49 protein-coding genes (1 of these 49 running past the window's edge) are annotated in these 46158 nt (G+C 72.9%); 19 read left to right on the top strand and 30 right to left on the bottom strand.

From position 1 onward, the window contains the following. Positions 1-144: 144 nt before the first annotated feature. From ACFQ6N_RS10840 to ACFQ6N_RS10815, 6 genes are all read right to left on the bottom strand, one after another. The gene (locus ACFQ6N_RS10840; RefSeq protein WP_380648410.1) at positions 145-1089 is read right to left on the bottom strand and encodes a beta-ketoacyl-ACP synthase III; all 945 of its coding nucleotides are present in this window, start codon (positions 1087-1089) and stop codon (positions 145-147) included. Between the two features lie 122 nt (positions 1090-1211). Next, the gene (locus ACFQ6N_RS10835) at positions 1212-2594 is read right to left on the bottom strand and encodes a L,D-transpeptidase family protein (protein WP_380648409.1); all 1383 of its coding nucleotides are present in this window, start codon (positions 2592-2594) and stop codon (positions 1212-1214) included. A gap of 115 nt (positions 2595-2709) precedes the next feature. Beyond that, positions 2710-3873, bottom strand: coding sequence for an aminofutalosine synthase MqnE (mqnE, locus tag ACFQ6N_RS10830; protein ID WP_380648408.1), 1164 nt, complete (start codon positions 3871-3873; stop codon positions 2710-2712). A gap of 52 nt (positions 3874-3925) precedes the next feature. Beyond that, complete coding sequence (locus ACFQ6N_RS10825) at positions 3926-4888, bottom strand: threonine/serine dehydratase (RefSeq protein ID WP_380648407.1); 963 nt, start codon at positions 4886-4888, stop codon at positions 3926-3928. 3 nt (positions 4889-4891) lie between these two features. After that, a complete protein-coding gene (locus tag ACFQ6N_RS10820; RefSeq protein ID WP_063348891.1) occupies positions 4892-5350 on the bottom strand; it encodes an Lrp/AsnC family transcriptional regulator in 459 nt (152 codons plus the stop codon). A gap of 119 nt (positions 5351-5469) precedes the next feature. Next, positions 5470-6153, bottom strand: coding sequence for a UbiX family flavin prenyltransferase (locus ACFQ6N_RS10815; RefSeq protein WP_380648406.1), 684 nt, complete (start codon positions 6151-6153; stop codon positions 5470-5472). 91 nt (positions 6154-6244) lie between these two features. Between ACFQ6N_RS10815 and ACFQ6N_RS10810 the strand changes: the two genes are divergently transcribed. Beyond that, a complete protein-coding gene (locus ACFQ6N_RS10810; RefSeq protein ID WP_380648405.1) occupies positions 6245-6997 on the top strand; it encodes a cyclase family protein in 753 nt (250 codons plus the stop codon). A gap of 98 nt (positions 6998-7095) precedes the next feature. After that, positions 7096-7812, top strand: coding sequence for an MOSC domain-containing protein (locus tag ACFQ6N_RS10805; RefSeq protein ID WP_380648404.1), 717 nt, complete (start codon positions 7096-7098; stop codon positions 7810-7812). 33 nt (positions 7813-7845) lie between these two features. On the opposite strand, the gene ACFQ6N_RS10800 is transcribed toward ACFQ6N_RS10805, so the two are convergent. Continuing rightward, positions 7846-8673 (bottom strand): TetR/AcrR family transcriptional regulator, encoded by an 828-nt coding sequence (locus ACFQ6N_RS10800; RefSeq protein ID WP_380648403.1) that lies wholly within the window; start codon positions 8671-8673, stop codon positions 7846-7848. Positions 8674-8774: 101 nt separating this feature from the next. Here ACFQ6N_RS10800 and ACFQ6N_RS10795 point away from each other — a divergent pair, with 101 nt between their 5' ends. The 5 genes from ACFQ6N_RS10795 to ACFQ6N_RS10775 all read left to right on the top strand — a co-directional run bounded on the left by ACFQ6N_RS10795 (position 8775) and on the right by ACFQ6N_RS10775 (position 12468). After that, complete coding sequence (locus ACFQ6N_RS10795) at positions 8775-10001, top strand: FAD-dependent oxidoreductase (RefSeq protein WP_380648402.1); 1227 nt, start codon at positions 8775-8777, stop codon at positions 9999-10001. A gap of 65 nt (positions 10002-10066) precedes the next feature. Then, entirely contained in the window at positions 10067-10822 is a 756-nt protein-coding gene (locus ACFQ6N_RS10790) for an alpha/beta fold hydrolase (RefSeq protein WP_380648401.1), read from the top strand. Positions 10823-11006: 184 nt separating this feature from the next. Continuing rightward, positions 11007-11867 carry a hypothetical protein gene (locus ACFQ6N_RS10785; RefSeq protein WP_380648399.1) on the top strand — a complete coding sequence of 287 codons (861 nt, stop codon included), beginning with the start codon at positions 11007-11009 and terminating at the stop codon, positions 11865-11867. Next, entirely contained in the window at positions 11864-12214 is a 351-nt protein-coding gene (locus tag ACFQ6N_RS10780; RefSeq protein ID WP_380648398.1) for a hypothetical protein, read from the top strand. The genes ACFQ6N_RS10785 and ACFQ6N_RS10780 overlap by 4 nt, the downstream gene beginning before the upstream one ends. Beyond that, the gene (locus ACFQ6N_RS10775; protein ID WP_380648397.1) at positions 12211-12468 is read left to right on the top strand and encodes a hypothetical protein; all 258 of its coding nucleotides are present in this window, start codon (positions 12211-12213) and stop codon (positions 12466-12468) included. The genes ACFQ6N_RS10780 and ACFQ6N_RS10775 overlap by 4 nt, the downstream gene beginning before the upstream one ends. A 29-nt stretch (positions 12469-12497) precedes the next feature. On the opposite strand, the gene mqnP is transcribed toward ACFQ6N_RS10775, so the two are convergent. Together mqnP and ACFQ6N_RS10765 are read right to left on the bottom strand one after the other, a co-directional pair. Beyond that, entirely contained in the window at positions 12498-13397 is a 900-nt protein-coding gene (gene mqnP, locus ACFQ6N_RS10770) for a menaquinone biosynthesis prenyltransferase MqnP (protein ID WP_380648396.1), read from the bottom strand. Beyond that, entirely contained in the window at positions 13394-14851 is a 1458-nt protein-coding gene (locus tag ACFQ6N_RS10765) for a menaquinone biosynthesis decarboxylase (protein ID WP_380648395.1), read from the bottom strand. Before ACFQ6N_RS10765 ends, mqnP begins: the two co-directional genes overlap by 4 nt. A 92-nt stretch (positions 14852-14943) precedes the next feature. Between ACFQ6N_RS10765 and ACFQ6N_RS10760 the strand changes: the two genes are divergently transcribed. The 4 genes from ACFQ6N_RS10760 (at position 14944) to ACFQ6N_RS10745 (ending at position 18561) form a co-directional block, all read left to right on the top strand. Continuing rightward, complete coding sequence (locus tag ACFQ6N_RS10760; protein WP_380648394.1) at positions 14944-15378, top strand: PLD nuclease N-terminal domain-containing protein; 435 nt, start codon at positions 14944-14946, stop codon at positions 15376-15378. Between the two features lie 451 nt (positions 15379-15829). Further along, positions 15830-17431, top strand: coding sequence for an acyl-CoA carboxylase subunit beta (locus ACFQ6N_RS10755; protein ID WP_380648393.1), 1602 nt, complete (start codon positions 15830-15832; stop codon positions 17429-17431). Positions 17432-17503: 72 nt separating this feature from the next. Beyond that, positions 17504-17713: an acyl-CoA carboxylase subunit epsilon gene (locus ACFQ6N_RS10750; RefSeq protein WP_380648392.1), complete on the top strand. Its 210-nt coding sequence runs from the start codon at positions 17504-17506 to the stop codon at positions 17711-17713. Between the two features lie 236 nt (positions 17714-17949). Beyond that, the gene (locus ACFQ6N_RS10745; RefSeq protein ID WP_380648391.1) at positions 17950-18561 is read left to right on the top strand and encodes a ScbR family autoregulator-binding transcription factor; all 612 of its coding nucleotides are present in this window, start codon (positions 17950-17952) and stop codon (positions 18559-18561) included. A gap of 57 nt (positions 18562-18618) precedes the next feature. Here ACFQ6N_RS10745 and ACFQ6N_RS10740 read toward each other — a convergent pair whose 3' ends face one another. Further along, positions 18619-19254, bottom strand: coding sequence for a ScbR family autoregulator-binding transcription factor (locus tag ACFQ6N_RS10740; RefSeq protein ID WP_380648390.1), 636 nt, complete (start codon positions 19252-19254; stop codon positions 18619-18621). A 349-nt stretch (positions 19255-19603) separates the two neighbouring features. Here ACFQ6N_RS10740 and ACFQ6N_RS10735 point away from each other — a divergent pair, with 349 nt between their 5' ends. Next, complete coding sequence (locus tag ACFQ6N_RS10735) at positions 19604-20686, top strand: ScbA/BarX family gamma-butyrolactone biosynthesis protein (RefSeq protein ID WP_380648389.1); 1083 nt, start codon at positions 19604-19606, stop codon at positions 20684-20686. Between the two features lie 15 nt (positions 20687-20701). Here ACFQ6N_RS10735 and ACFQ6N_RS10730 read toward each other — a convergent pair whose 3' ends face one another. The 7 genes from ACFQ6N_RS10730 to hemL all read right to left on the bottom strand — a co-directional run bounded on the left by ACFQ6N_RS10730 (position 20702) and on the right by hemL (position 27885). Further along, positions 20702-21091, bottom strand: a complete 390-nt coding sequence (locus ACFQ6N_RS10730; RefSeq protein WP_380648388.1) for a hypothetical protein — start codon at positions 21089-21091, stop codon at positions 20702-20704. A gap of 141 nt (positions 21092-21232) precedes the next feature. Continuing rightward, positions 21233-22363 carry a c-type cytochrome biogenesis protein CcsB gene (gene ccsB / locus ACFQ6N_RS10725; RefSeq protein WP_380648387.1) on the bottom strand — a complete coding sequence of 377 codons (1131 nt, stop codon included), beginning with the start codon at positions 22361-22363 and terminating at the stop codon, positions 21233-21235. A 3-nt stretch (positions 22364-22366) separates the two neighbouring features. Beyond that, complete coding sequence (locus ACFQ6N_RS10720) at positions 22367-24208, bottom strand: cytochrome c biogenesis protein ResB (protein ID WP_380648386.1); 1842 nt, start codon at positions 24206-24208, stop codon at positions 22367-22369. A 2-nt stretch (positions 24209-24210) separates the two neighbouring features. Further along, positions 24211-24996, bottom strand: a complete 786-nt coding sequence (locus ACFQ6N_RS10715; protein ID WP_380648426.1) for a cytochrome c biogenesis CcdA family protein — start codon at positions 24994-24996, stop codon at positions 24211-24213. Between the two features lie 2 nt (positions 24997-24998). Beyond that, the gene (locus tag ACFQ6N_RS10710) at positions 24999-25607 is read right to left on the bottom strand and encodes a TlpA family protein disulfide reductase (RefSeq protein WP_380648385.1); all 609 of its coding nucleotides are present in this window, start codon (positions 25605-25607) and stop codon (positions 24999-25001) included. 218 nt (positions 25608-25825) lie between these two features. Beyond that, positions 25826-26476: a histidine phosphatase family protein gene (locus tag ACFQ6N_RS10705; protein WP_380648425.1), complete on the bottom strand. Its 651-nt coding sequence runs from the start codon at positions 26474-26476 to the stop codon at positions 25826-25828. A gap of 80 nt (positions 26477-26556) precedes the next feature. After that, positions 26557-27885 carry a glutamate-1-semialdehyde 2,1-aminomutase gene (gene hemL, locus ACFQ6N_RS10700; protein ID WP_380648384.1) on the bottom strand — a complete coding sequence of 443 codons (1329 nt, stop codon included), beginning with the start codon at positions 27883-27885 and terminating at the stop codon, positions 26557-26559. A 303-nt stretch (positions 27886-28188) separates the two neighbouring features. Here hemL and ACFQ6N_RS10695 point away from each other — a divergent pair, with 303 nt between their 5' ends. Next, entirely contained in the window at positions 28189-28815 is a 627-nt protein-coding gene (locus ACFQ6N_RS10695; RefSeq protein ID WP_380648383.1) for a hypothetical protein, read from the top strand. A 119-nt stretch (positions 28816-28934) separates the two neighbouring features. On the opposite strand, the gene ACFQ6N_RS10690 is transcribed toward ACFQ6N_RS10695, so the two are convergent. From ACFQ6N_RS10690 to ACFQ6N_RS10670, 5 genes are all read right to left on the bottom strand, one after another. Continuing rightward, complete coding sequence (locus tag ACFQ6N_RS10690; protein WP_380648382.1) at positions 28935-30377, bottom strand: MFS transporter; 1443 nt, start codon at positions 30375-30377, stop codon at positions 28935-28937. Positions 30378-30451: 74 nt separating this feature from the next. After that, positions 30452-30946, bottom strand: coding sequence for a MarR family winged helix-turn-helix transcriptional regulator (locus tag ACFQ6N_RS10685; RefSeq protein ID WP_380648381.1), 495 nt, complete (start codon positions 30944-30946; stop codon positions 30452-30454). Between the two features lie 63 nt (positions 30947-31009). Further along, the gene (locus tag ACFQ6N_RS10680) at positions 31010-32305 is read right to left on the bottom strand and encodes a glycosyltransferase family 39 protein (RefSeq protein WP_380648380.1); all 1296 of its coding nucleotides are present in this window, start codon (positions 32303-32305) and stop codon (positions 31010-31012) included. A gap of 301 nt (positions 32306-32606) precedes the next feature. Further along, positions 32607-34250: an RICIN domain-containing protein gene (locus ACFQ6N_RS10675; RefSeq protein WP_380648379.1), complete on the bottom strand. Its 1644-nt coding sequence runs from the start codon at positions 34248-34250 to the stop codon at positions 32607-32609. 316 nt (positions 34251-34566) lie between these two features. Next, entirely contained in the window at positions 34567-34806 is a 240-nt protein-coding gene (locus ACFQ6N_RS10670) for a chaplin (RefSeq protein ID WP_350521601.1), read from the bottom strand. A gap of 573 nt (positions 34807-35379) precedes the next feature. Here ACFQ6N_RS10670 and ACFQ6N_RS10665 point away from each other — a divergent pair. The 3 genes from ACFQ6N_RS10665 (at position 35380) to ACFQ6N_RS10655 (ending at position 36492) form a co-directional block, all read left to right on the top strand. Continuing rightward, on the top strand, positions 35380-35622 hold the full coding sequence (locus ACFQ6N_RS10665; RefSeq protein ID WP_380648377.1) for a chaplin: 243 nt from the start codon (positions 35380-35382) through the stop codon (positions 35620-35622). 109 nt (positions 35623-35731) lie between these two features. Then, on the top strand, positions 35732-36001 hold the full coding sequence (locus tag ACFQ6N_RS10660) for a chaplin (RefSeq protein ID WP_380648375.1): 270 nt from the start codon (positions 35732-35734) through the stop codon (positions 35999-36001). A gap of 113 nt (positions 36002-36114) precedes the next feature. Next, positions 36115-36492: a hypothetical protein gene (locus tag ACFQ6N_RS10655; protein ID WP_380648374.1), complete on the top strand. Its 378-nt coding sequence runs from the start codon at positions 36115-36117 to the stop codon at positions 36490-36492. Between the two features lie 122 nt (positions 36493-36614). Here the strand turns inward: ACFQ6N_RS10655 and ACFQ6N_RS10650 are convergent, their stop codons facing one another. Further along, entirely contained in the window at positions 36615-37334 is a 720-nt protein-coding gene (locus tag ACFQ6N_RS10650; protein WP_380648373.1) for a hypothetical protein, read from the bottom strand. A 312-nt stretch (positions 37335-37646) separates the two neighbouring features. On the opposite strand from ACFQ6N_RS10650, the gene ACFQ6N_RS10645 reads away from it, so the two are divergent. From ACFQ6N_RS10645 to ACFQ6N_RS10635, 3 genes are all read left to right on the top strand, one after another. Further along, complete coding sequence (locus ACFQ6N_RS10645) at positions 37647-37991, top strand: hypothetical protein (protein WP_030232098.1); 345 nt, start codon at positions 37647-37649, stop codon at positions 37989-37991. An 80-nt stretch (positions 37992-38071) separates the two neighbouring features. After that, positions 38072-38416, top strand: a complete 345-nt coding sequence (locus ACFQ6N_RS10640; protein ID WP_363587783.1) for a rodlet layer protein — start codon at positions 38072-38074, stop codon at positions 38414-38416. Positions 38417-38628: 212 nt separating this feature from the next. Then, positions 38629-38895 carry a hypothetical protein gene (locus tag ACFQ6N_RS10635; protein ID WP_380648372.1) on the top strand — a complete coding sequence of 89 codons (267 nt, stop codon included), beginning with the start codon at positions 38629-38631 and terminating at the stop codon, positions 38893-38895. Between the two features lie 77 nt (positions 38896-38972). Here the strand turns inward: ACFQ6N_RS10635 and hemB are convergent, their stop codons facing one another. The 7 genes from hemB to ACFQ6N_RS10600 all read right to left on the bottom strand — a co-directional run. Beyond that, on the bottom strand, positions 38973-39953 hold the full coding sequence (gene hemB / locus ACFQ6N_RS10630; protein WP_380648370.1) for a porphobilinogen synthase: 981 nt from the start codon (positions 39951-39953) through the stop codon (positions 38973-38975). A gap of 92 nt (positions 39954-40045) precedes the next feature. Continuing rightward, entirely contained in the window at positions 40046-41692 is a 1647-nt protein-coding gene (locus ACFQ6N_RS10625) for a uroporphyrinogen-III synthase (protein WP_380648369.1), read from the bottom strand. Beyond that, positions 41689-42696, bottom strand: coding sequence for a hydroxymethylbilane synthase (gene hemC, locus ACFQ6N_RS10620; RefSeq protein ID WP_380648368.1), 1008 nt, complete (start codon positions 42694-42696; stop codon positions 41689-41691). Before hemC ends, ACFQ6N_RS10625 begins: the two co-directional genes overlap by 4 nt. A gap of 41 nt (positions 42697-42737) precedes the next feature. Further along, complete coding sequence (locus ACFQ6N_RS10615; protein ID WP_380648367.1) at positions 42738-44093, bottom strand: glutamyl-tRNA reductase; 1356 nt, start codon at positions 44091-44093, stop codon at positions 42738-42740. 25 nt (positions 44094-44118) lie between these two features. Then, entirely contained in the window at positions 44119-45015 is an 897-nt protein-coding gene (locus tag ACFQ6N_RS10610) for a redox-sensing transcriptional repressor Rex (protein WP_380648423.1), read from the bottom strand. A 107-nt stretch (positions 45016-45122) separates the two neighbouring features. Further along, the gene (locus ACFQ6N_RS10605; protein WP_380648366.1) at positions 45123-45869 is read right to left on the bottom strand and encodes an exonuclease domain-containing protein; all 747 of its coding nucleotides are present in this window, start codon (positions 45867-45869) and stop codon (positions 45123-45125) included. Between the two features lie 162 nt (positions 45870-46031). Beyond that, positions 46032-46158 carry the end of a glutaredoxin family protein gene (locus ACFQ6N_RS10600; RefSeq protein WP_380648365.1) on the bottom strand. The gene runs 158 nt beyond the window's last position, so the window shows 127 of its 285 coding nt (coding positions 159-285); its start codon lies beyond the right edge, outside the window — the gene reads right to left on this strand; it ends in the stop codon at positions 46032-46034.

The following is a 46158-nucleotide window of genomic DNA, read 5'->3' as shown; positions in this document are numbered from 1 at the left end:
TGCCGTGGGGGGTGTCCCCCCGCCGTGCCGCGGGCGCGCCCCACTTCCGGGGGGGGGGCCACCTCTTTCGGGGGCCCCCCCCACCGGCATGTGTCGCTTCGTGGGGCCTTCGCGGGGCCCTGGGGAGGGGTTCTGCGGGCCGTCCTACGGGCAGCGCACGACCTGGCCGGCGTAGGCCAGGCCGCCGCCGAAGCCGAACAGCAGGACCGGGTCGCCGGGCGAGAGCTCGCCGCGCTCGACCAGCTTGGAGAAGGCCAGCGGGATCGAGGCGGCCGAGGTGTTGCCGGATTCGACCACGTCCCGGGCCACCACCGCGTCGACCAGGCCCAGCTTGCCGGCGATCGCGTCGATGATCCGCAGGTTGGCCTGGTGCGGCACGAAGCCCTTCAGCTCGGCCGGGTCGATCCCGGCCCGCTCGCAGGCCTGCCGCGCCAGCGGCGCGAGCTGGGTGGTGGCCCACCGGAACACCGACTGGCCCTGCTGGCTGATCACCGGGTCCCAGCCGGTGATCACCACGGCGTCCCCCCGCTCCGGCTCCGAGCCCCAGACCACCGGCCCGATGCCGGGTTCGGCGCCGTCCTCCTGGGCCTCGACCACCGCGGCGCCCGCGCCGTCGCCGAAGATCACGCAGGTGGAGCGGTCGGTCCAGTCGAGCGTGTCGGACATCCGCTCGGCGCCGATCACCAGCGCGCGCCGCGCCGCGCCGGCCCGGATCGCGTGGTCGGCGGTGGCCAGGGCGTACGAGAAGCCGGAGCAGACCGTGTTGATGTCGTACGCGGCCGGTGCGCGCACGCCCAGCCGGGCGGCCACGGCGGCGGCGGTGTTGGGGCTGCGCTCGATCGCGGTGCAGGTGGCGACCACGACGAGGTCGATCTCGTCCGCCGTCCGGCCGCTGTTGGCGAGTGCCTTCTGCGCGGCCTCGGTGGCGAGGTCGACCAGGCTCTCCCCCTCGGCGATGTGCCGGGTACGGATGCCCACCCGGGTGCGGATCCACTCGTCGTCGGTGTCGACGAGCGCCGACAGGTCGTCGTTGGAGAGGACCTTCGGGGGCTGGTAGTGGCCGAGTGCCACAATGCGCGAACCGCTCATGCTGCCATGGAACCGGGTTACCCGCTGGTCAGCGGGGCACGACCGGCGACAGGATCCGTGCCCATGATCTGTAGGGGATCGACAAGGGCCCTTGGGGGGCCCGGGTCGCGTGCGGGCCGGGGTCAGGCGGCCAGCGTGGCCGTGTCGCCCATCACGATGACCGGGTGGGCGGCCGGGTCCAGGGTACGGATCAGCTGGGCCATCTTGTCCTCGGGGATCGACACGCAGCCGTGGGTCGGGCCGTCGTGGTCCACGTGGAGCCAGATGCCGCCGCCCTTCTTGGCACCCATCGGGCGGCGCGCGTCGAGCGGGGACTTGCCGGCGACGCGGTTGTAGTTGATCGCGACCACGTAGTCGAAGGAGCCGGCCAGCTGGTCGCCGAAGAAGCCCGTGCCGGAGACCACGAAGCTCGGGTCCTTGTCGTACGGGAGCTTGCTGCCGGGGTCGTCCTTGCGGCCGCCCGCGTCGGTGAGCTCGAAGACACCGATCGGGCTGCGCAGGTCGCCCTCGTTGTGGTCGGCGGTCCAGCCGTTCTTGCCGTTGTGGCCCTGCCAGGTCTCACCGGCCAGCCAGCGGCCCTCGGGGGTGCGGGTCCAGAGCACGACGGCGTTCTTGTCGGTGTTGCGGTCCGCGCCGGAGGCGACCACGACCTGGCTGGTCTCGGCGGGGATCTTCGCGGTGAAGGAGGCGCCGAGGCCGGGTATCGCGGCGACGGAGCCGTCCTGGCGGGCCTGGCCGCGGGCCGCGGCCGGGGCGGCGGCCTGCCGGTCGACGGCGGCCTGCACGACGGCGGGGGCCGGGGTGGGCTGGTCGGGCTTGCTGACGCCGTTCGGCCCGGGGCCGTCGGCGGCGGCGAGGCCGGGCTTGGCGTCGTCCTGGCCGACGGTGTACCAGCCGGCGGCGGCCGCGACCAGCAGCGCGGTACTGGCCATCACGGCCTTGCCGTGACGTTTCTGCTTCACCTTGCGCCGCCGGCCCCGGGCAGCCGCCCGGCCGCCCTCGACGGAGGCGAGGGGCACGACCGGGGCGAGGGGCTCCGGCTCGTAGGGCACGGGCTCGTAGGGCTCCGGCACGGGCGCGGCTGCGTAGGGCTCTGGCACGGGCGCGGCTGCGTAGGACACGGGCTCGGCCGCGTGGGGCGCGGCCGCGTGGCGGGCGTGCCGGGGCTCGTGGGCGGCCGGTTCCGGCGCCGGCCCGGATGCCTGGAACGGCTGGTCGTACGCCTCGAAGTACCCGCCGGGGGCCTGCCCGTGCGGCTGCTGCCCGAACGCCTGGTCCGGTGACTGCTCGTAGGGCTGCTCGAACGCCTGCCCGTAGGGCTCGTAGGGCTGCTCGTAGGCCTGGTACACGCTCTGGCCGTACTCCGGCGGGACCGGCTGCGGGTACGGCCGGTACGCGTCATACGTGCCGTACGGCGCCTCGTGCGACTGCTGCGGCACCCCGTACACCGGCTCCTGCATCGGCTCGTACGGCTGGTACTCGGTGGCGCGATGGGAACCGGACATGCCATCGATCCTGCCAAACGCCGTACCCGTTGGTAAACCCGGGTCGCGTGCGGAGGCCGTGAAGACACTGCCGCCCGGGCCGGAGTGCGGCCCGGGCGGAGGGGAAAGTCGCAGGTCAGAGGCGCATTGCCTGCGGGGACTCGCGGCGCGTCGGGTCCGGGCCCTCGTACTCGCGGATGATCTCGTAGCGGGTGTTGCGCTCGACCGGGCGGAAGCCGGCGTCCCGGATCAGGCCGAGCAGGTCCTCGCGGCCGAGCTTGTTCGGGGTGCCGAAGTTGTCCGCGTCGTGGGTGATCTTGTACTCGACCACCGAGCCGTCCATGTCGTCCGCGCCGTGGCTGAGCGCCAGCTGGGCGGTGGCGACGCCGTGCATCACCCAGAAGACCTTGACGTGCGGGACGTTGTCGAAGAGCAGCCGGGAGACCGCGAAGGTCTTCAGCGCCTCGGCCCCGGTGGCCATCTCGGTACGGGCCATCAGCTTGTTGCGCACGACGCCGTCCTTGGAGTCGTGGAAGTCGTGCTGGTAGCGCAGCGGGATGAAGACCTGGAAGCCGCCGGTCTCGTCCTGCAGCTCACGCAGCCGCAGCACGTGGTCCACCCGGTGGCGGGGCTCCTCGATGTGGCCGTACAGCATGGTGGCGGGCGTCTTGAGGCCCTTGCTGTGCGCGAGGCGGTGGATCCGCGACCAGTCCTCCCAGTGGGTGTCGTGGTCGACGATGTGCCGGCGGACCTCCCAGTCGAAGATCTCCGCGCCGCCGCCGGTCAGCGACTCCAGGCCGGCGTCGATCAGCTCGTCCATGATCTCGTCGGCCGACAGGCCGCTGATCTTCTCGAACCAGTGGATCTCGGTGGCGGTGAAGGCCTTCAGCGAGACGTTCGGCAGCGCCGCCTTCAGCTCCCGCAGCGAGCGCGGGTAGTAGCGCCACGGCAGTGTCGGGTGCAGGCCGTTGACGATGTGCAGCTCGGTGAGGGAGTCGACCTCCATCGCCTTGGCGAGCCGGACGGCCTCCTCGATGCGCATCGTGTACGCGTCCTTCTCGCCCGGCTTGCGCTGGAACGAGCAGTACGCGCAGGACGCGTTGCACACGTTCGTCATGTTGAGGTGGCGGTTCACGTTGAAGTGGACGACGTCGCCGTTCTTCGTCGTCCGCACGTGGTGGGCCAGCCCGCCCAGCCAGGCCAGGTCGTCGCTCTCGTAGAGCGCGATCCCGTCCTCGCGGGTCAGCCGCTCACCCGCGTAGACCTTCGCCTCCAGCTCGCGCTTCAGCCCTGCGTCCATGCGGTGACCCGCCTCCTCCGACATTCGAATCCTTGCCGGAACGAGGTTACGCCTATGCGGACAGCAGCTCCGCGAGCAGACCCGGTTCGATGTTCCCGCCGCTGACCACGGCGGCCACCGTCCGGCCCCCGGTCTCGGCGGCGCGGTGGAAGTAGGCGGCCGGGGCGACGGCGCCGGAGGGCTCGGCGACCAGCCGGCCGCGGCGGGCCAGCAGGGCGACGGTGGCGCGGATCTCGTCCTCGGTGACGGTGACGATGTCGTCCACGTAGGCGGTGATGTGCTCGTAGGGCAGCACGCCGACGGACGGGGTGCGCAGGCCGTCCGCGATGGTGCGGTAGGTGTCGGCGACGGGCCAGGCGACCCGGCGGCCGGAACGCAGGCTCGCCTGCGCGTCGGCGGCCAGTTCGGGCTCCACGCCGATCACCCGGATGCCCGGGCGGGTCAGCTTGAGCGCCGCCGCCGTGCCGCCGATCAGGCCGCCGCCGCTGACCGGCACCAGGACGGTGTCCAGCCCGGCGGGGGCGTCCTCGGCGATCTCCAGGCCGACCGTGCCCTGGCCCGCGATGATGAACGGGTCGTCGTACGGCGGCACCCAGACGTAGCCGTGCCGCTCGGCCAGCTCGCCGGGCAGGGTGTCCCGTTCCTCCGGCGACACCAGGAACACCTCGGCGCCGAACGCCCGGGTGGCCTCCACCTTCACCGCCGGGGAGGTGTCCGGCATCACGATCACGGCCTTGATGCCGAGCAGCCCCGCCGCGTACGCCACCGCCTGCGCGTGGTTGCCGCTGGACTGGGCGACCACGCCGCGGGCCCGCTCGTCCGCGGTCAGCGCGGCCAGCCGGTTGTAGGCGCCGCGGGTCTTGAAGGCCCCGGTCGGCTGGAGGTTCTCGGGCTTCAGCCAGAGCCGCCGCTCCCCCTCGGACGCCCAGGGGGCGGGAACCAGCGGGGTACGCACGGCGACCCCCGTGATCCGCTGCCGAGCCGCGCGCAGCTCCTCCAGACCGACCAGTGCCATACGTCACTCTCCTTCGGGAGGGAGCTCGCTCACCCGGTTCTCCCACTTCGTGGAGAGTACGACGGTGGTGCGGGTCCGGGCCACGCCCTTGGTGCCGGAGATCCGCTTCACCACCGATTCCAGGCCGGCCACGTCGGCCACCCGGACCTTGAGCATGTAGGAGTCGTCGCCGGCGATGAACCAGCAGTCCTCGACCTCGTTGAGGTCCTTGAGCCGGTGCGCGACGTCCTCGTGGTCCGCGGCGTCCGTGAGTTGAAGGCCGATCAGGGCCGTGACGCCGAAGCCGAGCGAGGCCGGGTTGACCGTCGCGCGGTACCCCGTGATGACCCCGGCCTGCTCCAGCCGGTTGATGCGGTCCGTGACGCTCGGGCCGGAGAGTCCGACCAACCGGCCCAGCTCGGCGTAGGACGCGCGGCCGTTCTCCCGGAGCGCCTGGATGAGCTGTCTGTCCACCGTGTCCATATACCGTCCGCGTCCTTCCGAACCTCTCCAGACCCACAGATCATTATCCGGATTCAAAGGCGCCATGCACCGAACGACCCGGATATCGCAGAGAAGATACTCTCCCGCCCCCGGTCTCCTTACTCCCCCTCAGCCGATTCGCCGTCCCCGCCGCCCGTCCGGCGGGCCGCCGCCCCCAACTCCCCTTCCCAGCGCAGGTACAGGGAATGCGGTACGCCGACGGCGTCCAGCACCCGTCCGGCCACGAAATCCACGAGTTCGCGCACGGTGGAGCCGCCGGCGTAGAAACCGGGCGAAGCGGGCAGCACGACCGCGCCCTGCGCGTCGAGTTCCACCAGGTGCTTCAACGTCACCCCGTTGAGTGGCGTCTCGCGCACGCACACGACCAGCGGACGGCGCTCCTTGAGGGTGACGCTGGCGACGCGCTGCAACAGGTCCTTGCTCAGGCCGAGCGCGATCCCGGCCACCGCGCCGGTGGTCGCGGGCACCACCAGCATGCCCTTCGCGGGGTACGAGCCGCTGGACGGGCCCGCGGCGAAGTCCCCGGCGGACCAGTAGCGGACGTCGTCCAGGCCGTCCTCCGGGCCCTCGACGCCCAGCCAGGCGGCCAGGTCGGCGCGCCAGTGGGCGTCCCGGAAGGAGATGCCGGTCTCGTCCAGGATGGTGAGCCGGGCGGCCCGGCTGACGACCAGGTCCACCGCCTCACCGGCGGCCAGCAGCCCTCGGATCACCGACGCCGCGTACGGCGTCCCCGACGCACCCGAGACCCCGACCACCCACGGCTGACGCTTCGCAGTTCCCATGGGGCATTTCTATCCCGGCCCCACCTGCGCGTTCGTCCCGGGCGGGCCGGGAGGCGCCCCACGGGCCCCCGACCCCTGGGAGGATGGGCGCATGGCAGCGACCCTCGTCGACCTCACCCATCAGGTGACCACCGCGATGCCGGTCTACCCCGGCGATCCGGCCGTCCTGCTGGAACCCGCTCTCACCACCGCCACCGCCGGGGTGAACGTCCTCGCCCTGCACCTCGGCTCGCAGTCCGGCACGCACGTCGACGCGCCGTACCACGTGGACGTCACCTGGCCGACCCTGGACGGGCTGCCGCTGGAGCGGTTCACCGGGCCGGCCGTGCTCGCCGACCTGCGCGGGCTGGAGCCCCGGGCGGCCGTCACCCCCGAACTGCTGGCACCCGCGCTGGAGCGGGCCGCGGAGTCCGGCGAGGGCACCGTCCTGCTGCTGGCCACCGGCTGGGCCCGGCACTGGGGCACCGACGCCTACCTGGCCCACCCCAGCCTGACCCCGGAGGCCGCCGAGGCGATCGTCGCCGCCGGGGTGCTGACCGTCGGGGTGGACGCGCTCAGCGTCGATCCGACCCCCGATCCGGGCCCGGGCGACCCCGCGGTGGCGGCGCTGCTCGCCGACCTCACCGACGAGCACGATCCGGACACCGCGGACGAGCCGTCGCTCGCCGCGCACCGGGTGCTGCTGGGGGCGCCCGGCGGCGGGGTGATCGCCGAGAACCTGACCGACCTGCGGGTACTGCTGGAGGCACAGGAGGCCGGCCTGCCGGTGGCGGTCTCGCTGTTCCCGCTGCGCCTGGTCGCGGCGGACGGCGCGCCGGTACGGGCGGTGGCCCGGCTGGGCTGAACCGCCCCGGTGCCTGCGGCCGGCAGCGCCCGACCGCCCCCGCCGGTACGGTACTTGGTCTAGACCATCCCCCGGTGGCGCCAGTACGCTGTCCGCCCATGGCTGAGATCATCGGAGTGATCGAGCGAATCTGGCGCTACCCCGTGAAGTCCACCGGCGGCGAGCGGCTCGACTCCGTCGAGGTGGACGGGCGCGGCCTGGCCGGCGACCGCCTCTACGCCGTCCGCGACGCGTCCGGGAAGCTCGGCTCCGGCAAGAACACCCGCCGCTTCCGCCGGATGGACGGCCTGCTCCGCCTCTCCGCCCGCCTCGGCCACCGGCTCGACGGGCCCGAGCTGTTCGACCCGCTCGGCCGGCCGGTCGACCGGCCGGCCGCCTTCCTGCGCGCCTACCTCCAACGCGAGGACGTCGAACTCGCCCGCGAGGACGCCGTCTCACACTTCGACCGGCTGCCGGTCAGCCTGCTCACCACCGCCACCCTGGACTGGGTCCGCGAAGCCGTCCCCTTCGCCGTGGTCGACGAGCGCCGCTTCCGGCCCAACATCGTGCTGCGCACCCCGCCCGGCACCCCGCCGTTCGTCGAGGACGCCTGGTTCGGCCGGCAGGCCCGCGGCGAGGCCCCGGGCAGCGCCCGGCTCGCCTTCGTCACCTCCAGCGAGCGCTGCGCGATGACCGGCGCCCCGCAGCCCGGCCTGCCGCACGCGCCCGAGATCCTCAAGGCCGTCGTGCACGCCCACGACGGGCGGCTGGACGCGCTCGCCGAGGTCGCCGCCCCGGGCCGGCTGCGCGTCGGCGACCGGCTCAGCCTGGACTGACCGGGCGCCGGAGCCCGCCGGTCACGGTTCTTCTCAGGTCGGAGGCGGGGTCGGGGGCGGGGTCGGGGTCGGGCTTCCGGTTTCCGCCCCGGGGAGGGTGACCGCCCGCAGGTAGGCCTCGACGAACAGTTCGACCGTCTCGTCCGGCGACGGCAGTTCGACGCCCAGGGCGGGGTCCAGCACCGGCCGCATCAGGGCGTGGTTGAGCAGCGGGCCGACCAGCAGCTGGACCAGCACCACGACGGGCAGCGGTCTCAGCCGGCCGGCCCGTACGTGCGGCAGCAGCAGCCGCTCGAAGTCGTCGATCGCCCGGGACAGGTTGGCGGACATCACCCGGGCGGCGGGGCCGTCCGGCCGGCCGAGCAGGTCGGCGAAGACGGCCGGGACGATCCGCGGCTCGTGCACGAAGGCCTCGGCGAAGGTGGCGTGCAGCGCCCGGACGGTGTCCTCCAGGCTCTCCGGCGGGTCGGCGGCCAGGGCCCCCAGGGCGGGCAGCGCGGAGTGCCGCTCGAAGACGGCGGCGAGCAGGCCGTCCCGCCCCTCGAAGACGGTGTGCAGGCTGGGCAGCGAGCACCCGGCGCGGTCCGCCACCGCGTCCAGGGTGACCCCGCCCAGGCCGCGTTCGGCCACCAGCCGCGCCGCCGCCTCGATCGCGCGCTCGCGCACCGGCGGCCGTCCGCCCGGGTCGACCCCCGCCTGGCGGACGGCCTCGTCCAGCGCGGCCCGCGAGCCGCCGAGACGGCGCAGCAGCGTGCTGCGGGAGATGCCGGCAGCCGCGGCGATCGCCGTCAGCGGGACGTCGGCGACGTCCCGGTCCCGCTCCTTGGCCGCCACCAGCGCGGCATCCACCAGCTCCTTCATGTGAAGCATCGTACTACTTGACACCTGAGACGGTTCCATAGAGCCTGTTAATGAAGGTTCCACACCGACAGTGATCGATCGAACACCGGAAGGGGAGAACCATGAGCGTCGTGATCTCCGGGGGCGGTCCGGCCGGAATGATGCTGGGCCTGCTGCTGGCCCGCGCGGGCGTCGAGGTGACGGTGCTGGAGAAGCACGGGGACTTCCTGCGCGACTTCCGCGGCGACACCGTCCACGCCTCCACCCTGCGGCTGATGGACGAACTCGGCCTCGGCCGCAGGTTCGCCGCCCTGCCGCAGAGCCGGCTCGGCAACCTGGTGGTGACCGTGCCCGGCGTCGGCCCGGTCGCCCTGAGCGCCTACGAGCGGCTGCGGGCGCCCTACGACCACATCGCGATGATCCCGCAGTGGGACCTGCTGAACTTCCTGGTCGAGGAAGCCCGGCGGGAACCCGCCTTCACCGTCCGGATGGACACCGAGGCCACCGGCCTGATCCGGGAGGGCGGCCGGGTGGCCGGCGTGCGCTACCGCACCCGGGACGGCGAGGAGGGCGAGCTGCGCGCCGCGCTCACCGTCGCCGCCGACGGCCGGCACTCCACCCTGCGCCGGGAGTCCGGGCTGGTGCCCAGGGAGCACCCCGTGCCCTTCGACACCTGGTGGTTCCGGCTCCCCCGGCACGCCCGCGAACAGGCGGCACCGCCCAGCCTCGTCCCCGGCTTCGGCGCCGGCGACATGGCGCTGAGCTTCGCCCGGGCGGACTACTTCCAGATCGCCTACTTCCGCACCAAGGGCACCGACCCGCAGCTGCGCGCCGAGGGCGTCGCCCGCTTCCGCGAGCGGATCGCCGCGCTGCTGCCCCAGTACGCGGACCGGGTCGACCGGCTGGCGAGCCTCGACGACGTCCACCTGCTCGACGTCCGGCTCGACCGGCTCGACCGCTGGTACGCGGACGGGCTGCTGCTGATCGGCGACGCCGCCCACGCGATGTCCCCGGCGGGCGGGGTGGGCATCAACCTCGCCATCCAGGACGCCGTCGCCGCCGCCACCCTGCTCGCCGAACCGCTGCGGCGCGGCCGTCCGACGGTCGCGGCCCTGGCCCGGGTCCAGCACCGCCGGCGGTGGCCGACCGTCGTCATGCAGCGGTTCCAGCGGCTCCTGCACCGCGCGATGTTCGAGCCCGTCCTCACCGGCCGCCGGGTCGGCCCGCCGCGGGGCCTGGTGCTGCTCGCCCGCCACGTCCCCGGCTTCCCGGTGCTGGTGTCCCGCATGGTCGCCTTCGGCCCGCGCCCCGAGCACGCCCCGGCCTTCGCCCGACGGCCCCCGGCCTGAACCGGACCGGACACGGCGGCGGACCGGCCGTTCGGACGGGCGGTCCGCGGGGAACGACCGAGGGCATGACGATCCCTCACCGCTCGATCGGCACCGGCGACCACCACGTCCTGGTCCTCCACGACTGGTTCGGCACCAGCGCGGGCTGGGGCCCCTTCCTCGACTACCTCGACGGCGACGCCTTCGGCTACGCCTTCCTCGACTACCGCGGCTACGGCGAGCGCAAGGACGTCCCCGGCAGCTACACGCTCGCCGAGATCGCCTCCGACGCGCTCGCCCTGGCCGACCAGCTCGGCTGGGACCGCTTCTCGGTGGTCGGCCACTCGATGGGCGGCAAGGCCGCCCAGCAGGTGCTCGCCGAGGCCCCGCAGCGGGTGCGCAAGCTGGTGGGCCTGGCCCCGGTGCCGGCCGGGGCCTACCCGCTCGACGAGGCCGGCGAGGCGCTGTTCTACGGCGCCGCCGAGGACCGGGAGAAGAGGTTCGCGATCCTCGACCTGGTCACCGGCCGACGGGCCGGCCGGGTCTGGCTGGACCGGATGGTCGACCAGTCCCTGCGGCTGTCCACGCCCGAGGCCTTCGGCCGCTACGTCCGCGACTGGGCCACCGCCGACCTGGAACGCCGGATCAGCGGCAACCCGGTGCCGGTGAAGGTGATCGTCGGCGAGCACGACCTCGCCCTGACCACCGAGGTCATGCACGGCACCTGGCTCACCCACTACCCCAACGCGGAGTTGGAGGAGCTCGGCGGCAGCGGGCACTACCCGATGTACGAGGCCCCGGTCGCCCTGGCCACCTCGCTGGAGGGCTTCCTGCACAACTGACCCCGTTTGGACTCCGGTGCGCGGGCGCTGCGGCCACCCCGGGCGCTGCGGGCGCTGCGGGCGCTGCGGGCGCTCGAAGCATCGGGGGGCGTGCGGGAGTCGGTTCGCGCCGGGTAGACGATGACGCATGGACCGGAGACCCGCGCGCATTGGGCGTCTCATGTTCCTCGTTTACGTTCGAGGCATGACAGAAAAGCGAGTTGACGACGCGTCGGCCGTACTGGCGGTCGGCGTCCCGGGGACGGTCGGACGGCACGTCGGGCTGCAGCTCGCGGCCGGCGGGACGCGGGTGCGCACGCTGACCGGGCGGGACCTCCTCGCCCCGGCGGCCCTGGAGGCGGCCGCGCAGGGCGCCGGCGCGGTACTGCTCGGCTGGCCGTTCCCGACCGCCGACGGGGCGGCGGACGCCCTGGGCGTGCTGGCCCGGGAGGCCGGGCGGGTGGTGCTGCTCTCCTCGGCGGCCGTACCGGACGTTCCCGGGCAGCCGGAGGCCGAGGTCGAGGCGCTGCTCGTCCGGAGCGGCGTGCGGCACACGGTGCTGCGGGCGCACGGGTTCGCCGACGCCCTGCGCTGGGCGGAGGAGATCCGGACCGTCGGCGTGGTCCGGGGCTACGGCGGCGGCGCCGGGCTGAACCCGGTGGACGAGCGGGACATCGCGGCGGTGGCGGTGCGGGCCCTGGTCGAGGACGGCCACGACGGCGCCCGGTACCTGCTCACCGGCCCGGAATCGCCCACCCAGGCCGAGCAGGTGGGCATCATCGGCGAGGCCGCCGACCGCCCCGTGACGTGGGAGGAGATCCCCCGCGAGGCCGCCCGCCGGCGGATGCTCGCCACCGGCCGCACGCCGGCGGACGTCGACCGCGCGCTGGACTTCGTCCACGCCCGCGTCGCCGGTCCGCAGCCGGCGACGACCACCGTCCAGGACCTCACCGGGCACCCGGCCCGCAGCTTCCGCACCTGGGCGACGGACCACTCGGCACTGTTCCGCCGAACCGGCCGCCCGGCGACGAGTACGCTCGGACCAGACGAGAGGAGCGCCCCGTGAGCCAGCCGGTGTCCGACGGAGCAGAACTCATCCCACGGCCCGAGAAGTCCCCTGCCGCGCTCAAGGCCGCTCTCGCCGTCGTGGCCTCCGGCCGGCTCCCGGACATGGTGGAGGGGCAGACCAGGGCCATGGCCGCGGCCATCGAGGCGGGCAGCATCAACCCCATCCGCGCGTTCGTCGCCCACTGGGCCGCCATGGTGGAGATCGAGCGGGTCCCGGCCACGGCGAGCGCCTACCACCGGGCGAACTACCTCGCCAATCACGCGGCGACCGTCGAGGAGTGCCGGCGGCACGCCACCGAGGTGGCCGCGATCTACCGGTCCGCCTTCTCGGTGGTGAACGGGTGAGCTGGAGCTGGGAGTACCTGCCCAGCGAGGAACACGTCGTCGGCGGGGCGCCCGCCGGTTTCCTCACGGCCGTCGAGGAGAAGGCCGCCGAACTGGTCCGGGCAGCCGAGGCGCTCTTCCTGGACGGCACCCGGTACGAGGGCAGCGGCGAACCCATGCGGTACCTCGACGTCGCCGGGGGCCTGGTCGCCTACTACCTCGTCCCCCGGCTCGAACTCGTCGTCGTCTGCCAGGCCACGCCGCCGCCCGCTTGATCCCGGGCGTCCTCGTCGGCCGGTCGGGATCAGGTGCCGAGGCCGCGGATCACCAGGTCCAGCAGGGCGAAGCAGAACAGCGAGATGCCCACGAAGCCGTTGGTCTGGAAGAAGGCCCGGTTGAGCTTCGACAGGTCGTTCGGCTTGACGATGGTGTGCTCGTAGACGAACGCGCCCGCGACGACCGCCAGGCCGACCCAGAAGGCCGGGCCCGCGTGGGTGAGGACCCCGAACCAGCCCAGCAGCAGCGTGGTCAGGAGGTGGCACACCCGTGCGCCCCGGATGGCCGCCGGGATGCCGAACCGGGCCGGGACCGAGCGCACCTTGCCGTGCCGGTCGGACTCGACGTCCTGGCAGGCGTAGATCAGGTCGAACCCACCGATCCAGATGCCGACCGCGACGCCCAGGACGACGGCCTCCCACGACCAGGTGCCCGTCACCGCGAGCCAGGCGCCGACCGGGCCCATCGCCTGGGCCAGGCCGAGGATCGCCTGCGGGAAGTCGGTGAACCGCTTGCCGTACGGGTAGACCACCATCGGCACCACGGCGACCGGGGCGAGCGCCAGGCAGAGCGGGTTGAGCATCGCCGCGGCGCCGAGGAAGACCACCAGCGCGACGGCCGAGCCGACGTACGCGGTCCTCAACGACACCGCGCCGGTGACGAGTTCGCGCGAGGCGGTGCGCGGGTTCCGGGCGTCGATCTCGCGGTCGATGATCCGGTTGGCGGCCATCGCGAAGGTCCGCAGGCCGACCATGCACACCGTGACGACGAACAGCTCGCCCCAGTGCACCCGCTTGTCGGCGAGGAACATGGCGGTCAGCGCGGCGATGTAGGCGAAGGGCAGGGCGAAGACCGAGTGCTCGATCATCACCAGGCGCAGGAAGGCCTTGGTGCGCCCGGGGGTCTCGACAGCGGCGGTGCTGCTCACAGCCCGTACTCCTTCCAGCGGCGCGACACCAGTGCGGCCGTCTCCGGGTCCGAGGACACCATCTCGGGCCAGCCGCCGTCCCGGGTGTAGCCCTCCTCGGGCAGCTTGCGGGTGGCGTCGATTCCGGCCTTGCCGCCCCAGAACTGCTGGTAGGAGGCGTGGTCGAGGTGGTCCACGGGGCCTTCGACGACCGTCAGGTCCCGGCTGTAGTCGACGTTGCCGAAGGCCCGCCAGGCGACTTCCCGGTAGTCGTGGACGTCGCAGTCGGCGTCCACCACGATGATCAGCTTGGTCAGCGACATCATGTGCGCGCCCCAGATCGCGTGCATCGTCTTCTGGGCGTGCTTGGGGTACTTCTTGTCGATCGAGACGATCACGCAGTTGTGGAAGCCGCCGGCCTCGGGCAGGTCGTAGTCGACGATGTCCGGGATGATGATCTTCAGCAGCGGCAGGAAGAACCGCTCGGTGAACTTGCCCAGCGGGCCGTCCTCGGTCGGCGGGCGGCCGACCACGATCGACTGGAGGAGCGGACGGCGGCGCATCGTCACGCAGTCGATGGTGAGCGCCGGGAAGGGCTCCTGCGGGGTGTAGAAGCCGGTGTGGTCACCGAACGGGCCCTCGGGCAGCATCTCGCCGGGCTCCAGCCAGCCCTCCAGGACCACCTCGGCGTCGGCCGGGACCTGGAGCGGCACGGTCTTGCAGTCGACCATCCGCACCCGCTCCCCGGCGACGAAGCCGGCGAAGAGGTACTCGTCGATGTCCCCGGGCAGCGGCGCGGTGGCGGCGTAGGTGACGGCCGGCGGGCAGCCGAAGGCGATCGCGACCGGCAGCCGCTCGCCCCGCTTGGCCGCGACCGCGTAGTGGTTGCGGCTGTCCTTGTGGATCTGCCAGTGCATGCCGATGGTCCGGCGGTCGTGCCGCTGGAGCCGGTAGAGGCCCAGGTTGCGGACGCCGCTGTCCGGGTCCTTGGTGTGGGTCAGGCCCAGGTTGAAGAAGGAGCCGCCGTCCAGCGGCCAGGTGAAGAGCGCGGGCAGCTCGTCCAGGTTGACGTCGTCGCCGGTGAGCACGACCTCGTGGACCGGGGCGTCGCCGGACTTCACGTTACGCGGCGGGACGTGCGCCATCGAGGCGAGCTTGCCGAAGGCGTCCCGGAAGCCGGTGAAGCCCTGCGGGAGCTCCGGCTTGAGCAGGCCGGCGATCTTGTCGGAGATGTCCTCCGGGCCCTTGAGGCCGAGCGCCTTGGCCAGGCGCCGCTCGGTGCCGAAGACGTTCATCGCGAGCGGCATCGACGCGCCCTTGACGTTCTCGAAGAGCAGGGCCGGCCCCTTGGCCTTCTGCACCCGGTCGACGATCTCGCCGATCTCCAGGTGGGGATCCACCTCGGCCTTGATGCGCTTGAGGTCGCCCTCTCGGTCGAGGGCCCGGAGAAACGAGCGGAGATCGTCGTATGCCATGCCAGTCAGTATCCGCCACCAGATAGCCTGGCTTGCGTCAAGGGCCCGGGTAGGCGCCCGGCGCCGACGCCCGCTGGGGGGAGATCGCAGCCATGTTGCGGATTCTGCTGACCATCGTCCTTCCGCTCGCACTCTGGGTCTGGGCGTTCATCGACTGCCTGACCACGCCCGAGGACGAGGTGAAGCACCTGCCGAAGGTGGTGTGGGTGCTCATCGTGCTGCTGTTCCCGCCGCTGGGCCCGATCGCCTGGCTGATCGCCGGCAAGCAGCGCGGCTTCCTGCGGACCGCCGCTGCCGACGGCTTCCCGGGGCACCCGGCCGCCGACGGCGCCGCGGGCCGTCCCGGCGGGCCGGCCGCGCGCGGCGGGCGGCCGACGGCGCCGGACGACGACCCGGAATTCCTCGCCTCGTTGAAGAAGAGCGACAACGATCACGAGGACATGCTCAAGCAGTGGGAGGCCGACCTCCGCCGCCGGGAGCGGGAGCTGCGCGACCGGGACGAGCCTGGCGAGGGCCACAGGAGCTGATCGGAGCGGTTCGCGCGCTCCCTCCAACAGCCCACCCGAACAGCCCCGGGTGGGCTGTGGTGTTTTTGGCGCTTCCCTACGACTACCGGGCCCCTCACACGAATGGCGGCTGTCCGGGCCCCTGGCTTGAGCGGACCTTGAGCGACGCCCCAGAGGACCGGCTTACCCTCCTAGGAGACGGCCCTGACCTGCGCTTTTATTCACGCTCAGATCATCGGACCATCATCTGCCCGACAACCCCCGGTATTCGAACGATCACCGAGCGCTTCCACCTCGACCCGACCGCTTCTGTACAGGCCTGACAGCTAAACGAACTCGACCTTGTACGGATTCGACGCCGAAACCAGCGCACGGCCCCTCGTACAGTCATAAGTGAAGAAAGTGGTTGGCGGCCGGGGGCACAGCAGACGTTGGCTGTCGGACAGTTCCCTCACCCTTGGAGTGGTTCGAGATGACGGTTGTGCATGAGGCGCCGGTCGACGGCGAGGTCCCCGAGGTCCCGGCCGACGCCCGCGGCCGGGTCGCCGAGCTGCACGAGCTGCGCGAGAAGGTCCGCCGCGGCCCCAGCGACAAGGCCACCGAGGCCCAGCACGCCAAGGGCAAGCTGACCGCCCGCGAGCGCATCGAGCTGCTGCTCGACGAGGGCTCCTTCCACGAGGTCGAGCCGCTGCGCCGGCACCGCGCCCAGGGCTTCGGCCTGGAGGCCAAGAAGCCGCACACCGACGGCGTGGTCGTCGGCTGGGGCACCGTGCACGGCCGCACCGTCTTCACCTACGCGCACGACTTCCGGATCTTCGGCGGCGCCCTGGGCGAGGCCCACGCGCAGAAGATCCACAAGATCATGGACATGGCCATCGCGGCCGGTGCGCCGCTGGTCTCGCTGAACGACGGCGCCGGCGCCCGCATCCAGGAGGGCGTCACCGCGCTGGCCGGTTACGGCGGCATCTTCCAGCGCAACACCAAGGCCTCCGGCGTCATCCCGCAGATCTCGGTGATGCTCGGCCCGTGCGCCGGCGGCGCCGCGTACTCCCCCGCGCTGACCGACTTCGTCTTCATGGTCCGCGAGACCTCGCAGATGTTCATCACCGGCCCGGACGTCGTCCAGGCCGTGACCGGCGAGAAGATCACCCAGAACGGCCTCGGCGGCGCGGACGTGCACGCCGGCGTCTCCGGTGTGGCCCACTTCATCTACGACGACGAGCAGTCCTGCATCGAGGAGGTCCGCTACCTCCTCTCGCTGCTGCCGCAGAACAACCGCGAGATGCCGCCGTCCGTGATGAGCGAGGACCCGGTCGAGCGGCGCAACGACAGCCTGCTGGACCTGGTGCCCGCCGACGGCAACCGCCCGTACGACATGCGCAAGGTGATCGAGGAGATCGTCGACCACGGCGAGTTCCTGGAGGTCCACGAGCGCTGGGCGACCAACGTGCTGTGCGTGCTGGCCCGGGTCGACGGCCACGTCACCGGCATCATCGCCAACCAGCCGCAGTCGCTGGCCGGCGTGCTGGACATCAACGCCAGCGAGAAGGCCGCCCGCTTCGTACAGATGTGCGACGCCTTCAACATCCCGCTGGTCACCCTGCTCGACGTCCCCGGCTTCCTGCCCGGCGTCGACCAGGAGCACGGCGGCATCATCCGCCACGGCGCCAAGCTGCTGTACGCGTACTGCAACGCCACCGTGCCGCGCATCTCGCTGATCCTGCGCAAGGCCTACGGCGGCGCCTACATCGTGATGGACTCCCGCTCCATCGGCGCGGACCTGTCCTACGCCTGGCCGACCAACGAGATCGCCGTGATGGGCGCCGAGGGCGCGGCCAACGTCATCTTCCGGCGCGAGATCAACGCCGCCGAGGACCCGGACGCCATGCGCGCCCAGAAGATCAAGGAATACAAGAGCGAGCTGATGCACCCGTACTACGCGGCCGAGCGCGGCCTCGTGGACGACGTCATCGACCCGGCCGAAACCCGCCAGGTGATCGCCTCCGCCCTGGCCATGCTCCGTACCAAGCACGCCGACCTGCCCAGCCGCAAGCACGGCAACCCGCCGATGTAGCACCGCTGTCCGCCACGGCACGCCGCACCGAGAGCCACCTCAGACCACAGCAACCGGGGGAGAAACCAGAACATGACCGCTTCCGCCGAACCGCTCGTCCGCATCGTCCGCGGCAGCCTCACCGACGAGGAACTCGCCGCCCTGACCGCCGTCCTGATGGCGCGCGCCGCAGTCGCGCAGCAGGCGGCCGCCGCCTCGCCGATCGAGCCGATCGCCAACTGGCAGCGCCTGGAGCGCCGCCCGGCCTACTACTCGCCGGTCAGCTGGCAGCAGGCCGCCTGACGGCCCGCGGCTTCCACCGACGGCCGGTCACCCCCTTCGGGTGACCGGCCGTCGGGCGTTCCCCCCGCGTCGGGCCGCCGCCGCGACCGCCCCGCCCGCCTTCCCGCCGGTCACGGGCCGGACCCGCCCGGCGGCGGCTCGGTAGGATGCGTACTGGACGGTATGTCTCCGCCACCCCGTCGGCCCCCATAGGATCGGCCGCTGCCGAGGTACCAGAACTTTCCAGGGAGGCTGCGATGGCCAGGCAGGCCCGCGCGCTGGCGACCCGCCAGGCGGTACTCCTCGCGGCGGCCGAGGTGTTCGACGAGAGGGGCTACGCCGCCGCGACGATGTCCGAGATCCTGGACCGCGCCGGCGTCACCAAGGGAGCGCTGTACTTCCACTTCCGCTCCAAGGAGGAGCTGGCGCTCGCCGTCATCGAGGGCCAGGGCGCCTGGATCTCCGGCTGGGCGCCGGCCTCGGACAGCCCGGTGCAGAACCTGATCGACCTCGCGTACGCCTTCGCCCGCGCCCTGCAGAACGACCCGCTGGTGCGCGGCAGCATCCGGCTGACGATCGAGCACGGCAGCTTCACCCAGCCGCAGATCGCGGCCTACCAGGGCTGGATGGACCTGGTCCGGGAGCTGCTGGAGCACGCCAGGGACGCCGGCGACCTCCACCCCGGGATCGACCTGGCCGCGGCCTCCGGGGTGATCACCGGGGCGGTCACCGGGATCCAGCTGAGCTCCCAGGTGCTGGCCGACCGGCAGGACCTCATCCAGCGGCTGGCCGACCTGTGGATGCTGCTGCTGCCCGGCCTGGTCCAGCCGCACGCGCTCGCCCGGCTGAGCGTGGCCGAGCGCGTCTGACCACGCACCTGACCGTGCACGTGCCCGACCCCGGGCAGGTCTGACCCCGGCCCCGGCTCAGACCCGGTAGCCGGCCCGGTCCTCGGCCGCCACCAGGGCGGGCAGCGCGGCCGTCCAGACCCTGCGCACGGCCTCGGGCCGGGGCCGGTCGGCCTCCTCGCCCGCCAGCAGCACCTGGCCGGCCGCGACTGCCGTGAGCAGTTCGGCGGCGGCCCGCCGGTCCACCCCGGAGCACAGCTCTCCGGCGTCGGCGGCGCGGTCCAGCAGCCGGTGGACGACCGCGGTGAGGCTGCGCCAGGTGGCGTCGGGGCCGGGCGGCCCGGGCGGGCCGTCCGGGGCGTCGTCACGGCGCGGAGCCTGGCGGCCGAGCCGGACGCCCGCCCGCACCACCACGTCCTCGCGCAGCATCCGGGCCAGCTCGTGCGAGAAGTCGATCAGCCCCTGGAGGGCCGGCCCGTCGGCGCGCAGGGCGCGCAGCGCGGCCGAGCCGACCTCCCGCCCGGAGGCGCAGCGCACCCCGTCGGCGAGGGCCTGCTTGGACACGAAGTGGAAGTAGAGGGCGCCCTTGCTCACGCCGGCCCGACGGCTGATGTCGACCAGGCTGGCGGCTTCGAAGCCCACCTGCGCGAAGGTCTCCGCCGCGGCGAGCAGCACGGCCTGCCGGGTCCGCCCAGCCCGTTCCTGCTTGACCACTGGCCCCCTCCGGACTCGACCGGGCGCGATTCCCGCCCCGCCCGGCTGTTGTCGGCGCGCCCCCTCCGGGGAGCGGCACTCGCATGCGGACGGCCGCGACCGAAACCGCATGGTTGGTATCTAATCTAGCGCCTAGGCCTCCCCCGCCGTCCAGCGGGGACGGCCCCCCGCCCAAGGTCTGCGGTCCCCCTGCGGGGCATCAGCCCAGTCCACGGGCGGGTAGCGTGAGCACGCCGGGCTGTGCGACCGGGGCACCCCCCAGTCGCCGAACACAAACCGGGTGGTATGTATGTTTTGCTCGGGCGTCCATGACGGCCGCTCGACCGACACCCTGGAGCGGGGGCCAGTCATGCCATCGATCGTAGAGCCGGACCCCCACGGCGCCTACGCCCACCCCGGCCCCGGAGCGGGCCCCGGCGGCGCCCCCGGCTACGACTTCCACGACCGGACGGTCTCCCGGCACCTGGTGCACCGCGCGTCGGTCTCCGAGGTCTTCCTCACCGGCTGGCAGGCCACCGGCCCGTACGACTTCCTGATCGGCGCCCAGTGGCCCCGGCTGCACGGCTTCTACCGGCTGCCCGGGGACCGCTACCACGACCCGGTGCTGCTGGCCGAGACCGTCCGGCAGGCCGGGCTGCTGATCGGCCACGCCGGGTTCGGGGTGCCGCGCGGCCACCACTTCGTCATGGAGGACCTCTCCTACGCGCTCGACGGGCCCGGCCTGCCCGGCCTGGCCGTCACCGCCGGGCCGGCCTCGCTGATGCTGGCCGTCGGCTGCGAGGACGTCCGGATGCGGCACGGCCGGCTGGCCTCGCTGCGGGTGCGCGCCGAGGTCACCCGGGACGGCGGCCCGGTCGGCCGGGGAGAGGGCCGGCTGCGGGTGCTCTGCCCCGACTCCTACGCCCGGCTGCGCGGCCCCGGACGGCAGGCCGGCGCCCTGCCGCGGCCGCCCGCCCCCACCGCGCCCGAACTCGTCGGCCGGGCGCAGTCCGCCGACGTGGTGCTCAGCCCGACCCTGCGGCCGGACACCTGGCTGCTGCGCGCCGACGCCGCACACCCGGTGCTGTTCGACCACGAGCTGGACCACGTGCCCGGGATGCTGGTGCTGGAGGCCGCCCGGCAGGCCGCCCAGCGGCTGCGCCACCCCGAGCCGGTGGTACCGGTCGAGCTGGTGACCTCCTTCGACCACTACATCGAGCTGGACCGGCCCTGCTTCGTCCGGGCCGTCCCCGAGCCGGCCGCGGACGGCCGCCGGCTGCCCGTACGGGTCCAGCTGATCCAGGACGGACGGACGGCCGCCGAGTGCCGGCTGCTCACCGAACCGTCCGACGGGCCCGCCGAGGGCCCGACGGTGCCGGCCCGGCGGGACGCCCTCGACGGCCGCCCCACCGCGCCGGGCCTGCGCGGCGCCCGGCTGCCGCTGGCCAGCTGACACCGGCCGGGGCCGTCAGGCGGCCACCAGGGCCGAGGCCGGCCGCCCGGCGTGCATCACGCTGAGGTTGGTCGCCAGCCGGACCGGGTCCTGCGCCAGCCACAGCCGCAGCGCCGCGCCCAGGGCGGCACTGGCCGACTCGACCCGGACCTCGGTGATCTGCGCGATCCGGGCCGCGCCGGGCACCAGCAGGTCGGCCAGCGCGGTCGGCAGCCAGACCGTCAGGGCGCACGGCGCCGGCGTCGCGAACGCGCCCAGCAGCCGGTAGGCGTCCCCCGGGGCGCTGAGCGTGGGGATGATGTCCAGTAGGGCGTCCGCCACCACCTCGGACACGTCGCTCCGGTGTCCCTGGGCGAGCCGGCGGAGCAGCATGCGCTCGGCGGCGGTGATTCGGACGGTCAGCATGACCTCGTCGCACTCCATTGCGCGATTTCCTCCTCGTTGCTCCCCGTGCCGGCACGGGACGGCCGGCACGAACTACCCCTGTCGCACCTCGGCCCGGCCACCTCGTGTGGAAAGCCGGGCCGGTGGGTGGTTGTGCCCCGGTCAGATCCCCGCGTACGAGTGCTTGCCGGTGACGAAGATGTTCACGCCGTAGTAGTTGAAGAGCCAGCAGGCGAAGGCCGCCAGCGCCAGGTACGCGGCCTTGCGGCCCTTCCAGCCGGCCGTCGCCCGGGCGTGCAGGTAGCAGGCGTAGGCGACCCAGGTGATGAACGACCAGGTCTCCTTCGGGTCCCACTCCCAGTACTTGCCCCAGGCGGCCTCGGCCCAGATCGCGCCCGCGATGATGGTGAAGGTCCAGAGCGGGAAGACCAGGGCGTTGATCCGGTAGGACAGCTTGTCGAAGGTCGACGCGGCGGGCAGGCGGCGCCAGATCGAGGCCGAGGTGCCCAGCGGCCCGGTGGTCAGGCCGGCCGCCGTGCGCTTCTCGAAGGAGTCCTTGCCGAGGTACAGCAGCGTGGCGATGAACGCCGCGTAGAACGCGCCGCCGCAGAAGATCGCGGTGGAGACGTGGATCGCCAGCCACGGCGAGTGCAGGGCCGGGACGAGCTGCTCGGAGTCGGTGTACAGCGTGGTGGTGGCGATGCCGAGGGTCAGCAGCACCGCGACGACGACCGGCAGGCCGAGCCAGCGGACCTTCTTCCGCGCGGCCAGCAGCACCAGGTAGGCGGCCGTCATCGCGAAGGCGAAGGCGCAGGAGAACTCGTACATGTTGCCCCACGGCCAGCGGGACACCGACAGGCCTCGGGCGACGATCCCGCCGCCGTGCAGCAGCACCGCCAGCACGGTGAACGACACCGCGATCCGGCCGGCCAGGTCGGCCTTCTCGTTGGTGCCGGCCGCGCCCGGACCGTCCTCCTCCTCGGCGGCGCGCCCGCTGGTGACCACCGTCGCGCCCTCGCCCGCGACCGCGGTGCGGGTGAGCGTGGTGGTGCCGCCGCCGGCGCCCGCCACGGTGACGGTGACCTTCTTCGCGGCCTTCTTCTCGACCGTGGCGACGGTCTCGGCGAGGGTGCCGGCCTGCTCCTTCGAGCGGACCGCGACGGCGCCCCTGCTGCCGAAGGTCCACTCGATCATGTGGGCGAACATGGCGAGCGTGTAGACCACCATCGCCGAATAGATCAGCTTGTTGGAGAGGTCGGCCAGCTGTGGGTCGACCGCCGAGGCGAGTTGCACCGTCTACTCCTTGGAGTTCTGGTCGGCAGGGACTGCGGGGGCTGAGGCCTCGGCCTCGGGGTCGGGACCGCCGGATGCGGCGGGGGCGGGGGCGGAGGCGTGGGCTTCCTTCCCCTCGGGGTCGGGCTCGGGGTCGGGCCCGGGGTCACCGGAGCCGGCGGGGGCGTCGTCCTCCGAGGCGGGAACGTCGTCGTCCTCCTCCGAGGCGGGGGCGTCGTCCTGGAGGTCCACCGCGAGTTCGGCCAGCTCCTCGGCGATCTTCGCCGACTCGCTGCGGGCCAGGCCCGCCAGCTCCACCTGGGTGCCGCCGCCCGGCAGGGCGACCGCCCGCACCCAGATCCGGCGGCGCTGGATGAACAGCGAGCCGATCAGGCCGAGGATCGCCAGCACGGCGCCGGCCAGGGCGATCTCGTTGCCGGGGCGGTGCGAGACGTTGAAGCTCGCCCACTGCTTGTAGCCCTCGAAGGTGACGGAGCCGTAGCCGTCGGGGAGGTCCCAGCCCTGGCCGGGCTTGAGCCGGGCCTTGGCCGGCTGGCCGTCCTGGGTCAGCTGGGTGAGCTTGCGGGTGTTGAGCTGGTAGATGTTCTGCGGCAGGCCGGAGTCGGTGCCGAGGTCGCCCGCGAAGGCGTTCAGCACCAGTTCGGGCGCGGCGTCGCCGGGGAACAGCGAGACCGGGCCGGTGCCCTCGAAGCTCAGCGGCGCCGTCGGCAGGAAGAAGCCGGAGAAGCCCATCTGGGTCCGGTTGCCGTCCGGGCCGGTGCCGTAGTCGGAGACCTTGACGACGCCGGTCGAGGTCAGGTTGCCGTCCTGCGGGAGGAAGGGGACGGCGCCCTGGTAGACGATCTCCTTCTTGTCGTTGCGGACGGTGACCACCGGGGCGTAGCCGTGGCCGATCAGGTAGACCTTGCTGCCGCCGATCTCCAGCGGGTGGTTGACCTCGATCGTGGACTTCTTCAGCTTCGACTGGTCGCTGCCCGCGTAGTACTCGACGTTCGCGGTGAACTGCCGGGCCGCGCCGATCTGGTCGCCCTTGGTCTGGAACTTGGACGTGAAGCCGTCCAGCTTCAGGTAGAACGGGTCGAGGTCCTGGTTGCCGTAGAACCGGGTGCCGTTGAAGTCGTCGAGCTGGGTGATGGTGTTCGAGTAGCCCTCGCCCTCGACCATCAGCTTGCCGCCGGTGCCCGAGGCCAGGCTGGCCCAGGCGAAGCCGCCGAGCAGCGCGAACAGCGACAGGTGGAAGAGCAGGTTGCCGACCTCGCGCAGGTAGCCCTTCTCGGCGGCGACCGAGCCGCCGGACAGGTTGGCGCGGAAGCCGCGCTTGCGCAGCAGCCGGTGGGCGGCGGCGTTCACCGTGTCGGCGTCGGCCCCGGTGCGCCAGACGGCGTGCACCGGCATCCGGGTCAGGTTGCGCGGCGCGGCGGGCGGCTGGGAGCGCAGCACGCCGACGAACTGCCAGGTGCGCGGGACGATGCAGCCGGCCAGCGAGACGAACAGCAGGATGTAGATCGCGGAGAACCAGATCGAGCTGTAGACGTCGAACAGCTGGAGCTTCTCGTAGATCGGCGCGACGGTGCCGTGCCGCGCCTTCCAGGCCTCGACCTTCAGCTGGCCCTGGCCGTTCTGGTACTGCGGGATCAGCGAGCCCGGGATGGCGGCCAGCGAGAGCAGGAAGAGCAGGATCAGGGCGACCCGCATCGAGGTCAGCTGGCGCCACATCCAGCGCGCCCAGCCGAACGCCCCTATGCCGGTCGGGCCGTCGGACTCGACCGGCGCGGTGCTGAGCCGCTCGGCGGCAGTCTCGTCCGGCGCCGGGGGCTGCTCGGTCTCGGTCGTGGTGTTGCTCACGGTCAGATTCCGATCCGGAAGTCGGCGGTCCAGGACTGCAGCTGGCTCATCATGGAGTCCCAGGCCCCGGTGACGAGCAGCAGACCGACGGCGACGAGCATGCCGCCGCCGATCCGCATCACGAGCGGGTAGTGCTGCTTGACCCACCCGAAGGCGCCCAGCGCCCGGCGGAAGGCCACCGCGGCCAGGATGAACGGTACGCCGAGGCCCAGGCAGTAGAAGGTCGTCAGCAGTGCGCCACGCTGGGCGTCGGCCTGGTTGAGCGCCAGGTTCTGCACGGCGGTCAGGGTCGGGCCCATGCAGGGCGTCCAGCCGACGCCGAAGACCACCCCGAGCATCGGGGCGCCCAGCAGGCCGACCGCCGGGCGGCGGTGCGAGCGGACCTCGCGCATGCTCAGCCCGGGCACCAGGCCCATGAAGGCGAGGCCCATCAGGACGGTGAGCGAGCCCAGCACGATGTTGATGGTCCGCTTGTAGTCCTGGAGCTCCTGGCCGAAGTAGCCGAACAGCGCGCCGGTGGAGACGAAGACCGCGGTGAAGCCGAGGATGAACAGCACCACGCCGAGCAGCATCCGGCCGCGCCGGGTGCCGCGGGCGTCCGCGAGGTCGGCGGCGGAGAAGCCGGTCACGTACGACAGGTAGCCGGGGACCAGCGGCAGCACGCAGGGCGAGAAGAACGACGCCAGGCCCGCCAGCAGCGCGACCGGGGCGGCGACCAGCAGCGCGCCGCTCTGGACGGTCGAGGTGGTGTCGGCCAGTTGGAGTCCGACCGGGTGCAGGGGCGGCAGGCTCACTGCTTCTGCTCCGCGACCACCGGCTGGAGGATCGACTCCAGCGCGTCCTGGGTCGTGCCGCCGACGGCGCGCGCGGCGAGCTTGCCGTCGCGGTCGACGATCAGGGTGGTCGGGATGGACTGCGGGTTGAGGCTGCCCTTGGGGAACTTGAGGAGCTGGGTGCCGGCCGGGTCGAAGATGCTCGGGTAGGTGACGCCCTGCTCCTGCTCGAAGCGGACGGCGTTGCCCTTCTCGGTGTCCCGGGTGTTGATGCCGAGGAACCGGACGCCCTGGTCCTTGTACTTGTCGGCGACGGCCTGGAGGCTCTTCGCCTCGGCCCGGCACGGACCGCACCAGGAACCCCAGACGTTCAGCACCACGACCTGGCCCCGGTAGTCCGAGAGCTTGGCCTGCCCGCCCTCCAGGGTCTCCCCCTCGATCTCCGGGGCGGCCCCGCGGTCGCCGGCGGTCGCCTTGGAGAGGTTGGTGCCCTTGACCGTGACGAAGCCGACCTGGCCCTCGCCGCTGCCCGAGGAGCCCGCGGAGGAGCATCCGGTGAGGGCGAGCGCAGCGGCGGCGGCGGTGGCGGCAGCGGCTGCGGCGACACGGGGACGGGGGCGCGCCATGGCAGACATGTGAAAAGTTTCGCATGGAGTTCCGGGCAGGTTCCGGGGGGTCCTGCCTTACGTGTCGCACCGCCCCTGACCTGCGACGAAATCGGGCCACCCGGCGTTCGCCAGGTGACCCGAAGTCATACTTACGTACCGCTTACGCGCCGTGCGCGCGGGCGCGTGACAGCGCTCGCACACCCGTACGGCAGGGCGCCGGGGCGCCTCGCGGACGGCTAGGCGCCGAAGCTCTTGCCCACCGGCTTGTCACCCTTGCGGCCCTTGCCCACCAGGTGCGCGGGCAGCAGGTCGCGGGCCGGCTCGCGGTAGCCGACCGAGACGATCCGGTCGTCCTCGAAGGTGAAGCTGGTCAGCGAGGCCAGCGAGCACTGCCGCTTGCGCGGGTCGTGCCAGAGCCGGCGGCGCTCGACGAAGGAGCGGAGGATCCAGATCGGCAGCTGGTGGCTGACGCAGACCGCCTCGTGCCCGCGCGCCGCGTCCCGGGCGGCGCCGAGCGCGCCCATCATCCGCACCACCTGGTCGAGGTACGGCTCGCCCCAGGACGGCTTGAACGGGTTGGTCAGGTACTTCCAGTAGCCCGGGTTGCGCAGCGAGCCGTCGCCGACCCCGAAGGTCTTGCCCTCGAAGACGTTCTCCGCCTCGATCAGCCGCGCGTCCGCCGCGACGTCCAGGCTGTGCGCCTTGGCGATCGGCTCGGCGGTCTCCTGGGCCCGCTCCAGCGGCGAGGCCACCACGTGCGTGATGTCCCGGCCGGCCAGGTCCTCGGCCACCCGGTCGGCCATCTGCCGGCCCAGCTCGGACAGGTGGTAGTCCGGCAGGCGGCCGTAGAGGACGCCCTCCGGGTTGTGCACCTCGCCGTGCCGCATCACGTGGACGACGGTGATCTCTTTGGCGCTCACTTCTCAACTGCTCCTGGGGCTCGGGGTGGGCTGGGCCTGTCCGGCGGTCAGGCCGTGGCGGCGGCAGCGGCGCGCGCGGCGGCCGGCAGGGCGGCCGCGATCCGCTCGATCGCCCGCTCGTCGTGGGCCGCCGAGACGAACCAGGACTCGAAGGCGGACGGCGGCAGGTAGACGCCCTCGGCCAGCATCGCGTGGAAGAAGGCGGTGAAACGGTACGCCTCCTGGGTCTTGGCCTCGTCGTAGTTGGTGACGGCGGCCTCGGTGAAGAACACCGAGAACATGTTCCCGGCGGTCTGCATCCGGTGCGCCACGCCCTCCTTGGCCAGCGCCGCAGAGACCAGGCCGGAGATCTCGGCGGAGACCTTGTCCACCGTCGCGTACACCTCGTCGGTGCAGCCGCGCAGCTGGGCCAGGCCGGCCGCGGTGGCGATCGGGTTCCCGGACAGGGTGCCCGCCTGGTAGACCGGGCCGGCCGGGGCCAGGTGCGCCATCACGTCGGCGCGGCCGCCGAAGGCCGCGGCCGGGAAGCCGCCGCCCATGACCTTGCCGAAGGTGAGCAGGTCCGGCGCCCAGCCCTCGTTCGCGGCCTCCAGCCCGTACCAGCCGGCCTTGGACACGCGGAAGCCGGTCATCACCTCGTCGGAGACGAACAGCGCGCCGTTCTCCTGGCAGAGCCGGGCCAGGCCCGCGTTGAAGCCGGGCAGCGGCGGGACGACGCCCATGTTGCCGGGCGAGGCCTCGGTGATCACGCAGGCGATCTCGCCCGGGTGGGCCGCGAAGGCCTGCTCGACGGCGGCCAGGTCGTTGTACGGCAGCACGATGGTGTCGCCGGCCTGGGCGCCGGTGACGCCCGGGGTGTCCGGCAGCCCGAAGGTGGCCACACCGGAACCGGCGGCGGCCAGCAGGGCGTCCACGTGACCGTGGTAGCACCCGGCGAACTTCACGACCTTCGCCCGGCCGGTGAAGCCGCGGGCCAGCCGGATCGCGGACATGGTGGCCTCGGTGCCCGAGGAGACCAGGCGGACCTGCTCGACCGGGGCGACCCGGGCGACGATCTCCTCGGCCAGCTCGACCTCGCCCTGCCCGGGCGTGCCGAAGGAGGTGCCGTGGACGACCGCCCGCTGGACGGCGTCGATCACCGAGGGGTGCGCGTGCCCGAGGATCATCGGACCCCACGAGCACACCAGGTCGACGTACTCGCGGCCGTCGGCGTCGGTGAGGTAGGGGCCGGTGCCGGACACCATGAAGCGCGGCGTGCCGCCGACCGCGCGGAAGGCTCGCACCGGGGAGTTGACGCCGCCGGGCGTCACCACGGAGGCGCGGTCGAACAGCGACTGGGACTGGGGGGCTTCGTAGGGGTAGCTCACAAAAGACATGGTCTCAAATCGTGTCCTTGCGCTCTGCATGTCGGACCCGATCATCTGGAACGATGATCCGGGCACCGTTGTCTGTACGGTTGTCCGTACAGTCCGTACCGGAGGGGCCGCTGACCGCTCCCCGGGACGGACCAGTCAGACTGTGGACACACAGGGTGCGCGAGCGCTCCGGATGTGTGCAGGGGTGTGGGTAGGACTGCCGCGTACCGCGAGTGGGTACGGCGGCGCATGACGGGTAAGGAGCACGTCCGGAGGGACGCCGGACGTGCGGGGGTCTGTCGATTCCGGCGAATTCCGGTGAGGATGGTCCGAGTGTCCGAGGCGCAGGACGGCTACGACGAGGCGGGGGGCTCCCGCCGACCGGCCGAAACCGCACGCGGGGGTACGGGAGCGGGTACGGGTCGTGGCCGCCGCGGCGGCGAGAGGCGGGGTGAGGGACGCGTGGGGGTGACGTACAAGTACTTCGGAGCCCCCGACCGCGCGACCGCCGCCAGAGTCCCCACCGCCCTCGGCCCGGGCGGGCTCGGCCTGGACGCCGGCGAGCTCGGCTCGCTGGGGCGGCTCGGCGACCTGATGGAGACCAGCGGCTCCCCCAACGGCCACCTCTCCACCAAGATCAAGCCGGAGACCATGAGCGCCATGGTCCTCACCGGCATCCAGGGCGTCCCGCTGCACCAGGTGCCGCCGCTGGAACTCGTCGTGCTGCACCCGGACTACGCCGTCGTCCAGCTCCCCCACAACGTCGTCGAGCCGCTGCGCAAGGCCGACGAGACCGAGCTCGGCGCCGCCGCCTTCATCTGGTCGACCGTCCCGGACCGGCGCGGTCCGCGGGACGCCTTCGTGATCTACAGCATGCTGCACGAGTGGCAGGACTTCGCCAACCGGCTGCACGAGGCCGGGCACCAGCTGTACTGCCTGGTCTGGCCGTAGCGCTTCACCGCTTCACGACTTCACCGCCTTACCGCTTCACGACTTCACGACGTCACCGCTCGCCACTCCACCCCGGACTCCGCCGAACGCGGGCCGGGGTGAGCTGGTTTGACTGCCCGTCAGGACTGCTGCCCGGTCGGCCGCAGGACGGTGGCGGCCAGGACCAGGGCCACGGCGAGCAGGCCGGCGGCCACCGCGAAGGCGAGCCGGAAGCCGCCGGTCAGGGCGTCCGCCGCGGAGTGCCCGGACGCGGCCAGGGCGGCGGTCCGGCCGCCCGCGAGGGTGCTGAGGACCGCGACCCCGAGCGCGCCGCCGACCTGCTGGGTGGTGTTGAACAGGCCCGAGGCGGTGCCCGCGTCCTCCGGCCCGGCGCCCGACATGCCGAGGACGGCGAGCGCGGAGAGCACCAGGCCGCCGCCGGAGATGAGCAGCATCGTCGGCAGCAGGTGGACGACGTAGTCGGCGTCGGCGGGCAGCCGGACCAGCAGGCCGAGCGCTGCGGTCAGCAGGGCGAGGCCCGCGAGCAGCACGGCACGCTCGCCGAACCGGGCGCTCAGCCGGGCGGAGAGCAGCAGCGACACCACGCCGATGGAGGCCGCCGCCGGCAGCATCGCCAGGCCGGTGGCGGCCGCGCCGTAGCCGAGGACCTGCTGCATGTAGAGCGCGACGATGATCTGGAAGCCGAACATCCCGGAGATGGTCAGGACCTGCACCAGGTTGGCGCCGGAGACGTTGCGCGAGCGGAACATCCGCAGCGGGAGCAGGGGTTGGGCGGCCCGGGCCTGGCGGAGCAGGAAGCCGGCCAGCAGGGCGAGCGAGAGCGCGCCGAGGCCGAGGGTGCGGGCGGAGGCCCAGCCGTGCTCGCCGGTGCCGACGATGGTGTAGATGCCGAGCATCAGGGCGGCGGTGATCAGCGCGGCGCCGAGGGCGTCGGCGCCGCCCCGCAGGCCGGGGCCGCGGTCGTTCTCCAGCACCCGGATCGCGAGCAGGGCGGCGGCGAGGCCGAGCGGCAGGTTGATCAGGAAGATCCAGTGCCAGTCGAGGGCCTCGGTGAGCACCCCGCCGAGGACCTGGCCGATCGAGGCGCCGGCCGCGCCGACGAAGCTGAACGCGCCGATCGCGCGGCCGCGTTCGCGCGGTTCGGGGAAGAGCGTGACGATCATGCCGAGGCTGACCGAGGAGGCCAGCGCGCCGCCGACACCCTGGAGGAAGCGGGCGGCGATCAGCATCCCCTGCCCGGTGGCGAGGGCGCAGAGCAGCGAGGCGGCGGTGAAGACGGCGAGCCCGGCGACGAACAGTCGCTTGCGGCCGATCAGGTCGCCGAGCCGGCCGGCCAGCAGGAGCAGGCCGCCGAAGGCGATCAGGTAGGCGTTGACCGTCCAGGTCAGGCCGGCGGGCGAGAAGTGCAGGTCGTCCTGGATCGCGGGCAGCGCCACGGTGACGATCGAGCCGTCCAGGACGATCATCAGCATGCCCGCGCAGAGCACCGCGAGGGCGAGCGTGCGGGAGCGGGCGGGGGCCGTGCGGGCCGCGTCGGTCGCGGCCGGGGCGTGCGTGGTCATGGCGGTTCTCCCGGTTCGTCGAGTACCGGGTAGGACGCTATCAGATTGTTTTGTTCGGGACTATCTATCTCGGATCAGAACTGGCCCCGGGGCCGACGGGCACGGCGTACGGTGCGTTCACTCTCCACCGGCTCGGCGAGATGGCCGTCCACCAGGTGCGTCAGGGCCGAGACGAACACCTCGCGCTCGGGCTGCGGCAGCGACTCCAGCAGCTCCTGGTGCACCCGGTCGGCGATCTCGGTGCCCTGCACGACGGCGCGCTCGCCCGCCGGGGTGACCGAGATGATCCGCGCCCGGCGGTCCGTCGCGGACGGGCGGCGCTCGGCCAGGCCCGCCTTCTCCAGCTCGTCGACGGTGACCACCATCGTGGTCTTGTCCAGGTCCGCCAGCTCGGCCAGCTGGATCTGGGTGCGCTCGGCCTCCTGCGCGTGGAACAGCACGCAGTACGCGCGCGGGGTGATCCCGAGCTCGGTGAAGGCGGCCGACATCCGGGTCGCCAGGACGTGGCTCGCGTGGTCCATCAGTCCGGAGATGTCGCGGATCCGGCGCACGGGCGGGGTCGTCGTCATACGTCCGAGGTTAGCAACGGCCCGTCTGCTGCCGGATGATCCCGTTGCCAACCAACACCGGGTCTACGGGATGCCCAACTCGAACAGCGCATAGCCCGCGTACCAGCCCGCCGCCACGGCGGGCATCGCGAGCAGCCCCACCAGCGAGGACAGCCGCACCCGGCGCAGCGCGAACGCCAGGCCGATGCAGAGCGGGAAGGCCGGCAGCAGGTAGCGCGAGATGTTGCCGAAGATCTGGTTGCTGCTGAGCGCGGTGGCGATGGTGAGCGCCGTGTAGACCCACAGGACCAGCGGCGGCCTGGCCCGCCACAGCAGCACCAGCAGCCCGGGCAGGGCGATCAGCAGGGCGATGGCGATCAGGTCCGGGACGGGGTTGGACTGCCAGAAGTCCCAGTGACCGGTGATCACGTCCATGAACGACCGGAGGGTGGAGGCGCCGCCGTCGAAGTAGCGGTTCCACGCGCCGCGCTGGAGCTTGAAGTAGCCGCCCCAGTCGCCCATCCGCCAGCCGACCCAGGCGACGTAGCCGATCAGCCCCCAGGGGGTGATCAGCATCGCGGTCAGCGGCCGGGCCACCCCGTCGGTGCGGCGGACCAGCGCGACCAGCGCGGCGATCGACACGGCGGCGATCAGCGCGGCGGCGGTCGGCCGGTTCAGGCCCGCCACCAGCGCCAGCACACCGGCGGACAGCCAGCGGCGGGTCATCACGCAGTAGCAGGCCCAGGCGGACAGCGCGACGAACAACGAATCCGAGTAGACCGCCCACTCCACCCCGGAACCCGGGAACAGACCCCAGATCACCGCGGCCGTGACGCCCGCCCGGAAACCGCCCAGCCGCTCCGCGATCGCGAAGATCCCGGCCGCCGCGACCAGCGAGGCGAGCACCGACACCACGATCCCGGAGCCGTACGGGCCGAGCCCGGTGACCGCGCCGACCAGCCGCATCAGCCACGGGTAGAGCGGGAAGAACGCCGCCGAGTTCTCGTAGTACGTGGCCAGCGGGAAGCCGTGCAGCGGGATCAGCTGCGGGTCGTACCCGTTCTCGGCGATCCGCTGGTACCAGACGCCGTCCCAGGTGCCCAGCACGTCCCAGGCGTTGGCGCCGCCGCCGCGGCCCGGCTGCTTCTTGAGGTAGTCCCCGGTGTGCGAGAGCAGCAGCATGAAGACGGTCAGGCCGGTGGCCTTGACCACCGCGTACGCGCCCAGCGCGGGCGCGAAGCGGTCCACCAGTGCCCCGAACCGCCCGGGCGCCCGGCCCGCCGTCCGCTCCTCGGACCGCTCCTCGGGCTGCTCCGCGTCCACCGCGGCGGGTGCCCCGGGCTCGGTGCCGGCCGACTCGGTGCTCGATGCCGTGCTCATCTGCTCTGGGTACTCCCGCCCCGCCCGTGGTCCGCGCGGCTCCGGCGCAACGATTTTCCCGAGAGCCTACGGCACGCTCCCGGTACGAAAACCCCTGACGCCCCCGGACCCCCTCCCAGCACCACGCCACCCGTGCCGAACACCACGCCGAAGCGCTCGATCCGGGCCGCACACACGCCCGGGACCACGTACCCGGCGGACGCGGCCGTCGCCGCCCGGTCGGGGGCGGCGACGGCCTGGGCGTGGTGCGGGGTCGGGAGTGTGGTGCGGGGTCGGGAGTGTGGTGCGGGGTCGGGAGTGGTCAGCCCTTGACGTAGACGATGCCGAACTTGGTGAGCTGCCAGAGCTGGTCGGCCGCGCCGGTGTCGGCGGCGAGCTGGACGTAGGGGTTGCCCTTGGCGTCGAGGGAGCCGCCGGCGGACAGGACCTTGCCCTGGTCCTGGGAGTCGGCGATCTTGTAGCGGCCGTCGCCGGCCGGCGTGAACACCCAGTGCTGGTTGCCGCCGCCGTTGCAGCGCCACTGCTGGATCCGGGTGCCGGGGGCGGTGGAGGCGGCGTTGGCGTCCAGGCACATGTCGCGGTTGCCGCTGAAGTCGAGCTCGTAGCTGCCGCCCGCCTTGGCCTCCAGGACGAACGACTGGTTGAGGCTGCCGCCGGCCGGGTAGCTGATGGCGGGCCGTCCGTCGGTGGAGTCGCCGTAGGTGCCGCCGCCGGTGATGTCCAGGACGTTGCCGGTGGCGGCGTTGGTCAGCTGGTACCAGGCGCCGTCCTCCGGGACGTCACCGAAGGGCTTGCCCGGGGTGAGCGGCTGGATCGACGTGGTGTTCCGCTGGTTGAGCGTGCAGTAGGCCTGCGCCAGCTCGGGCCGGGCGTAGAACTGGCCGAGGCAGACGCCCTCACCGCGGTAGCCCGCCACCCGCAGGTGGTACGACTGGCGGACCATATTCATGCACAGCCCGGGGATGCCGATCTGCGAGTCGCAGCCGTTGCGCACCCACTCGGAGAGGTTGATGACGTCCCCGTTGCTGTACTCGTACGGGGAACTGGTCCACTCCGCGCAGACCTCGTGCCCGAAGGCGACCCGCCGCTGGTCCAGGTACCGGACGCCGGGCACCTGCTCGGCCGCGCCGCGCAGCGCGTCGCTGAAGGTCGGCACCACCCAGTTGTGGCCCCAGGCGAGATCCTCGGGGAAGGCCGGGCAGCCGTCGGCGACCTTGCCGAGGTAGTCGTTGCGCCGGATGTCCGGGGTGATCGGGTTGAAGTACGACTGGTAGACCAGCTGGTACGAGGAGTCGGCGTAGCCGGCCTTGCGCATGGTCTGCCGGATGTTCCGGAGCGCCGCGACGACCTTGGGCTGGACTCCCTTGGCCCGGCGGCGGATCTCGTCGCTGCCGATGGTGTCGCGGCAGCCCTGGCTCTTGGGGACCGGGAAGTACTGCGCCAGGCACTGCAGCATGACGCCGCTGAAGTCGAAGTCGTCGTTGGCGCCGATCGTCACCACGACCAGCTTGACGTCGTACCGGGAGGCCGCGTCGGCGAGCTTGACGTCCTGCTTGGGCTCGCCGAAGTCGCCGCTGCCCGGGCCGGTGATCTTCGCCAGCTCCGGGTCACTGACCAGGTCCCCGGTCTGGGCGCCGGAGCAGGCGAGGTCGATCGGGGTGACCCCGGGGATGTCGGTGACGAAGATCTCCGACTTGGGGTGCCGGTGGCAGTAGTTGGTGGGGCTGTCGGTCTCCGGGAAGTAGCCGTCGTTGGTGTCGGTGCCGGCGCCCTCCCCGGAGATGGCGCTGTCGCCGAGGGCGACGACCGCGGCCGGTTTGGCGGCGCCGGGCGCCGGGGCCGGGTTCGGGGCGGAATCGGCGAGGGCGGCGGGGGCGCCGGCCAGGCCGAGGGTGGCGACGAGGGCGCCGGTGGCCAGCAGCGCCGACAGTCGGGACCTGATCACACGCGACTCCTTGCGGGGGGGGGTGGGGGCCGCCCGGGCGGGGGCGCCGAGCGGCGCGGTGCAAGAGGAGCGGGGCGGTGCAAGAAGGGAGCTGAAAGGTGAGCAGGTCTCGCATTCTAGGTACTGACAAGTAACGCAACAAGGCTTGTGACAACGACGGGAACTGACGGGGGGTCGAATTCCCGGGCGGGCGCCAGGACGGACACCGGGACGCGCACCGACGCCCCCGGGCCCGGGCATGCGAAGAGCCGCCGCCCCGCGCCCCAGGAGGGAAGCACGGAACGGCGGCTCACCCCGGCCGAACCGGGTTACGGGCTCAGCCCACGTTGGCGCAGTGGTTTCCGAACGCCGGGTTCAGCAGGCCGACGATGTCGATGGTGTTGCCGCACAGGTTGACCGGCACGTGCACCGGAACCTGGATCTGGTTGCCCGAGATGACACCGGGGGAACCGGCGGCGACGCCTTCGGCGCCGGAGCTGGCCATGGCGGTGCCGGCGCCGGCGGCCACGATGCCCACCACGGCCGCGCCGACGGCGGCGGTCTTCTTGATGCTCATGCGAGCCTCCTGACTGTTCAAACAGAGATGCACGGGGAGTGCGACATCAAGAACGACACCCGTCCGGAGCGGTTGCGACGGTGCGCGCAGTGTCACCCGTCCGGAGCAACGGAGCCCCCGACCGGCATTCGGGTGATCGACTTCGGCCGGACCGTTTCCCCCCGCCCGGTCCCTCGTTCTCCCTCACGGAACCCGATCCATCGGCCCCCGCACACGAATCGAGTCCGCCCGTGCGCAAGCACGCCCACGCCATCGTCGGCGCTGCGGCCACCGGCGGCCCGATCGGTACGGCGGGCCTCCAGAACGCGGCGTCCGGCAACCCCCGCCGGAACGTCTGATCGGGAATTCCACCTGGTCGCGCCTTTGTCCGAAGCCTTTCCCGGCCGTGCGGGAGAGATTTCGAGAGGCGCTGCAAAACGGCGGCTGCGTCCACGCCCGCGCCATGGGCGGAACACGCCGGTGTGCGCCGCCCGAGTGACAATCACGGCAATCCCCGTAGCCATCGGGCGAGCATTTCCCGCTCGCCCGGCCCCCGACTTTTCCGTTCCGTCGGGCAGAAATCGAAGGAAAGACATGCGCAACCTCAAGAAGGCCGCCGTCCTGTCCCTGGCCGCCAGCGGCCTGGTGCTCGGTGCGGCCGGCGGCGCGTTCGCCAGCTCGGGTGCCGAGGGCGTCGCCGCCGGCTCCCCCGGCGTGCTCTCCGGCAACCAGCTCCAGGTCCCGATCCACATCCCGATCAACCTGTGCGGCAACAGCATCAACGTCATCGGCCTGCTGAACCCGGCGTTCGGCAACACCTGCGTCAACGCCGGCTGAACCCGCGGTCGCCGCACCGGCGACAGCTGATTCACCGAGCCCGTGCCGCGCCCCGCAGCGCCGGGGCGCGGCACGCTCCACCCGTGTGTGATCGAGGAGATCAACCCCCATGCAGAACGTGAAGAAGGCCGCCGTCCTCTCCGCCGCCGCTGCCGGCCTGGTGCTGGGCGCGGCGGGCTCCGCCGCCGCCAGCGCGGGCGCCGAGGGCGTCGCCGCCGGCTCCCCCGGTGTCGTCTCCGGCAACCAGATCCAGGTTCCGGTGCACATCCCGGTCAACCTGTGCGGCAACAGCATCAACGTCATCGGTCTGCTGAACCCGGCGTTCGGCAACACCTGTGTCAACGCGGAAGCCCACCCGCAGCCCGCGGACGACTGCTGATCCCCGATCGGCACGCGTTCCGGCCGTCCTGCCCCCCGACCAGTCGGCCGGGGGGCAGTTCGGCGTACCCGGACGCCCGTCCGGGACCCCCGATCCACCGAAGGGTGATCCACATGGTTTCGAAGCAGAGCGGGGCCGCCCTGGCCGCCGCCGTGGGTGCCGCGGTGCTGCTCGGCGCCGGTTCGGCGCAGGCCGCCACCGCGCCGGGCGAGGCCCCGGCCGGCCCGGCCACGCTGGCCAAGACCGACGTCGGCCAGGCCCTGAACGGGACGACGACCGGCCTCGGCTACGGCGTCGCGCCGATCAAGAGCCTGCGGCTGGACCCGTGGGCGAAGTCCTCGGCCGACTTCCTCAACAACGGCGCGGCCCTCCAGCCGGACCAGGGCCTGCCCGCGGTCGGCACCGGGACGCTGACCGGCCCGCTGAGCAACGGCGGCGGCGTCAAGGACCTCCCGCTGGTCGGCGGACTGAGCGGCGTCCTGCCGGGCTGAGCGTCCGGGACGCACCGGAGCCCGGCACCCCGTCCGTGCGGCGGGGGTGCCGGGCTCCTGCCGTGTCCGTCGCCGGTCCGGCGACGGCCTCAGCGCCGGGTCAGCAGCGAGTCAGCACCGGGTCAGAGCCGGGTCAGGTCGGTCAGCCCGGACTGCTGCAGCACACCGGTGGCGGTCGCCGTGGTGCCCGCCGGGTCGGCCAGGCCGGTCTGCCCCACCACCTGGGTGGCGGTCGCGGCGGTGGTCGAGGCCAGGTCGTCCACCTTGTCGGTGACGGAGAGCCGGTGGTCCTCGCCGCCCAGGCTGGCACTGGCCCCGGGGACGGCCTGCACGGTGCCGGTGAGCAGCCGCGGGTCGACCTCGCCCACCTTGAGCCGGCCGTCGGCCAGCTGGCCGGCGCCGTCCTGGGCGAGCGAGAGCGGCTTGCCGAGGCTGACGCCGGGGGTGTCGGCGTGCAGCGGCGAGGCCGGGGCGTCCAGCAGCACGCCGCCGAGGTCGGCGCCCTGGTCGACCAGCGGGAGCGGCAGCTCGGCCTTGGCGCTCGGGCCGACCTTGCCGGTGCTCAGCTGGGGGACGATCCGCTCCGGGATCAGCTCGCTGCTGGTGCTGGTGGTCCGGCCGGGCGCCGCCGGCATCACCAGCGAGGTCGGGATGCCGGCGGAGAGCCGGCTGCCCAGCGGGGTGAGCGGGATCTCCGCCGGGACCTGCTGGGTGGCCAGCGCGTCCTCCAGGGCCCCGACCTGTTCGGGGCCGACGGGGGCCGCGGAGGCCGCTCCCTGGGAGGCGAGCACGCCCGCACCGACCGCCAGCAGCATCGCGCCGGCCCGCTTGGAGAACTTCATGCTTTTCACCGTTCTGCTGTCCGTACTGGGGATCACACTGGGGATCACTGGGGAAGGGCTGCGCGGGCGCAGCCGGAAAGCAATCTGCCTCAACGAGTGAGCGGGAGTTCGGATTGCGGCGGTTAACCGGTTCGGCCTAATAATCCGACCGGAAACCGTCGACCGTCGCGCCTCCCGGACTCTTTTCAAAAATCCCCGTAACCTTCCGTGCCGTCATTCTTTGATCTGGACGTCAGTGACTGCAGACCGGGTCTGAGCGTTGTACGCGTTGTACGCAAGGAATCCAAGAGCATTTCAGAGAGGGATCTCCCCATGATCCAGAAGTCCTTCGCCGCCGCCGGCCTGGCCGTCGCCGCGCTGGCCGCCGCCGCCGCGCCTGCTTCCGCGATCGGTGACGCGGACGGCGCCGCAGCCTCCATCGAGGGCAACGGCGGCACCAACTTCACCGGGACGGTCGGGAACAACAGCCCGAACTTCCACTTCCTGGACAACGCGAACGTCTGCCTCCCCGAGATCCACAACATCGCCGTCGGCGTGCTCGGCGTGGCCGTTCCGGTCGAGGTCCCGATCGCCAACAGCGGTGGCAAGCAGTACTGCACCCAGGGCCAGGGCACCCAGAGCCACGGTGACGCGGGCGTGTCCCACCTGATCGGCTGACGCTCCGTTCAGCCCCCTTGCACCACCCCTGATACACCTTCGAATCGCTCCCCGATTCACCCCCGAGAGGAAACCCGGAAATGATCAAGAAGTCCCTCGCCGCCGCCGGTCTGGCCGCCGCCGCCATCGCGATGTCCGCCGGCTCGGCCTCCGCCATCGTCGACTCGGACGGCGCCGCCACCTCCGTCCAGGGCAACGGCGGCACCAACCAGACCGGCACCCACGGCAACGGCAGCCCGAACTTCCACACCCTGGACAACGCGAACATCTGCCTGCCGGAGGTCCACAACATCGCCGTCGCCGTGGTCGGCGTCGCGGTTCCGGTCGAGGTTCCGATCCTGAACAGCACCCCGAAGCAGATCTGCAACGTCGGCCAGAACACCCAGTCCTCGGGCGACGCGGGTGTCTCGCACCTGATCGGCTGACCAAGGGGCACGGCACGGACGGAGGGCCCGGGGAGGAAGGTCTCCCCGGGCCCTCCGGGCTTGGCGGACGAGGTGTCCGGCCGACCGCCACCGGGCGGCCCGGCCGGGTGACCGGTCCGACGGTCCGGTGCCTGGGGCGCCGGGTCGCGCGACCGGATGTGATCACGTGTCAGAGCGCCCGCGCGGGCGCTCCCAGAGAGAGGGCAGAACCCATGAAGAGCATGCTGGCCAAGGCCGCGCTGACCGCCACCGTCGCGCTGGCGCTCGCCGGTGCCGCCACCCCGGCCTTCGCCCACGTCGGTGCGGTCGGCGGCGGCGAGTTCGCCGCCTCCGCCGACCAGCCGTTCCTGGCCGCCGAGGGCTTCGGCTTCGCCCACACCACGGACACCGCCGCGGGCGGTTTCGGTGGCATCGCCGCCACCTCCACCGACATCGTCGGCGGCGGCGCGGGCTTCGCCCACATCAAGGGCTGGCAGTAGGACACCGAAGGCCGGGCCGCTCCCCCGCAGGGGCGGCCCGGCCTTCCGGCTGCTCAGGAGCAGTCGTCCAGGAGCGACTAGTCCAGCATCGCCGCGGCCTCTACGGCCCAGTAGGTGAGGATCTGCTGGGCGCCGGCCCGGCGGATCGAGGTGAGCGTCTCCATGATCATCCGCTCCCGGTCGACCCAGCCGTTCGCCGCGGCCGCCTCGACCATCGCGTACTCGCCGGACACCTGGTACGCGGACACCGGCACCGGGGAGGCGTCGGCGACCTGGCGCAGGATGTCCAGGTAGGCCATGGCCGGCTTGACCATCACCAGGTCGGCGCCCTCGGCGAGGTCCTGCTCCAGCTCGCGCAGCGCCTCTCGGGCGTTGGCCGGGTCCTGCTGGTAGCTCTTGCGGTCGCCCTTGAGCGAGGAGCCGACGGCCTCGCGGAAGGGGCCGAAGAAGGCCGAGGCGTACTTGGCGGTGTAGGCGAGGATGCCCACGTCCAGGTGGCCGGCCTCGTCCAGCGCCCGCCGGATGACTCCGATCTGGCCGTCCATCATGCCGGAGGGGCCGACCAGGTGGACGCCGGCGTCCGCCTGCACCCGGGCCATCTCGGCGTAGCGCTCCAGGGTGGCGTCGTTGTCGACGCTGCCGTCGGCGGCCAGCACGCCGCAGTGGCCGTGGTCGGTGTACTCGTCCAGGCAGAGGTCGGACATGACCACCAGGGAGTCGCCGACCTCGGAGACCACGTCCCGGATCGCCTGCTGCAGGATGCCGTCCGGGTTGGTGCCCTCGCTGCCGGTCGCGTCCTGCACCTCCGGGACGCCGAACAGCATGACGCCGCCCAGGCCCGCCTCGGCCGCCTCCACGGCGGCCTTGCGCAGGGTGTCCCGGGTGTGCTGGACCACGCCCGGCATCGAGGAGATCGGGACGGGCTCGCTGACGCCCTCGCGGACGAACAGCGGCAGGATCAGCTCCGCCGGGTGCAGCCGGGTCTCGGCCACCAGCCGGCGCATCGCCGGGCTCTGGCGCAGTCGACGCGGGCGTACGTACGGGAATTCAGCGGACACGGCTTCTCTCTCCGAACGGTTGTGCAGCGCTGGGGGCGACGAACGGCCGCCCCCAGCAGCATAGTTGGCCCAACCAAGACAGTTGGGGGCCCTCAGCGGGCCTTGCGGCGCGAACCGGGACGGCGCTCGCTGGGCCGGTAGACCGGCTCGCCGGCGGCCGTCGCGGTGTCCCGGCGCTTGGCGCCGAAGTCGGCCAGCGCCTGGGCCAGCGCGGCCGCCGACGGCGCCGGGGCCATCACGTCGACCCGCAGGCCGTGCTCCTCGGCGGTCTTGGCCGTGGCCGGGCCGATGCAGGCGATGACGGTGACGTTGTGCGGCTTGCCCGCGATGCCGACCAGGTTCCGGACGGTCGAGGACGAGGTGAACAGCACCGCGTCGAAGCCGCCGCCCTTGATCGCCTCACGGGTCTCGGCCGGCGGCGGCGAGGCGCGCACCGTCCGGTACGCCGTCACGTCGTCGACCTCCCAGCCGAGCTCGACCAGGCCGGCCACCAGGGTCTCGGTGGCGATGTCGGCACGCGGCAGCAGCACCCGGTCGATCGGGTCGAAGACCGGGTCGTACGGCGGCCAGTCCTCCAGCAGGCCGGCGGCGGACTGCTCGCCGGAGGGCACCAGGTCCGGCTTCACGCCGAAGTCGACCAGGGCCTGCGCGGTGGTCTCGCCGACCGCCGCGACCTTGATGCCGGCGAACGCGCGGGCGTCCAGGCCGTACTCCTCGAACTTCTCCCGGACGGCCCGCACCGCGTTCACCGAGGTGAAGGCGATCCACTCGTAGCGGCCGGTGACCAGGCCCTTGATGGCCCGCTCCATCTGCTGCGGGGTGCGCGGCGGCTCGACCGCGATGGTCGGCACCTCCTGCGGCACCGCGCCGTACGAGCGCAGCTGCTCGGACAGGCCGGTGGCCTGCTCCTTGGTGCGCGGCACGAGGACGTTCCAGCCGAACAGCGGCTTGGTCTCGAACCACGAGTGCGAGGCGCGGTGGGCGACCTGCTCGCCCACCACGGCTATCACCGAGGTGGCCGGGTCGACCGGGGCGGAGACCGGCGACGGCAGCACCCGGGCGGCCTTCAGGTCGGCCGCGATGCCGGACAGGGTGGAGGTGAAGGTGCGCTGGCGGGTCGTGGTGCCGGAGAGCGTCGCGCTGAGCGCGGACTCCGGCTTGCGGCCGCCGGCGACCAGGGCGGCCGCGGTGGCGGGCAGCTGGCCCAGCGTGGTGCGGACCACCAGGGTGGTCTCCGGCACGCCCAGGTCGACCGGGCTGCCGGCCAGCAGCGCGGCACCGTCCACGAAGCGCACGTCGGTGCCGGCCCCGGCGCGGAGCGGGACGCCCGCGTAGGCCGGGACGCCGACCGACTGGGCGACGCCCGGGATCACCTCGAAGGGGATCCCGTCGCCCGCGCAGCTGAGCATCTCCTCGGCGGCGCAGCCGTCCAGGCCGGGGTCGCCGTCGACGGTGCGGACCACGTGCTTGCCGGAGCGGACCGCCTCGGCGACCAGCTTGGCCAGGTCGAAGTCGGTGCCCTCGGCGGCCGGGGCGTGCACCTGCACGGCGGCCGGGCAGTGGCTGCGCACGGCGGCGGCGGTCAGCGGGTCGGCGACCAGGACGTCGGCCGTGGACAGCACCTCGACCGCGCGCAGGGTCAGCAGGCCCGGGTCCCCGGGGCCCGCGCCCAGGAAGGTGCACCGTCCGGTGGCGGGCTGCCCGGCGAACAGGGCGTCGGTGGCGGCGGTGGGGCTCATCGGGCTCGCTCCCCCATCAGGGCGGCCGCGCCCGCGGCGAGCAGCCGGTCAGCCAGCGCGCGGCCGAGGGCCGTCGCGTGCTGCTCGGCGGTCTCGTCGAGGACGATCGGACCGTTGGCGGACATCTTCAGCAGGGCGGAGCCGTCGGGGTCGCCGACCACGCCGTCCAGCCGCAGTTCGTTCTGGCTGCCCCAGGTGGCCAGCGCGGCCACCGGTGCCGAGCAGCCGGCCTCCAGGGTGGCCAGCAGGGCGCGCTCGGCGGCCACGGCGACCCGGGTGGGGGCGTGGTCCAGGGCCGCGAGCACGGCGGTGAGACCGGTGTCCGCGGCGGCGCACTCGATCGCGAGGGCACCCTGGCCGGGGGCCGGGATCATCAGCTCGGGGTCGAGGTGCTGGGAGATCTCGGCGCTGCGGCCGAGCCGGTTGAGGCCGGCCGTCGCCAGCACCACCGCGTCCAGCTCGCCGCCGGTCACGTAGCCGATCCGGGTGTCCACGTTGCCGCGGATCGCGACGGTCTCCAGCCGGGCGCCTCGGGCGGCGGCCCAGGCGTTGAGCTGCGCCATCCGGCGGGGCGAGCCGGTGCCGATCCGGGCCGGGCGGCCGGCTCCGGCCAGCTTCTCCGCCAGTTCGTCCAGGGTCAGCCCCTCGGCCGAGACCAGGGCGTCCCGGGCGTCCTCGCGCTCGGGGACGGCGGCCAGCGCCAGGCCCTCGGGGGCGGCGGTGGGCAGATCCTTGAGCGAGTGCACGGCGAAGTCGATCCGGCCCTCCAGCAGCGCGTCCCGCAGGGCGGAGACGAACACGCCGGTGCCGCCGATCTGTGCCAGCGCCTCCCGGGAGGTGTCGCCGTACGTGGTGATCTCGACCAGCTCGACGGGGCGTCCGGTGACCCTGGCCACGTCGCGGGCCACCATGCCCGACTGGGCCATGGCGAGGGCGCTGCGCCGGGTGCCGAGCCGCAGGGGCACGGCGGCCGAGGGCTGCTCCGTGATCGGTTGACCATTCATGAGGTGATCGTCCCGGTGGTACTCGTGGGATGGCTGACGGTTCATCTGGTGCCCCCGGCGGAGGGCTGGGGCGCGCCGCCGACGGGCGTTCCGGACACGGCGTGCACGGCCGCCGGGTCGAGGTCGAACAGCTCGCGCAGGGCCTCCGCGTAGGAGGCGCCGCCGGGCTCGGCGGCCAGCTGCTTCACCCGGACGGTCGGGGCGTGCAGCAGCTTGTCGACGACGCGGCGGACGGTCTGGCCGATCTCGGCGCGGTAGCGCTCGTCCAGGTCGGGCAGCCGGGACTCCAGCCGGCCCAGCTCGGCGGCGACCACGTCGGAGGCCATCGAGCGCAGCGCGACCACGGTCGGCGCGATCCGGGCGGCCCGCTGGGCGGCGCCGAAGGCGGCCACCTCGTCGGCGACGATCCGGGTGACCTGGTCGACGTCGCCGGCGCCGGGGCTGGCGGCGTGCGCGTGGGAGAGGCTCTCCAGATCGACCAGCAGGGCGCCGGCCAGCTCGTGCACGGCGTGGTCGACGTCGCGCGGCATGGCCAGGTCGAGCAGGGCGAGCGGGCCCCGGTCGCGTCCGGGACCGCCCGCGCGCAGCGCGACGGCGGCGGCCACGTCCTCGGCCCTGACCACCACGCCGGCCGCGCCGGTGCAGGAGATCACCAGGTCCACGTCGGCCAGTGCCTCGGGCACCTTGGCCAGGTCCAGGGTGCGGGCCACGTCCGGGCCGAGGATCTCGACCAGCCGCTCGGCGCGCGCCGGGGTCCGGTTGGCGATCAGCAGGTCGGTCACGCCGGAGCGGACCAGGGTGGCGGCGGCCAGCGAGCTCATCGAGCCGGCGCCCACCACCAGCGCGCGCTTGCCGGCGATCTCGCCCGCGCCCGCCGCGACCTGCTCCAGGCCGAAGGTGACCAGCGACTGGCCGGCCTTGTCGATGCCGGTCTCGCTGTGCGCCCGCTTGCCGACCCGCAGCGCCTGCTGGAACAGCTCGTTCAGGCCGCGCCCGGCGGTGTGCTCCTCCTGGGCCTTGGCGAGCGCGTCGCGCAGCTGGCCGAGGATCTGGCCCTCACCGACCACCATCGAGTCCAGACCGCACGCCACCGAGAAGAGGTGGTGGACGGCGCGGTCCTCGTAGTGGACGTACAGGTGGGAGGTCAGCTCCTCCAGGTCCACCCCGCTGTGGTGGGCCAGCAGCAGCGACAGCTCGGCGACGCCGGCGTGGAACTTGTCCACGTCCGCGTACAGCTCGATCCGGTTGCAGGTGTTCAGCAGCGCGGCTTCGGCGACGGTCGTGGTGGCGGCCGCGTCGTGCAGCAGCCGGGTCGGCACGTCACCGGTCAGCGCGGCGCGCTCCAGGACCCCGACCGGGGCCGTGCGATGGCTCAGCCCTACGACGAGAAGGCTCATGCCCGCCCCTCACAGCTCTCGGTGTTCATGCGGGCATCACCGCGGAGAGATCCCCGTCGCCGCCCTTGGCGGACTTTCCCTTGGACTGCTCGGCCGGGTCCTTGGCCGCCGGCTCGGCGGTGCCCCGGCCCTTGCCACTGCCGCCGGCGGCGCGGCGCAGCTTGGCCGCGGCCGCGCGGACCGGGCCGGGGGCGCGGTCGAGCACCGACTCGGCGCGGTCGTCCGGCTCCTCGCCGGCCTTGCGCTGCTCGTGGAAGGCGAGGATCTGCAGCTCGATGGAGAGGTCCACCTTGCGCACGTCCACGCCGTCCGGGACGGTCAGCACGGTCGGGGCGAAGTTCAGGATGCTGGTGACGCCGGCCTCGACCAGCCGGTCGCACACCTGCTGGGCGGCGCCGGGCGGGGTGGTGATCACACCGATGGAGACGTGCTGGCTCTCGACGATCGACTCCAGCTCGTCCATGTGGCGCACCGGCAGCCCGGCCGCGCTGCTGCCGACCACGTTCGGGTCGGCGTCGAGCAGGGCGGCCACCCGGAAGCCCCGGGAGGCGAAGCCGCCGTAGTTGGCAAGGGCGTGGCCGAGGTTCCCGATCCCGACGATGACGACCGGCCAGTCCTGGGTCAGGCCGAGCTCGCGGGAGATCTGGTAGACGAGGTACTCGACGTCGTAGCCGACCCCGCGGGTGCCGTAGGAGCCGAGGTAGGAGAAGTCCTTGCGGAGCTTGGCCGAGTTCACGCCGGCCGCGGCGGCCAGCTCCTCGGAGGAGACGGTCGGCACCGAGCGCTCGGAGAGCGCGGTGAGGGCCCGCAGGTAGAGGGGAAGGCGTGCGACGGTCGCCTCCGGGATGCCCCGGGCACGCGAGGGTCGGCGCGCGGCGCCCTGGTCGGGCGTCTGCGAACTGCTCTGTGGTGATCGGCCGATTGCCACGGTGCTCCTGTGGGTGAAGCTGGGCTTTGGCAGCCAGGCTATGTGTTTGTGAACGTGTGCACAAAGATGGTGTCCGTTTTGTCCCTGCACAGTGATGCGCATCACGCCGTCGAGCGCATAGCACCGGCCCGGGTCAGCACGACCTCCGGGGCCCGCGAACCCGGCAGCCAGGGGCCGTACGGCTCCTCCCTGCGGAACAGCGGGACGGCCGCGCCGGACGGGCGGGACCGGGCCCGCCCCAGCCGGGGCCAGGGCACCCGGGCCGCCTCGCGCAACGGGCCCGCCCAGTCGTCCGGCGGGCAGGACGCGGCCCCCAGGCAGTGCCTCAGCAGCTCGGCGGTCACCCGGGCGTCGCCCAGCGCGGTGTGCGCCGGGTACCGGCCCAGACCCGCCGCCTCCACACAGGCCGCCAGGCCGTAGCCCGGGGCCTCCGGCAGGTGCGCGCGGGCCAGCCGCATCGTGCACAGCACCGGGACCGGCGGCAACGGCACCCCGATCCGGGCGAACTCGCGATCCAGGAACGCGTGGTCACAACTGACGTGGTGACCGACCAGCACCCGGCCTGCCAGCAGCTCCAGCAGCCGGGGGGCGATCTCACGGAAACGCGGGGCACCCTCGACGTCGGCCTGGCATATCCGGTGCACATGGGTCGGCCCGACCGGACCCAGCGGGTCCAACAGGGTGGCGAACTCCTGCTCCGGGCGCAGCCGCTCGTCGAGCAGCACCACCGCGACCTCGACCACCCGGTGCCGCCACGGGCTGCGGCCGGTCGCCTCCACGTCCACCACGGCGAAGCCCGGGGCCCCGCAGGGGGCTTCGGACGTCCCAGAGGTCGGACCGGGAAGCATGGCGGCACTCCTCGTGTGCTCAGCCCCCCATGGGCGCAAACGCGTTCGATCGTAAGCCGACCAACCCGCCCCGCCTCAAGCCGGAACGGGGTGTCTTTGACAACGATTCGGCGAAGCGCCCCCGCCGAACGACGGGGTGACCGGGCCCGCGCGGACGGCCGGTCAGCCGCCCAGGGCCGTCCGCAGACGCCGCTCGTCGACCCGCCAGAAGTCGTGCTGGCGGCCGTCGACCAGGGTCACCGGGATCTGCTCCCAGTAGCGGCGGAACAACTCCTCGTCCTGGGTGATG

Origin of the sequence: Kitasatospora sp. NPDC056446, from assembly GCF_042796115.1 — a bacterium.
Lineage (GTDB): Bacteria > Actinomycetota > Actinomycetes > Streptomycetales > Streptomycetaceae > Kitasatospora.
The sequence above is the reverse complement of the archived record's forward strand: the minus strand, read 5'-3'. Positions and strand labels throughout refer to the sequence as shown.

Bases quoted from the DNA above. Each gene is read 5' to 3' on its own strand.
- hemL (WP_380648384.1), bottom strand. From the start codon at position 27,885: ATGTCTTTTGTGAGCTACCCCTACGAAGCCCCCCAGTCCCAGTCGCTG.
- ACFQ6N_RS10800 (WP_380648403.1), bottom strand. From the start codon at position 8,673: ATGAAGGAGCTGGTGGATGCCGCGCTGGTGGCGGCCAAGGAGCGGGAC.
- ACFQ6N_RS10825 (WP_380648407.1), bottom strand. From the start codon at position 4,888: ATGGCACTGGTCGGTCTGGAGGAGCTGCGCGCGGCTCGGCAGCGGATC.
- ACFQ6N_RS10745 (WP_380648391.1), top strand. From the start codon at position 17,950: ATGGCCAGGCAGGCCCGCGCGCTGGCGACCCGCCAGGCGGTACTCCTC.
- ACFQ6N_RS10840 (WP_380648410.1), bottom strand. From the start codon at position 1,089: ATGAGCGGTTCGCGCATTGTGGCACTCGGCCACTACCAGCCCCCGAAG.
- ACFQ6N_RS10810 (WP_380648405.1), top strand. From the start codon at position 6,245: ATGGCAGCGACCCTCGTCGACCTCACCCATCAGGTGACCACCGCGATG.
- ACFQ6N_RS10750 (WP_380648392.1), top strand. From the start codon at position 17,504: ATGACCGCTTCCGCCGAACCGCTCGTCCGCATCGTCCGCGGCAGCCTC.
- ACFQ6N_RS10785 (WP_380648399.1), top strand. From the start codon at position 11,007: ATGACAGAAAAGCGAGTTGACGACGCGTCGGCCGTACTGGCGGTCGGC.
- ACFQ6N_RS10680 (WP_380648380.1), bottom strand. From the start codon at position 32,305: ATGAGCACGGCATCGAGCACCGAGTCGGCCGGCACCGAGCCCGGGGCA.
- ACFQ6N_RS10710 (WP_380648385.1), bottom strand. From the start codon at position 25,607: ATGGCGCGCCCCCGTCCCCGTGTCGCCGCAGCCGCTGCCGCCACCGCC.
- ACFQ6N_RS10755 (WP_380648393.1), top strand. From the start codon at position 15,830: ATGACGGTTGTGCATGAGGCGCCGGTCGACGGCGAGGTCCCCGAGGTC.
- ACFQ6N_RS10765 (WP_380648395.1), bottom strand. From the start codon at position 14,851: ATGGCATACGACGATCTCCGCTCGTTTCTCCGGGCCCTCGACCGAGAG.
- ACFQ6N_RS10760 (WP_380648394.1), top strand. From the start codon at position 14,944: ATGTTGCGGATTCTGCTGACCATCGTCCTTCCGCTCGCACTCTGGGTC.
- ACFQ6N_RS10835 (WP_380648409.1), bottom strand. From the start codon at position 2,594: ATGTCCGGTTCCCATCGCGCCACCGAGTACCAGCCGTACGAGCCGATG.
- ACFQ6N_RS10695 (WP_380648383.1), top strand. From the start codon at position 28,189: ATGGTCCGAGTGTCCGAGGCGCAGGACGGCTACGACGAGGCGGGGGGC.
- ACFQ6N_RS10625 (WP_380648369.1), bottom strand. From the start codon at position 41,692: ATGAGCCCCACCGCCGCCACCGACGCCCTGTTCGCCGGGCAGCCCGCC.
- hemC (WP_380648368.1), bottom strand. From the start codon at position 42,696: ATGAATGGTCAACCGATCACGGAGCAGCCCTCGGCCGCCGTGCCCCTG.
- ACFQ6N_RS10735 (WP_380648389.1), top strand. From the start codon at position 19,604: ATGCCATCGATCGTAGAGCCGGACCCCCACGGCGCCTACGCCCACCCC.
- ACFQ6N_RS10640 (WP_363587783.1), top strand. From the start codon at position 38,072: ATGATCAAGAAGTCCCTCGCCGCCGCCGGTCTGGCCGCCGCCGCCATC.
- ACFQ6N_RS10635 (WP_380648372.1), top strand. From the start codon at position 38,629: ATGAAGAGCATGCTGGCCAAGGCCGCGCTGACCGCCACCGTCGCGCTG.
- ACFQ6N_RS10665 (WP_380648377.1), top strand. From the start codon at position 35,380: ATGCGCAACCTCAAGAAGGCCGCCGTCCTGTCCCTGGCCGCCAGCGGC.
- ACFQ6N_RS10650 (WP_380648373.1), bottom strand. From the start codon at position 37,334: ATGAAGTTCTCCAAGCGGGCCGGCGCGATGCTGCTGGCGGTCGGTGCG.
- ACFQ6N_RS10795 (WP_380648402.1), top strand. From the start codon at position 8,775: ATGAGCGTCGTGATCTCCGGGGGCGGTCCGGCCGGAATGATGCTGGGC.
- ACFQ6N_RS10605 (WP_380648366.1), bottom strand. From the start codon at position 45,869: ATGCTTCCCGGTCCGACCTCTGGGACGTCCGAAGCCCCCTGCGGGGCC.
- ACFQ6N_RS10820 (WP_063348891.1), bottom strand. From the start codon at position 5,350: ATGGACACGGTGGACAGACAGCTCATCCAGGCGCTCCGGGAGAACGGC.
- mqnE (WP_380648408.1), bottom strand. From the start codon at position 3,873: ATGGACGCAGGGCTGAAGCGCGAGCTGGAGGCGAAGGTCTACGCGGGT.
- ACFQ6N_RS10790 (WP_380648401.1), top strand. From the start codon at position 10,067: ATGACGATCCCTCACCGCTCGATCGGCACCGGCGACCACCACGTCCTG.
- ACFQ6N_RS10730 (WP_380648388.1), bottom strand. From the start codon at position 21,091: ATGCTGACCGTCCGAATCACCGCCGCCGAGCGCATGCTGCTCCGCCGG.
- ACFQ6N_RS10655 (WP_380648374.1), top strand. From the start codon at position 36,115: ATGGTTTCGAAGCAGAGCGGGGCCGCCCTGGCCGCCGCCGTGGGTGCC.
- ACFQ6N_RS10705 (WP_380648425.1), bottom strand. From the start codon at position 26,476: ATGCGGCACGGCGAGGTGCACAACCCGGAGGGCGTCCTCTACGGCCGC.
- ACFQ6N_RS10815 (WP_380648406.1), bottom strand. From the start codon at position 6,153: ATGGGAACTGCGAAGCGTCAGCCGTGGGTGGTCGGGGTCTCGGGTGCG.
- ACFQ6N_RS10690 (WP_380648382.1), bottom strand. From the start codon at position 30,377: ATGACCACGCACGCCCCGGCCGCGACCGACGCGGCCCGCACGGCCCCC.
- ACFQ6N_RS10685 (WP_380648381.1), bottom strand. From the start codon at position 30,946: ATGACGACGACCCCGCCCGTGCGCCGGATCCGCGACATCTCCGGACTG.
- ACFQ6N_RS10615 (WP_380648367.1), bottom strand. From the start codon at position 44,093: ATGAGCCTTCTCGTCGTAGGGCTGAGCCATCGCACGGCCCCGGTCGGG.
- ACFQ6N_RS10645 (WP_030232098.1), top strand. From the start codon at position 37,647: ATGATCCAGAAGTCCTTCGCCGCCGCCGGCCTGGCCGTCGCCGCGCTG.
- ACFQ6N_RS10660 (WP_380648375.1), top strand. From the start codon at position 35,732: ATGCAGAACGTGAAGAAGGCCGCCGTCCTCTCCGCCGCCGCTGCCGGC.
- ACFQ6N_RS10805 (WP_380648404.1), top strand. From the start codon at position 7,096: ATGGCTGAGATCATCGGAGTGATCGAGCGAATCTGGCGCTACCCCGTG.
- ACFQ6N_RS10670 (WP_350521601.1), bottom strand. From the start codon at position 34,806: ATGAGCATCAAGAAGACCGCCGCCGTCGGCGCGGCCGTGGTGGGCATC.